Source organism: Pseudoalteromonas sp. SR43-7 (genome assembly GCF_014163785.1).
In the GTDB taxonomy this organism is placed as follows: Bacteria; Pseudomonadota; Gammaproteobacteria; order Enterobacterales; family Alteromonadaceae; genus Pseudoalteromonas; species Pseudoalteromonas distincta.
In genome coordinates, this window is record NZ_JACJDY010000025.1 from 1 (window position 1) to 57,671 (window position 57,671).

47 protein-coding genes and 1 pseudogene (1 of these 48 running past the window's edge) are annotated in these 57,671 nt (G+C 39.8%); 14 read left to right on the top strand and 34 right to left on the bottom strand.

Features of this window, described 5'->3' with window-relative positions:
* Positions 1–297 precede the first annotated feature (297 nt).
* The gene (locus tag H5087_RS16715) at positions 298–2,409 is read left to right on the top strand and encodes a hypothetical protein (RefSeq protein ID WP_182672794.1); all 2,112 of its coding nucleotides are present in this window, start codon (positions 298–300) and stop codon (positions 2,407–2,409) included.
* 41 nt (positions 2,410–2,450) lie between these two features.
* On the opposite strand, the gene H5087_RS16720 is transcribed toward H5087_RS16715, so the two are convergent.
* The 14 genes from H5087_RS16720 to H5087_RS16785 form a co-directional block, all read right to left on the bottom strand.
* On the bottom strand, positions 2,451–5,537 hold the full coding sequence (locus tag H5087_RS16720; protein WP_182672770.1) for a ligand-binding sensor domain-containing diguanylate cyclase: 3,087 nt from the start codon (positions 5,535–5,537) through the stop codon (positions 2,451–2,453).
* 37 nt (positions 5,538–5,574) lie between these two features.
* Complete coding sequence (locus H5087_RS16725; protein WP_182196916.1) at positions 5,575–6,060, bottom strand: phosphatidylglycerophosphatase A; 486 nt, start codon at positions 6,058–6,060, stop codon at positions 5,575–5,577.
* The gene (gene thiL, locus H5087_RS16730; RefSeq protein ID WP_024596289.1) at positions 6,057–7,031 is read right to left on the bottom strand and encodes a thiamine-phosphate kinase; all 975 of its coding nucleotides are present in this window, start codon (positions 7,029–7,031) and stop codon (positions 6,057–6,059) included. The genes H5087_RS16725 and thiL overlap by 4 nt, the downstream gene beginning before the upstream one ends.
* Before the next feature lie 46 nt (positions 7,032–7,077).
* Positions 7,078–7,488, bottom strand: coding sequence for a transcription antitermination factor NusB (gene nusB / locus H5087_RS16735; RefSeq protein WP_002961751.1), 411 nt, complete (start codon positions 7,486–7,488; stop codon positions 7,078–7,080).
* 15 nt (positions 7,489–7,503) lie between these two features.
* Positions 7,504–7,968, bottom strand: a complete 465-nt coding sequence (gene ribE, locus H5087_RS16740) for a 6,7-dimethyl-8-ribityllumazine synthase (protein ID WP_002961753.1) — start codon at positions 7,966–7,968, stop codon at positions 7,504–7,506.
* 100 nt (positions 7,969–8,068) lie between these two features.
* The gene (gene ribBA, locus H5087_RS16745; RefSeq protein WP_024603846.1) at positions 8,069–9,181 is read right to left on the bottom strand and encodes a bifunctional 3,4-dihydroxy-2-butanone-4-phosphate synthase/GTP cyclohydrolase II; all 1,113 of its coding nucleotides are present in this window, start codon (positions 9,179–9,181) and stop codon (positions 8,069–8,071) included.
* Between the two features lie 29 nt (positions 9,182–9,210).
* Positions 9,211–9,864, bottom strand: coding sequence for a riboflavin synthase (locus tag H5087_RS16750; protein ID WP_002961757.1), 654 nt, complete (start codon positions 9,862–9,864; stop codon positions 9,211–9,213).
* Positions 9,865–9,880: 16 nt separating this feature from the next.
* On the bottom strand, positions 9,881–11,014 hold the full coding sequence (ribD, locus tag H5087_RS16755; RefSeq protein WP_182672771.1) for a bifunctional diaminohydroxyphosphoribosylaminopyrimidine deaminase/5-amino-6-(5-phosphoribosylamino)uracil reductase RibD: 1,134 nt from the start codon (positions 11,012–11,014) through the stop codon (positions 9,881–9,883).
* Between the two features lie 166 nt (positions 11,015–11,180).
* A complete protein-coding gene (gene nrdR / locus H5087_RS16760) occupies positions 11,181–11,630 on the bottom strand; it encodes a transcriptional regulator NrdR (RefSeq protein WP_002961761.1) in 450 nt (149 codons plus the stop codon).
* A 104-nt stretch (positions 11,631–11,734) separates the two neighbouring features.
* Positions 11,735–12,991: a serine hydroxymethyltransferase gene (glyA, locus tag H5087_RS16765; RefSeq protein WP_002961763.1), complete on the bottom strand. Its 1,257-nt coding sequence runs from the start codon at positions 12,989–12,991 to the stop codon at positions 11,735–11,737.
* Positions 12,992–13,262: 271 nt separating this feature from the next.
* Positions 13,263–14,546, bottom strand: a complete 1,284-nt coding sequence (gene thrC / locus H5087_RS16770) for a threonine synthase (RefSeq protein ID WP_182672772.1) — start codon at positions 14,544–14,546, stop codon at positions 13,263–13,265.
* Between the two features lie 11 nt (positions 14,547–14,557).
* A complete protein-coding gene (thrB, locus tag H5087_RS16775; protein ID WP_024596294.1) occupies positions 14,558–15,493 on the bottom strand; it encodes a homoserine kinase in 936 nt (311 codons plus the stop codon).
* Positions 15,494–15,502: 9 nt separating this feature from the next.
* Entirely contained in the window at positions 15,503–17,920 is a 2,418-nt protein-coding gene (gene thrA / locus H5087_RS16780; RefSeq protein ID WP_138489567.1) for a bifunctional aspartate kinase/homoserine dehydrogenase I, read from the bottom strand.
* 228 nt (positions 17,921–18,148) lie between these two features.
* Complete coding sequence (locus H5087_RS16785) at positions 18,149–18,517, bottom strand: response regulator (protein WP_024596295.1); 369 nt, start codon at positions 18,515–18,517, stop codon at positions 18,149–18,151.
* 355 nt (positions 18,518–18,872) lie between these two features.
* Here H5087_RS16785 and H5087_RS16790 point away from each other — a divergent pair, with 355 nt between their 5' ends.
* Both H5087_RS16790 and rdgC read left to right on the top strand, forming a co-directional pair.
* The gene (locus H5087_RS16790) at positions 18,873–20,642 is read left to right on the top strand and encodes a sensor histidine kinase (protein WP_182672773.1); all 1,770 of its coding nucleotides are present in this window, start codon (positions 18,873–18,875) and stop codon (positions 20,640–20,642) included.
* Between the two features lie 239 nt (positions 20,643–20,881).
* Positions 20,882–21,799, top strand: coding sequence for a recombination-associated protein RdgC (rdgC, locus tag H5087_RS16795; protein ID WP_002962662.1), 918 nt, complete (start codon positions 20,882–20,884; stop codon positions 21,797–21,799).
* Between the two features lie 353 nt (positions 21,800–22,152).
* Here the strand turns inward: rdgC and H5087_RS16800 are convergent, their stop codons facing one another.
* Entirely contained in the window at positions 22,153–22,389 is a 237-nt protein-coding gene (locus tag H5087_RS16800) for a YgjV family protein (RefSeq protein ID WP_149594066.1), read from the bottom strand.
* A 287-nt stretch (positions 22,390–22,676) separates the two neighbouring features.
* On the opposite strand from H5087_RS16800, the gene H5087_RS16805 reads away from it, so the two are divergent.
* Positions 22,677–23,333 carry a Crp/Fnr family transcriptional regulator gene (locus H5087_RS16805; protein ID WP_002962665.1) on the top strand — a complete coding sequence of 219 codons (657 nt, stop codon included), beginning with the start codon at positions 22,677–22,679 and terminating at the stop codon, positions 23,331–23,333.
* 65 nt (positions 23,334–23,398) lie between these two features.
* Here H5087_RS16805 and H5087_RS16810 read toward each other — a convergent pair whose 3' ends face one another.
* Together H5087_RS16810 and pepB are read right to left on the bottom strand one after the other, a co-directional pair.
* Positions 23,399–23,965, bottom strand: a complete 567-nt coding sequence (locus tag H5087_RS16810; protein WP_002962666.1) for a phosphoribosyltransferase — start codon at positions 23,963–23,965, stop codon at positions 23,399–23,401.
* Positions 23,966–24,148: 183 nt separating this feature from the next.
* Entirely contained in the window at positions 24,149–25,444 is a 1,296-nt protein-coding gene (gene pepB, locus H5087_RS16815; RefSeq protein ID WP_002962668.1) for an aminopeptidase PepB, read from the bottom strand.
* Positions 25,445–25,567: 123 nt separating this feature from the next.
* Between pepB and sfsA the strand changes: the two genes are divergently transcribed.
* The 8 genes from sfsA (at position 25,568) to H5087_RS16855 (ending at position 31,996) form a co-directional block, all read left to right on the top strand.
* On the top strand, positions 25,568–26,287 hold the full coding sequence (sfsA, locus tag H5087_RS16820; RefSeq protein WP_182672774.1) for a DNA/RNA nuclease SfsA: 720 nt from the start codon (positions 25,568–25,570) through the stop codon (positions 26,285–26,287).
* A 307-nt stretch (positions 26,288–26,594) separates the two neighbouring features.
* Positions 26,595–27,038 carry an RNA polymerase-binding protein DksA gene (dksA, locus tag H5087_RS16825; RefSeq protein WP_149594063.1) on the top strand — a complete coding sequence of 148 codons (444 nt, stop codon included), beginning with the start codon at positions 26,595–26,597 and terminating at the stop codon, positions 27,036–27,038.
* Positions 27,039–27,058: 20 nt separating this feature from the next.
* Entirely contained in the window at positions 27,059–28,003 is a 945-nt protein-coding gene (gene gluQRS, locus H5087_RS16830; protein WP_182672775.1) for a tRNA glutamyl-Q(34) synthetase GluQRS, read from the top strand.
* A gap of 78 nt (positions 28,004–28,081) precedes the next feature.
* Positions 28,082–29,563, top strand: coding sequence for a polynucleotide adenylyltransferase PcnB (gene pcnB / locus H5087_RS16835; protein WP_206013271.1), 1,482 nt, complete (start codon positions 28,082–28,084; stop codon positions 29,561–29,563).
* 4 nt (positions 29,564–29,567) lie between these two features.
* Positions 29,568–30,053 carry a 2-amino-4-hydroxy-6-hydroxymethyldihydropteridine diphosphokinase gene (folK, locus tag H5087_RS16840; protein ID WP_002962677.1) on the top strand — a complete coding sequence of 162 codons (486 nt, stop codon included), beginning with the start codon at positions 29,568–29,570 and terminating at the stop codon, positions 30,051–30,053.
* A 30-nt stretch (positions 30,054–30,083) separates the two neighbouring features.
* Positions 30,084–30,878: a 3-methyl-2-oxobutanoate hydroxymethyltransferase gene (gene panB, locus H5087_RS16845; protein WP_182672776.1), complete on the top strand. Its 795-nt coding sequence runs from the start codon at positions 30,084–30,086 to the stop codon at positions 30,876–30,878.
* A complete protein-coding gene (gene panC / locus H5087_RS16850) occupies positions 30,878–31,726 on the top strand; it encodes a pantoate--beta-alanine ligase (RefSeq protein ID WP_138489570.1) in 849 nt (282 codons plus the stop codon). Before panB ends, panC begins: the two co-directional genes overlap by 1 nt.
* Positions 31,727–31,759: 33 nt before the next feature.
* Positions 31,760–31,996 carry a hypothetical protein gene (locus H5087_RS16855; RefSeq protein ID WP_165744073.1) on the top strand — a complete coding sequence of 79 codons (237 nt, stop codon included), beginning with the start codon at positions 31,760–31,762 and terminating at the stop codon, positions 31,994–31,996.
* Positions 31,997–32,229: 233 nt separating this feature from the next.
* On the opposite strand, the gene H5087_RS16860 is transcribed toward H5087_RS16855, so the two are convergent.
* The 12 genes and pseudogenes from H5087_RS16860 to H5087_RS16915 form a co-directional block, all read right to left on the bottom strand.
* Positions 32,230–33,198 (bottom strand): PstS family phosphate ABC transporter substrate-binding protein, encoded by a 969-nt coding sequence (locus H5087_RS16860; RefSeq protein WP_002962686.1) that lies wholly within the window; start codon positions 33,196–33,198, stop codon positions 32,230–32,232.
* 115 nt (positions 33,199–33,313) lie between these two features.
* Positions 33,314–34,621 carry a phosphate regulon sensor histidine kinase PhoR gene (phoR, locus tag H5087_RS16865; RefSeq protein ID WP_002962688.1) on the bottom strand — a complete coding sequence of 436 codons (1,308 nt, stop codon included), beginning with the start codon at positions 34,619–34,621 and terminating at the stop codon, positions 33,314–33,316.
* A gap of 65 nt (positions 34,622–34,686) precedes the next feature.
* Entirely contained in the window at positions 34,687–35,376 is a 690-nt protein-coding gene (gene phoB, locus H5087_RS16870; RefSeq protein WP_006791869.1) for a phosphate regulon transcriptional regulator PhoB, read from the bottom strand.
* A 725-nt stretch (positions 35,377–36,101) separates the two neighbouring features.
* A complete protein-coding gene (fba, locus tag H5087_RS16875) occupies positions 36,102–37,166 on the bottom strand; it encodes a class II fructose-bisphosphate aldolase (RefSeq protein WP_002961523.1) in 1,065 nt (354 codons plus the stop codon).
* A 201-nt stretch (positions 37,167–37,367) separates the two neighbouring features.
* A complete protein-coding gene (locus H5087_RS16880; RefSeq protein WP_182672777.1) occupies positions 37,368–38,543 on the bottom strand; it encodes a phosphoglycerate kinase in 1,176 nt (391 codons plus the stop codon).
* A gap of 64 nt (positions 38,544–38,607) precedes the next feature.
* Positions 38,608–39,624 (bottom strand): erythrose-4-phosphate dehydrogenase, encoded by a 1,017-nt coding sequence (gene epd / locus H5087_RS16885; protein ID WP_182672778.1) that lies wholly within the window; start codon positions 39,622–39,624, stop codon positions 38,608–38,610.
* A 178-nt stretch (positions 39,625–39,802) separates the two neighbouring features.
* Positions 39,803–40,466, bottom strand: a pseudogene (locus H5087_RS16890) (peroxiredoxin-like family protein).
* Positions 40,467–40,545: 79 nt separating this feature from the next.
* A complete protein-coding gene (locus H5087_RS16895) occupies positions 40,546–41,280 on the bottom strand; it encodes an SIMPL domain-containing protein (RefSeq protein ID WP_182672779.1) in 735 nt (244 codons plus the stop codon).
* A gap of 139 nt (positions 41,281–41,419) precedes the next feature.
* On the bottom strand, positions 41,420–42,043 hold the full coding sequence (locus H5087_RS16900) for a 3'-5' exonuclease (protein ID WP_182672780.1): 624 nt from the start codon (positions 42,041–42,043) through the stop codon (positions 41,420–41,422).
* A 15-nt stretch (positions 42,044–42,058) separates the two neighbouring features.
* Positions 42,059–43,897, bottom strand: coding sequence for a DUF294 nucleotidyltransferase-like domain-containing protein (locus H5087_RS16905; protein ID WP_182672781.1), 1,839 nt, complete (start codon positions 43,895–43,897; stop codon positions 42,059–42,061).
* Between the two features lie 124 nt (positions 43,898–44,021).
* Positions 44,022–45,746, bottom strand: a complete 1,725-nt coding sequence (locus tag H5087_RS16910) for a sodium:solute symporter family protein (RefSeq protein ID WP_182672782.1) — start codon at positions 45,744–45,746, stop codon at positions 44,022–44,024.
* Between the two features lie 10 nt (positions 45,747–45,756).
* Entirely contained in the window at positions 45,757–46,020 is a 264-nt protein-coding gene (locus H5087_RS16915; protein WP_002961535.1) for a DUF4212 domain-containing protein, read from the bottom strand.
* A gap of 414 nt (positions 46,021–46,434) precedes the next feature.
* Here H5087_RS16915 and H5087_RS16920 point away from each other — a divergent pair, with 414 nt between their 5' ends.
* Complete coding sequence (locus H5087_RS16920) at positions 46,435–49,875, top strand: PAS-domain containing protein (RefSeq protein ID WP_182672783.1); 3,441 nt, start codon at positions 46,435–46,437, stop codon at positions 49,873–49,875.
* 117 nt (positions 49,876–49,992) lie between these two features.
* Here the strand turns inward: H5087_RS16920 and H5087_RS16925 are convergent, their stop codons facing one another.
* From H5087_RS16925 to H5087_RS16940, 4 genes are all read right to left on the bottom strand, one after another.
* Entirely contained in the window at positions 49,993–52,638 is a 2,646-nt protein-coding gene (locus tag H5087_RS16925; RefSeq protein WP_182672784.1) for a DUF2339 domain-containing protein, read from the bottom strand.
* A 126-nt stretch (positions 52,639–52,764) separates the two neighbouring features.
* Positions 52,765–54,126, bottom strand: coding sequence for a hypothetical protein (locus H5087_RS16930; RefSeq protein WP_182672785.1), 1,362 nt, complete (start codon positions 54,124–54,126; stop codon positions 52,765–52,767).
* A 163-nt stretch (positions 54,127–54,289) separates the two neighbouring features.
* On the bottom strand, positions 54,290–55,195 hold the full coding sequence (locus H5087_RS16935; protein ID WP_182672786.1) for a GGDEF domain-containing protein: 906 nt from the start codon (positions 55,193–55,195) through the stop codon (positions 54,290–54,292).
* Between the two features lie 98 nt (positions 55,196–55,293).
* Positions 55,294–55,878, bottom strand: a complete 585-nt coding sequence (locus H5087_RS16940) for a YqaA family protein (RefSeq protein ID WP_002961545.1) — start codon at positions 55,876–55,878, stop codon at positions 55,294–55,296.
* Between the two features lie 194 nt (positions 55,879–56,072).
* Here H5087_RS16940 and H5087_RS16945 point away from each other — a divergent pair, with 194 nt between their 5' ends.
* Positions 56,073–57,308 carry a TMEM143 family protein gene (locus H5087_RS16945; RefSeq protein WP_182672787.1) on the top strand — a complete coding sequence of 412 codons (1,236 nt, stop codon included), beginning with the start codon at positions 56,073–56,075 and terminating at the stop codon, positions 57,306–57,308.
* Between the two features lie 77 nt (positions 57,309–57,385).
* Here the strand turns inward: H5087_RS16945 and H5087_RS16950 are convergent, their stop codons facing one another.
* A protein-coding gene (locus H5087_RS16950; protein WP_182672788.1) for an efflux RND transporter permease subunit crosses the window boundary here: on the bottom strand, positions 57,386–57,671 show its end. 2,852 nt of this gene lie beyond the right edge of the window; 286 of the gene's 3,138 nt are visible here — the last part of the coding sequence; its start codon lies off the right edge, out of view; it ends in the stop codon at positions 57,386–57,388.

Consider the following 57,671-nt stretch of genomic DNA (forward strand, 5'->3'; position numbering starts at 1 on the left):
ACTGCTCTTATTTAAGCTTCCAGCTAGACGAGAGGATAGAAGATATCCCCGATGGGTTAAGCCAAAACCATCTAAGTATCCCCATAAAAAGAAAGATGCCAGTCAGCTTAACTGACTGGCATTAGCCTCAAGGCTCCTTTTTTTGTTTTTAATTTTAACTTTTTTGCATCCAGTTTCATTTTATAGCCGTTATTGATATGAGGTTAACATGTAAATAATCGGTGCCGCTTAGTCTATGCCTTATGAGCAAGCGCGTTATTTACCTACATTTGATGGAATATTTAAAAGGTAAAAATGATGAATAAAGCTAATTTAACAACTCATTCAGCACAAAAAAACACACTTAAACACACGCTTAGTTTTTCAGCTTTAACACTTGCAGTATTAATCGGCATTACAGGCTGTAGCTCAGACGATGGTGAAAACGGCGTAGATGGTATTGCAGGCACCGATGGACAAAACGGTACCGACGGTACAAATGGCAACCCTGGTTTTGCATCAGCCACATTAATTTTGGCAAACAATGGCGAGAGCAATACGGGCACTATCGATTTAATTAACCAAAACGCCTCTAAACTAAAAACCTTTAATACAACAGCTAACGAAGGCGTTGCATTTGATAGCTTAGGTAATTTATTGCAAGCAAGCGACAGCGAAAATGGCAGTATTAAAACTATTTGCCAGCTTGCAAATCGTAGTGACGGCGCAACCTATACAGCTAATACAGATCGCGAAATAACAGGTACTAACACAACACTGGTAAACCCTAAAGGAATAGCTGTAGCACAAAAGAGTGGCCTTGTTTTTATTGCTGACTTTGGCGCTATGCAAGTAACGACTTTTGGCGCTACAGCCGCGGGCGATGCAGCGCCTTTAGGCACAACTATTACAGAAGCGGCGCCGTGGGATGTTGATTATGATGAATCTAACGACCGCCTTTATGTAGCACTAACAAATGGTGATGTAGCCGTTTATGATAATTTTGTTGGTGGTGAATTTGCCGCAATGCCAAGCCGCACAATTACTCCAAGTAATAATGATGGCACGCAAATATCTGTAAATATTCACGGCATTGTTTATGACTCAAATACTAATAAACTTGTTTTGTCTGATGTAGGCAGTGCCTCAGACGCAACCGATGGTTCGTTATTTGTAATTAATAATGCTTCAACTGCAGAGGGCTTAGTAAGCGTTGCACGAAGTATTGCCGGTCCAGCAACAATGCTTGGTAACCCAGTTGATATTAGCCTTGAAGGTAGTGACTTACGTGTAGCTGAAAAATCAAATGATGCTGTTCTTGTGTTCAGCAATATATTTTCAGGTGAGAGCGGCGATATCACTCCTGATTTAGTTACCTCAACAATTAAACCTGAGTCAATTACTAAACTGGGTATACAAAATGAGATGGCTGATATTTCAGATAGTGATACCGCTAATATGGCGCTGCTAGGTGTTGCTGTAAGTAGTAATCCGGGCACTGCAGGTGAAACAACTGGGCAAATTAGTCGATTAAGTTCACAACTTAACACAGAAATTGGCAACTATAATGCAAGTCAAACTATCGAAAGTGTAACTTTTGATAAAGCGGGTAATAGTTATACAACATTCGATAACAGTACAACCTCAATTGGCGGTATTATTATTTCAAATAAAGTGGCAATAAACAGAGATGGGCAAACTTATAATACGAACCAAGACAGCATTATTACTGGTTCGAATACAGGCCTTATATCTCCTAAAGGTCTTGATGTGGCTTCTGATAGCGGTATGATTTTAGTTGCAGAAAATAATGCAGATACTCCAAGTATTTCAATATTTTCAACTTGCACCACAGGGGATGCAAGCCCATTAATGACGCTTACGTTTGCAAACGATGCTCGCCCTTGGGATGTTGATTACGATGCAAACACTGATCGAGCTTTTGTAGCACTAACAAATGGAACCGTTGCTGTATTTGACGAAGTTAAAAGCAAACTAATGGCTGGTAGTACTAATATTGCAGTTGAGGATAGGCTTATAATGCCAGCAAATGCAGGTACAGCAGTAGCAGCACCAAGCAACATGCACGGCATCGACTACGACTCGCTAAGTGGCTCGCTAATACTCTCTGATGTTGGTAGCGCAGCAGTTGCTGACGATGGCAAAATATACGTATTGAATAACGTAGCAACGGCATCGGGCTTGGTAAACATAAGTACCACTATTAGCGGTCCAAATACCCTACTGGGTAACCCTGTTGATATTATGTATACCGGAACAGATTTATACGTAGCTGAGAAGTCAAATAATGTGGTTATGCGATTTAATAATATTTTAAGCAGTGCAGGCGGTGATATAAGCGCCGATACCAGTACGGCATTTACAGCCCCTGAGTCGATTGCAATATTACCAGCTTGGCTTAACAAATAGAGTTAACCTCACCATGCCTGACCAATAACCTTGGTCGGGCATTATCGCATCCACACTTTTATATCTGCCAAGCCATTACTTTGTAAAATACCTAACTGCTGATCAACATTAGAGTTTTGTTCAAACTCAAATGCATCGAGCTGCTCATCAAACGTAATATTAGCCACACCATCACCACCGCGTTTTTTAACTTGATGCAATGCTATATCTGCTAAGTTAATAGAGGTTTCCCAGCTAATTACCTGCCCGCCTAATAAAGGTAATGGATAAAATGACCAACCAATTGATGCCGTGATATTAGTTGTTTTTCCATTTGGTAATTGGAACGAATTAGCCGCTATTACTTTACAAAGTTCTGAAGCATAGCTGTCTATTTTATTGCATTTAAAGTCACGTAATAATAATAAAAACTCATCACCACTCCAACGTGCCACATAGTCAGAGCCCTGCGTACGCGAATTTAACAATGCAGCCATTTGCTGTAAGCAGCTATCACCTGCAATTGGGCCATACGCATCGTTAATACGGCTGAAGTTATCAAAGTTAATAATTACCAGCACCAGTGACTTACCTTGTGCCTGCAGCGACTGTGAATTACGTTGAAAGTGCTCAATATCTTTAGGGAGTTGATCAAACAAAAAGCGGCGACTACGTAGCCCTGTTAGCTCATCTGAGTGACTCACTAATTTAAGCTGTGAATTCACTTGGCCTAATTTATCATTAGCTTGGCGAAGCTCTAAGGTACGCTCAGTGATTAAGCCCTCTAATGCTTCTTGTTTTCTGCGCTCTTGTGCTCTAAACACCCAAAAAATGAGATAAAAAAGCAAAATAAAACCACTGGTAATTAAAAGCCTAAAGTAAATTGTTTCGTCAAAGCGCTCAGGCACTACAAAACCGTATTCTACATCTTGCGCTTTAGCCCAGTCTTCACCTTGGCGCTTAGCTTCTAATTGAAACAAAAACGAGCCAGGAGGCAAGTTAGTATAAATAGCTTCACGTCGCGTATTTGCATAGCGCCAGTCACTATCTAAGCCACTTAGTTTATATCTAAATTCAATGCTGTTTGGTGCATAGTAATCAATAGCTGTGTAAGTTAGCGTTATATCACGCTCGTCTGTTTCTAATGATGGTTTTTTACCAAGCGCAGCGGTAGTTAAATGACGAAGTGGCGTTGTTATTGTCTCTATTGTTGGCTTTAATGCAAGCACACCAAATAGCTCTACATTTTTAGGTATTTCAACAACACCTTGTAAGCTTGGGTACCAAATAGAATTTCCGGTGTCTGCTACCGCATCATGCCCAAGTCCACTACAACATTGATTCGCTTTACCATCAAGTTGACGGTCAAAAGATGAAATTACTTCTTCAACTTTTAAGCTTTTTATTTCTGTTTTAAATTGCTCTACAGGCATTCTGTAAACACCTTTCATGGTGCTTACCCAAACATGCTTTAACTTTTCATCATATTCTAGGCTAAATATAGAACCATACGGTAAACCATTAGCTGCATCGAGCTGACGCCATTGCCCTTGCGTACTTCTGTAAAAAAGCCCGTCGTTAAGAGAGCCGATTAAAATACCCACGCCATCTATATGTAGCACGCTAGTAACGTATGCGCTTTCAAGTGTTGTTTGGTCGCCAATTTTTTCAATGCCACGGTCTGTAAAGTAATATGCGCCCTTACTAGTACCAATCACACCAAAGTTTGTTTTATCTAATACGTAGGTAATAAACTTACTACCTAAAAAAGCGTTATAGGCAAAAGGCGTTAAACCAGCATAATTTAATCGATATAAACCGCGTCCGGTACCAATCCAAAAGCCGCCTTTACTAGAGCGACTTATTGCAAATACCGGATTATCGCGAAGTGCTCGACCTGGGACGGTGTAAAGTGTCTTGTTTTCAAAAACAAATAAGCCGCGCCCTGTGGCTATATATAATCGCTCACCATCAAATTGTAGATCGTGTACTGATGCGTATCCATATTTACTACTTGGGACTAAATTAATAAAACTTTTATCTAAATCGAAATAACCAATGCCGCTTTTATTCGCAACCCACAGTTTACCATCAGGTGCTTGGCTAATAGCCATAACAGATTCGGTCATGTTTGAAACTGCTGAATGCCTTTCGACTCGTCCTTCATGAGCAAGCCACAAGCCTTCACTAAAGCTTGCTAACCAAACGTTATTTTTATCATCTCTAAAAATATCAGCAAACCATATACTTTGATCGAGTTGGCTAGGCTCTACCCATTGCCACTCACCGGTTTTATCTCTGAATAATAAGCGTCCATAGGTCGAAACCCACAAGCCACCATCGGTATCACTCATAAACTTATAAACGGCTGAGTTATTTGCATTAGGTAGAGGAAAAGGTCTTAGCTCGTCATCTAAATCTAAAAAGTATGCACCTAGCTCAGAAGCTATATACAAATTACCATTTAAAAATGATAAATCGTGCACTATGGTTTGCGCTAAGCGCTCTGGTAAAGATATTTTTGCGGTAAGCTCTAAACGTAGTTTAGAAAAATCTGATGAGTTTTTTGTAAGGCGTAATAAATGACGATCATTAACCAGCCAAATGCCTTCAGGAGAGAGTGCCATTTGGCTAACAGAGCCAACTATTTGTGTGATCACAGTAGCATTAACAATAGGTAGAGGACCATTTACTTCAGTGCGTAAATCAACTTGCCCTCTATCTACATAGTATAAGCCGTTGGCCGCAATCCATATGCTACCTTTAGAGTCCTCAAGAATATCCCTTACTGGACCTTTAATATTAAATTCTTGTGCTGCAAATGTGGCTGGGTTAATAACTACCAAGCCACTTTTAGTGCCTACCCATAACAAACCACTAGAATCGACTAAAAGCTTATTAACACCATTACTAGGCAAGAATGGACTATTTTGCGTGTTGTAATTTGTAAATGTTGTACCATCAAAACGGCTTAAACCAAATTGCGTACCAAGCCACATATAGCCTTGCTGATCCTGCACAACACTTTTAAGTGATTGCGACGGTAGGCCATCTTTTATATTCCATTGCTTAACTACGTAATCAGTAATTGAAGCCCAACTTGGCGTCGCGCACAACATAAGTACACAAACCAGTAAAAATCGCATCATATTGCTGCCACCTAGTTAAACAAATCAAATATAAAAATTAAAAGGGCAGTAAACCCACTTTTATTAACGCTTGTAAACATATAAGCGAAAAAATACCCGCAAGTATATCGTCGGCCATTATACCTAAACCGCCATGTACTCGTTTGTCTAGCATACGGATTGGGCCGGGTTTTGCTATATCAAAAAAGCGAAATAACAAAAAACCTACGAGTAATGTTTGCCAGTTAAGTGCTGCGCCAATCATAGTGATGTAATAACCCGCCACTTCATCCCATACAATAGCAGGATGATCGTGCACGCCTAAATCATCAGCCGTTTTACCGCACGCCCATATACCAAATATACTGATCACAACGGCAAATACAATTTGCAGCCATAACGGATAATACATGGTCATAAAAATGAATGGCAAGGCAGCAAATGTACCAAATGTACCGGGCGCTTTAGGGGCAAGCCCAGTCCCAAAGCCCAGACCAAAAAACTGATGTGGACGCTTTAAATTAAACTTGCGGTTATTGTTCAAACCAGCTCCTTTGCAAAGTGCTCAAAACCCTGCGGTTCAAAATCAAACTTTTCACCGTTGTGTAAAAGCTCAATTTGGCCATCGCCACTTTTAACTTGGCCAATGCATGTTGCATCTACACCATACTGGCGTAGCTTTATTTCTAACATACTTTTATTGCTATCAGGGACCGTAAAAATTAATTCGTAATCATCACCGTAACTGAGAATAAATGGCAGCTGCTGATTAAAATCAAGGCTTGCTTGCATCGCATCTGAAGTTGGAATACTTTCAATATTCACCACTGCACTTACTTGTGACATATCCAGTATATGACTTAAATCAGCGATTAAGCCGTCCGACACATCGATAGCCGATGATGCAAGGCCTCGTAATACCTGCCCTGCAGCAACACGTGGGGTTGGAAAGTCAAAGCGTTTATTTACGTACTTTAAATGCTCTGGCTCAATACTTATACCTTGTTTGCGAGACTCAATTGCAAGTCCAGCGTCACCTAGCGGACCCGTAACATAAATCCAATCCCCCACTTTTGCGCCACTACGACGAAGTGCAGTACCTTCGGGTACAGTCCCTTTCGCACAAATAGTGATGGTTAATGGGCCCTGAGTTGTATCGCCACCTATAATCTGCACATTAAAATATTCAGCAATTTCATGCATGCCATCAGTAAACTCTTCAATCCACTGTGGATCAATACTTGGCAAAGTTAACGCAACTGAAACCCAAGTCGGCTCAGCGCCCATGGCCGCTAAATCACTTAAATTAACAGCAAGCGCTCTGTGACCTAATGCACGAGGGGAAATATCATCAAAAAAGTGTACGCCAGCAACAAGAGTGTCTGTTGTAACGGCAAGTTGGCAGTTTTGTGGAACGGTTACTAAAGCGCAATCATCCCCTATACCTAGGTTTACATCACGACGGGTGATACCGCGACCTTTAAAGTAGCGGTTAATTAATTCAAATTCCTTCATACACAAAAAAGCCGGCCTATGCCGGCTCCCCTCTTTAACGGTTTACTTACTTGCGTAAATGCTTAACAGCTTTATCAAGTACACCGTTTACAAATTTATGGCTGTCTTCAGCGCCAAAAATTTTGGCCAGCTCAATACCTTCGTTAATAGCAACTTTATAAGGTACGTCTTCACGGAACTTAAGCTCATAGCTGCTTAAACGTAAAATTGCACGCTCAACCATATCTAAGTCATCAAACGGACGTGTTAAATGTGGTGATACAGCTTCGTCTAGTTGCTTGTAATTTACAGCAACACCCGTCGCTAGATCTTTAAAGTATTCAACATCAATTTTAGTAACGTCTGTTTCGATCAACATTTGTTGTTCGATATCGGCAATTAAATTGCCACTTATTTGCCAAGAATAAACGGCTTGGAGTGCTAAGATACGTGCTTTACGTCTTGCTGCTGGTTTCACAAAAATTCCTTAAACTTAAATTTTATCTAACACATTAACCATTTCAAGCGCGCCTAAAGCAGCTTCGCCGCCTTTATTGCCCATTTTGGTGCCAGCACGCTCAATTGCTTGTTCAATGCTTTCTGTGGTTAATACGCCAAATGCAACCGGGATATCATACTCAAGTGATACTTGCGCAAGACCTTTGTTTGATTCGCCAGCAACTAGGTCAAAGTGTGGTGTACCACCTCTGATCACTACGCCTAATGCGATGATTGCATCATACTCTTTTTTTGCCGCAACGCGTTTAGCCGCTAAAGGTAATTCTACCGCGCCTGGCACATAAATAACGGTAATGTCGTCATCTGATACGCCACCTGTGCGTTTTAGCTCATCAACAGCACCTGCAAGGAGGCTGCTACCAATAAAGTCATTAAAACGAGAAATGACAATGGCAAATTTTTTGCCTGGAGCGTACTTATTACCTTCAATAATTTTCATTTGATAACCCTAAAAATAAGTTCAAGCGGTTGCGATTGCGCAAAAATTGCTGCGCATCATACCATAAAAATAAAATAATAGCCTAGTTTAAGCGTGATGCTTATTGTGGCTCAACGTAATCAACTACTTCTAAATGAAAGCCCGAAAGTGCATGGTACTTTTTAGGGCGACTCATTAATCGCATTTGTTTAATTCCAAGATCGGCAAGTATTTGCGAACCTACGCCAACAGTACGAGATGTACCTTTGAATTTACGTGGCGTAACGCTTTCGCCAGCATCAGCTGCTGCAAATGCTTTCACAGTTGCCTCTAGCTCTTCAGTGCTTTCTTGCTTACCTAAAATAACTAAAGCACCTTCATTTTTAGCGATATAAGCCATTGCTTCTGAAAGGCCCCAGCTACGGTCAGCACTTCTGTCTGAAAGTAGAATATCGTTAAAGGTACTTTGCAAATGTACACGTACATTTGTCGGCTCTTGATCTTTTATATCGCCTTTGAGCAATACGTAATGTAATTGACCGTCAATTGTGTCTTTGTAAGTAACTAAATCAAATTCACCATGAACAGTTGGTAACTTACATTTTGCCACTTGCTCAATTGTTGTTTCGTTTAAGTTGCGGTATTCGATTAAATCAGCAATGGTGCCAATTTTAATATCGTGCTCTTTCGCAAAAACTTCTAAATCAGGGCGACGTGCCATAGTGCCGTCAGCATTAAGTATTTCAACAATAACAGATGATGCTTCAAGTCCAGCTAAACGCGCTAAATCACAGCCAGCTTCAGTGTGTCCTGCGCGAGTTAATACGCCACCAGGTTGCGCCATAATAGGAAAAATATGTCCAGGCTGAACAATATCACTTGGGACTGCGCCTTTAGCTATAGCCGCTTGCACTGTACGTGCTCTGTCTGCTGCTGAAATACCGGTTGTAACACCTTTTGATGCTTCTATCGACATTGTAAAGTTAGTCGAAAATGCTGCACCATTGTTTTTAACCATTAACGGTAAATCAAGTTGCTCGCAACGCTCTTGCGTCATGGTTAAACAAATTAAACCACGGCCATGGGTAGCCATGAAATTAATCGCTTCTGCGCTAATATGCTCAGCTGCTATTATTAAATCGCCTTCATTTTCTCTATCTTCATCATCCATTAAAATAACCATTTTACCGGCTTTAATATCGTCGATGATTTCTTGCGCGCTGTGTAAATTCATAAATTTGCTCGTGTAAGTTGTCAGTTTCGTTATTTAATAAAACCCGCTTTAGCGAGTAAGCTCATCGAAATATCAGAGCCCGTTGGTTGCTCTGCACCCTTTATAAGGCGCTCTAAATAACGTGCAATTTGATCGACTTCTAAATTAACTTGAGTACCTACTTTAAAATGAGCAATTGTGGTTTGCTCACTCGTGTGTGGGACAATTGTTAATTTGAATTTATTACCCTCTACAGCGTTTACTGTCAGGCTTATACCATCAATACATACCGAACCTTTGTACGGAATGTATTTCATTAAATTTTCGTCAGTTGTAAGCCAATATTCTGTTGCTCTGGCGTTTGCTGTAATACTTGTAATCGTTGCGATACCATCAACATGGCCAGATACTAAATGACCGCCTAAACGAGAAACAGGTTGCATGGCTTTTTCAAGATTTACCGTTTGTCCTAAAGCATAGTGAGCAAAACCGGTCAAACTAATCGTCTCATTAGATAAATCCGCACTAAAACCATCAATATGTTTATCAACTACAGTTAAGCAAACACCATTAGTTGCAATGCTGTCACCTAACTTTACGTCTGTCATATCAAGATCAGCACTTTGGATACGAATGGCTAAGTCGCCTTGTTTTTTTTGTAATAAAGCAATTTTGCCTGTGGCTTCTATTATCCCAGTAAACATAGCACTACTCTTTTTATTAAGTGATTTTAATGAGTTTTGACGCGGTGATACGTAAATCGTCACCAATGCGCGCACATTCATTAAATGTTAAATCAACGGTGTTTTGCATACTCGTCAATTCAGGAAAATTAACTAAACTTTTTGCATCATGGCCCATTAGTTTAGGCGCTAAATAAAAAACAAACTCGTCAACTAAATTAAGCTCTGTCATTTTACCAGCAAGTGTTGCGCCAGCTTCAAGCCAAACATTATTAAACTGCAGTTGCCCAAGTTTTTCTAAAACGGCTTGTAAATCAACTTTACCGTTACTTTCACTGACTTCAATATGCTTTACAAAATGCGGCCATTGCAATGATTTATCAACCTTAGTCGTAAATATTATTACATCACTTTGGATTTCAAATAAAGCAAGGTCAGGTGTTAAACGGTTTTGAGAGTCAATTATAACACGCACGGGCTGGCGAAGCGGCAAATCAGTAGGCAGTGTGCAAGGCAGCTCACTTAGTCGCACATTAAGTTTAGCATCATCGACTAACACTGTATCGGCACCGGTTAAAATAGCGCAGCTTTTCGCTCGGTATAATTGTACGTCTTGTCGAGCAGCAGAGCTTGTGATCCACTTACTTTGCCCATTTTTAAGCGCTGTTTTACCATCAATACTCGCTGCCATTTTGCAAATCACATAAGGTAGGCCTTGCTCCATACGCTTAAAAAAGCCAACGTTAAGTGCGCGAGCTTGTGATCCGAGTAACCCGTAAGCAACGTCAATACCCGCGTCGCTCAGTATTTTAAGGCCTTTACCAGCAACTTGTGGATTTGTATCAACCATAGCAGCAATTACTTTTACCACACCGGCAGCTTTTAAGCCTTCGGCGCACGGTGGCGTACGGCCATAATGACTACACGGTTCAAGCGTTACATAAGCCGTTGCACCTTGTGCATTTTTTCCAGCGACAGCCAGTGCATTTACTTCAGCATGGCCTTGACCTGCTAATTGATGAAAACCCTCACCAATTATTTGATTATTTTTAACTAATACACAGCCAACATTAGGGTTAGGTGTGGTAGTAAATCGCCCTTTTTTGGCAAGTTCTATGGCGCGTGCCATATACATTTCATCATGTTCGGTAAAAGTAGTTTGGTTAAGCATTTATTATACCAATTGCGTTAAATAAGTGGTCCATTATAGCGCTAAGAAGATAGCGCAATAACAAGGCGAAAATTATGACATATAGTTGTTCTATATGAATAATTTTTAACGCAGTGAGTGCGCTATTTAATGCGATATAATGATCATATTTTTAATAAAATTGGTATTACTCCCCTAAACGGGCAATTTCTTCGCCAAATTCGCGTATATCTTCAAACGATCGATAAACAGAGGCAAATCTTACGTACGCTACTTTATCGAGCTTTTTGAGGGCTTCCATAATGCACTCACCCACCAAATGGCTTGAAATTTCTCGCTCACCCGTTGCGCGTAGTTGTGATTTTATTATATTCACCACTTCATCTACTTGCTCTGTGCTCACTGGACGTTTTTCGAGTGCGCGATTTAAGCCATTTAATAATTTATCTTCGTTAAATGGTTCGCGGCTGCCGTCTTGTTTAATAACACGAGGCATAACCAGTTCAGCGCCTTCAAATGTAGTAAAGCGCTCGTGGCAGTCGTTGCACTCACGGCGCCTGCGAACTTGGTGGCCTCCGCCGACTAGGCGAGAATCAATAACTTTAGTATCTTTTGCGGTACAAAATGGGCAATGCATAGCTCGGTACTTCCGTTTTAAAACAAAAAAGACCGCTAAATAGCGGCCTTTTATCTTAGCAAAAAACTAAACAGTTGTGATCTAAATTACTGTTGCTTATAAAATTAAGCGTAAACAGGTAATTTTGCACAAATTGCTTTAACTTTTTCTTTAACTTGCGCCTGTACAGATTCATCAGTGATGTTATCTAGTACGTCACAAATCCAGCCAGCAAGCTCTTTTGATTCTTCTTCTTTGAAACCACGACGAGTGATTGCAGGAGAACCAATACGCAAACCAGATGTTACAAATGGTGAGCGTGGATCGTTTGGCACTGAGTTTTTATTAACTGTGATGTTAGCGTTACCAAGGGCTGCGTCTGCATCTTTACCAGTAATATCTTTATCGATTAGATCGAGTAGGAATAAGTGGTTTTCAGTTTTGTCAGATACGATTTTGTAGCCGCGCTCTTGCATTACAGCAACCATTGCTTTTGCGTTTTTAACAACTTGTGTTTGGTATACTTTAAATTCTGGTTGAAGCGCTTCTTTAAATGCCACTGCTTTTGCTGCAATAACATGACATAAAGGACCACCTTGGCCACCAGGGAAAACTGCGCTGTTAAGCTTTTTGTAGATAGCTTCGTCGCCACATGCAGAGATAATTAAACCACCACGAGGACCAGCAAGTGTTTTATGAGTAGTTGTAGTTACAACATGTGCATGAGGAACTGGGCTTGGGTAAACGCCTGCCGCAATTAAACCTGCAACGTGAGCCATATCAACAAACAGGTAAGCACCTACTTTGTCAGCAATTTCACGGAATTTAGCCCAATCAACAATACCTGAGTACGCTGAGAAACCACCAATAATCATTTTTGGTTTATGCTCAAGTGCTAGTGCTTCAACCTGTGCGTAATCAATTTCGCCCGTTGTTTCATCTAGTCCGTATTGAATTGCATTGTAAAGCTTACCAGAGAAGCTTACGTGTGATCCGTGAGTTAAGTGACCACCATGAGCTAAGCTCATACCAAGTACAGTGTCGCCTGCTTCTAATAGCGCTAGAAAAACAGCAGCATTAGCTTGCGAACCAGCATGTGGTTGTACGTTTGCGTAGTCAGAACCAAATAACTCGTTAGCACGGTCAATTGCTAATTGCTCAACAACATCAACGTGCTCACAACCGCCATAATAACGTTTGCCAGGGTAACCTTCTGCGTATTTATTTGTAAGCTGTGAACCCTGCGCTTCTAGTACGCGTGGGCTACAGTAGTTTTCTGAAGCGATTAGTTCAATGTGCTCTTCTTGGCGAGCAGTTTCTTTGTTTATCGCGTCAAATAACTCTGGATCAAAATCCGAAATATTCATGCTACGTTCTAACATTGGGGTCTCCTAGGGCAACGTGTATGGTGTTTTTTAGAGGCTTTATTGTACGCTTTAAACGACTCTTTGCCTACGCTCTTAAGTTGAGGATATTTAAACAGGGATTGAAACTATTTCACAGACTTTTTAAGATGATATTTTCTTATAAAACCATAACGATTTTAAATGAATGCTATTTCCTACATTTAATTAGTAAATGCAATTCACTAGCTTTAATAGCCTAAAGTTATAAAAAAAGGCGGCTTAACCACCTTTTTTTCAATTAATTAACTTAGCCAAGTTTAGCAAGTATTTCTCTACGTAATGCGTCGTAATCGGCCTTTATATCGCTTGCTAGGCATGGTTTTGCTAGTGCGTCGCTAAGTGGTTTTGGCATACCTAATTCAATATTTAAAATACCCTCTACGCTTTCTTTAAACTTAGCAGGGTGAGCGGTGGCTAAAAAGATACCCGCGGCCCCTGGCGCTCGATTTTCAACAAGACCTTGGTACGCAATAGCAGTGTGAGGCTCTGCAACATAACCCGTTTGTTGAATTTTTTTCATCACCGATTGCGTGTCTTGCTCGTTTACGCTAGTTGAATAAAAGTTATCGTAGCTAAACCAGTTATTATCTAACATTGTTTGCACACGCGGCCAGTTGTTTGGCTTACTTACATCCATTGCATTTGAAAGCGACTCAAGTGTTGCGTTTGGCGTCCAGGTTTTATCAAGCATAAAGCGCGGCACAGTATCATTTTGGTTGGTTGTTGCACTTAATTTACCTACAGGTAAGCCAATAACCGCACCAATCATTGCAGCACATACATTACCAAAGTTGCCACTTGGCACTGATATATGCGCTGTTGCGCGTTTTTCTTTTGGTAGTTGTGCAATGGCCTCAAAGTAATAACAAACCTGAGCAACTAAACGGCTAATATTAATTGAATTAGCAGAATTAAGCCCAAGTGTTGATTTAACTTCTTCATCTAAAAAGGCATTTTTAACCAGCTCTTGGCAATCATCAAAACTGCCATCAACTGCGTAACAATGAATATTGTTACCTAACGTAGTAAATAGCTTTTGCTGAGCAAGTGAAATTTTGCCTTTAGGATATAAGATGACAACATCGATATTCGGCTTGTTATAAAAAGCATGCGCAACGGCTGCACCAGTATCGCCCGATGTTGCAGTTAAAATAGTTACTTTTTCATCTTTATTAAATTGCGCTAAACACTCAGCCATAAAGCGACCACCAAAGTCTTTAAACGCAAGCGTAGGACCATGAAACAACTCTAAGCAGTATGTATTCTCTTCAACTTCCACCAGCTTAACTGGAAAGTTAAATGCATTTTTAACCATTTGTGCCACAGTGTCGCTTGGCAGCTCATCACCAATTAGGTGAGATAATATTTTGCCACTGCGTGTAACAAAGTCCATATCAAGCAATGCATCAACATCGGACAGTGGGGCAAGGGATTCTGGGAAAAACACACCTTGATTACGACCCAAACCTGTTTTTACGGCTTCAACGAACGACACTTTTTGTGAGCTATCTTTTAAATTATGTAATTGCATGACTACCTATCCTATAAAACTGTTAATTGACGCGTGCCGTCGTTATCTAATTTACAAATGTGGCAAAAGCCTTGCTCGTTAATGTAATTTGCCTCTAACCACTGCGCGCATTGCTTTGCAGCTTCAAGTGTTTTACATACACTAAACAAGGTAGGTCCTGCGCCCGAAATACTCACTATTTCAGCGCCCAACGCTGGTAAGCTTGCTTTGGCTTCACTAAAACCTTTAATAAGCGGTGCGCGGTAAGGTTCTGCTATTTCATCTTTCATTATGCTCAGTGCATCGTCAAAACGATTAGTCAACAGTAAGCTACTAAATGCCGATAAACGCTGTGCAAACTCAACACTTGCATGCATGCTCAACTCTTTTGGTAAAACCGAGCGCGCTTTTGCAGTGTTGAGTGAAAAACCAGGGAACGCAGCAACGTAGTACCAATTTTCATCAACAGGCAGTGCAATCGATTTATCAGGGATTAAATCACCTGTTAATTGCAAACCACCTAAATAGCATGGCGTGATGTTGTCGTAATGACGACCACCGCTCACTACTGCTTCAAAGTCAGCCATAAGCTCAATAAGCTCAACCTGACTTAAGTTAGTTTGTGCAAACTTATCAAGGGCAGCAAAGGTAGCCACGACCGAGCATGCACTAGAACCAAGTCCAGATCCAATTGGTAAATTCTTTTTAAGCTCGAGCTTTACGCTTGGCATATCAGGCGCAACATGCGCTCTAAAATGTACTAAACACTGGTACGCTAAGTTTTCATTCGCATCACTTGGTAACTTGTGAGCGTAGTCGCCAGTACAAATAAATTCGTCACTTGGTGCTGCACTTACAACGGCTACATCGCCTAATAAACTACCATCAATTGGCGCAAGCGCTGCGCCAAGTGCATCAAAACCTACTGCAAAATTACCAATAGACGCCGGAGCATATACTTCAATCATAACGAGCTCCTAGCGCGATAGCGTTTTTAAAATATCAGCAAATACACCCGCTGCTGTTACTTCAGAGCCGGCACCATAACCACGAATTACAAACGGACGTGGCTGGTAGTATTGGCTTAAAATAGCAAGCGCGTTTTCGCCATCGCGAATTACATTAAGCGCATGTTTTTCATCAACAGCCTCAATACCTACTTTACAGTGACCCTCTTTAATTGTACCTACATAACGAAGTACCTTTCCTTCGCTCGCAGCACTTTGAATGCGGTCATTAAAATCAGCATCTAGGCTTGGTAGTTTTGCCATAAACTCATCAACGCTATCACCTTGTGCAAAACCTTGTGGTAATACTGACTCAACTTCGATATCGCTTAGCTCCAACTTCATACCTGCTTCGCGAGCAATGATCAGTAACTTACGTGCTACATCGGTACCCGATAAATCATCACGAGGATCTGGTTCTGTAAAGCCACTTTCTTTAGCTTTAATTGTGGCTTCAGAGAGTGATAAACCATCTTGAAGTGCGCCAAACATATACGAAAGTGAGCCTGATAAAATACCGCTAAACTCTAGTAACTCATCACCGGCACCAAATAATGACTGCAAGTTATCGATTACTGGTAAGCCTGCACCAACGTTAGTTTCGTATAAAAATTTACGATTATTCTTTTGCGTAGCAGCTATTAAATCTTGGTAATACGTGTATGAGCTTGTTGTCGCTTTTTTATTAGCTGCAACCACATGAAAACCTGCATTTAAAAAGTCTACATACTGCGCAGCAAGTGCATCTGAAGATGTACAATCTACTAATACCGGATTCACTAAGTGGTTTTGCTTAACAAATTGCTCTACTAATTTTAAATCAAATGCTTGCTCAGATGAGGCCAATTTTTGCTGCCAATCACTAAAAGCAATGCCTTCGTTATCAAGGTGTAATTGACGAGAGTTAGCAACACCATACAAGTTAAGTTTAATATTACGCTTTTCAAGCCACGCTTGCTGGCGCTCAAGCTGATTAATAAGCTCTTGCCCTACTAAGCCACAACCTAGTAAAAACACATCAATTGACGGCACATGCGTGAAAAAGTTTTCATGGCATATTTTTACAGCGTCATTACATAACTCACCATCAATTACCGCAGAAATAGCACTTTCTGTAGAATCCTGTGCAATTGCCACAATATTTACTTGCGCTTGTGCAAGCGATGCAAAAAACTTAGCCGCTAAGCCACGGTGTGCGCGCATGTTGTCGCCCACTAAAGTAACAATGGCTAAATTACGCTGTACTTGTACAGGCTCAATAAGCCCTGCTTGTAATTCAAGCTCAAATGCAGTTTGTAGCGCATCCAGTGCAAGCGCTAGGTCTGTTTCATGCACACAAAAACTAATACTAAATTCACATGATGATTGCGTGATCAATACAATTGATACGTTATCGTGAGCAAGCGCGTTAAATACCTTAGATGCCATGCCTACTTTACCTTTCATGCCTGGGCCTGAAACAGTTAACATTGCAAGGTCTTGTAAGCTAGAAAGCGCTTTTACGGGCTCATCAGATGAATAATCGTTACCAATTAATGAGCCTTGTGCGTCTGGGTTATGCGTATTTTTAATTTCACATGGCACGCCTGCTTTAGCACACGGTAAAATTGTTTTTGGGTGAAGTACTTTTGCACCAAAGTAAGAAAGCTCCATCGCCTCTTTATAAGATAAAAAATCTACTTTAGTGGCTTTTTTAATATAGCGAGGATCAGCGCTATATACGCCATCAACGTCAGTCCAAATTTGGCAAATTTCAGCTTCTAAACATGCCGCAGCAATAGCTGCTGAGTAATCTGAACCATTACGGCCAAGCGTCGTAAGCTCACCTTTATCATTACTCGCCGTAAAACCAGGCATAATATAAATAGTTGCAGGGTTTTCTTTAAGCACAGCTTGAAAGCGAGCTTTACTTGCCACTAAATCAGCTTCTGCATCAATGTAGCCACCAGTTGAAGCAATACAGCTTGTTGCTTCTAAGTACCTTGCATCTTGTGAGCTCAATAAAGCCTGCATTAAAGAAACGCTAACGCGCTCTCCAAAGCTAATTACAAATGCGCGAACTTGATCAGGGCAACACTGTATAAGCGACACGCCATCTAATTTATTTTTAAGCTCGCCTAGGTCTGGCCAGCTTGTAACGACTACGCCACTTTTTTCAACGTCAGCTTTTAAGCCTTCACAACGACTCGCTAATGCTTGCCATTGCTGCGAAAAATCTAAGCCTTGCTCTGCAGCACTTGCAAGTGCAACTAGCGAATCGGTCATTCCACCTGGAGCAGAAAGCACCAATAACATTTCATCTTTTAACTGTGCTTTAACTAACTGAGCTACCTGTTGTAAGCATGCATAATCGGCAAGTGAAGACCCACCAAATTTTAAAACTCGCATTGTTTATGTTCCTCATCCCATAAAACGAAAAAAGGCCTGTGTTCTAAGTGAACACAGGCCTTTAAATTTGTTGCACCGACCTATGCCACTATCCAGTAAGAATGATGGTTGTAATAATAATGGTCAGTACGCGATTAATTGTTTTCATATGTTAAGACTGCCTTAACAAAGGCTATGCTGTCAACCCTAAATTAAAAGATAAAACAGCCTTTTTTAACATGAAAAAACCTAATGAATGCCAAATTTATGCAATATTTCATTCAAGCTTGATTTATTAATAGGTTTATCAATAAAATCAATTGCGCCAAGCTGGGCGACTCGTTGCTTCATTTTTTCCTGTATATCAGCAGAAATAACCAACACAAAGCACTCTATTTTTTCTGTTTTTATAGTTTCAAGTACTTGTATACCATCAACCTCTGGCATGGTGAGGTCTAGGCACAGTAAATCAAAGTTTTGTGCTCTTAAAAGATCGAGGGCGTTTGCTCCATTTATAGCTTGTTGTATATCTGCGTCTATACACTCATTTAAACACCGCACGACTTGTTTACGAGCAACAGCAGAATCATCACAGACTAATATCGAAAATTTCATCATGTTTACTACTACACAACCATCAAAGTTATTAAAAGACCATCTTCCTTTGCACTAAGGACACTTTAACACGCATCTAAATACTTAGCGCATTAATAATTCAATGCAATAATAAATATAGAATTAATTCATTTAAATGTGATTAACGAAACTAAATTCTAATCAAACTTACAAAACTTAACGTCTAACGAATTTACTAATTCATAGCTGAGTTTAATTACATTAATACTACATACCTACTTAATTAGATTTATCTTATTAAATTTTAACTTTTTTATTTATTTTTAGAGGTTTATTGACTAACTTTTAAATTACAATAGTAACGTTACAAAAATAACAAAGGATGAACAAGTCACTCATGTTACAAAAAAGCCTTTCTAAGAAGCTACTAACAAGCGTTTTATCCGTTTATTTTTTGCTTACCTTCGTAGTGACTTGCGGACAGGTGCTTGCTGAATATCTCAATACTAAAGACTATATACGTGATGAATTAAGTACATTACAAAAAACCTTTAGTCGTAGCTTAACACGTGCAATTTGGGAGCTTAATACCAAGCAAACAATTACAACAGCAGAAGGTTTACTCGCCATTCCCATGATTGAAGGGATTATTGTTCGAGATGACAGCGGCGAAATTATTTCACAGTTAGGGCGCTCGCTCGACATACATAAGCTATATAACCAACAGTTAGTACAAGAAGAAGCAATTTTAGAAGACGCTAAATCCGGTCTGTTTGGTTACACCTTTCCACTTATTTTTGAATTTTCTGGCCGTGCTACCCAAGTGGGTGACGTTACCTTGTTTTCTAGCCGAGAAGTTGTTTTAAGCCGAATTATGGTATCAATCTACTTTTTGATTGGTAATGCGATGATTAAAACCACCTTTTTAATCATTTTATTTTTAATGGCATTTAGAAAGCTTCTTACAGATCCCTTAGCTGAGCTCACTGAGCAACTAGAAAACCTAGAATTAGATGAGCTAGAAGGACAACACATTGAAATAGAAACAGAGGAGCATAACGAACTAAAAGTAATGGAGCAGTCGTTTAACAAACTAATAGATAAAGTGGTTCAGTATAGGAAAGAGCTTGAGCACACCCAAAAAGAACTCATTATTAGTAACGAAAAACTCGATCATCACAACATACAACTTGAGCAAGACGTAGCCCGTAAAACATCAAACTTAAGCCAAGCAATGATGGAATTACAACAGCAAAAATACGAACTTGAAAAGCAAAAAATTGTGCTCACTGAAGAAATAGACTTGCGCCGCAGCACAGAGCAAGAGCTAATTACAAAACAAACTGAATCCCAACGTTATATAGAAGAATTAAGCCTTGCACAGGAACGTTTATTAGGCACAGAAAAAATGGCCGCACTAGGCGGACTTGTGGCGGGTATTACACATGATATAAACACCCCTATTGGGATAGGTGTAACGGCAATATCGTTTTTGCAAGAACGCTTAAATAAACTCGAAAGTGCTTATAGTGAAAAAACACTTTCACCAAAAGCACTAGAAGAATTTATTAACGAAGCAAAACAAAGTACAAGCTTGTTAACCACTAACTTAGATAGAGCCTCAGAGCTTATTGCTAGCTTTAAGCAAATAGCGGTCGATCAGGCCAGTGAAGCAGTAAGAACTATTAACTTTAAAGATTACACTAACGAAGTAATACGATCACTGCATCCAAAACTAAAAAAGACATCTCACACAATAAAATTAGAATGCCCTGATGATTTAGTTTTAAATTTACCTGCAGGTGCCATCAGCCAAATTTTTACTAACTTAATTATGAATTCACTGATTCATGGCTTTGAAGGTAAAAGCAACGGTGTGATGGATATCAAAATAAGTGCAGATGACACTAACTTGACGATTGATTACAAAGATGACGGTAACGGTGTTACCAGTGAGCAATTGAAAAAGTTGTTTGACCCATTCTTTACGACTAAGCGCGATGAAGGCGGAAGCGGATTAGGTACCCATATAATGTTTAATTTAGTTAAACAAACTCTTAGCGGATCTATTGATGCAACGAGTGAACCTGGCAAAGGTCTGCGTTACTATATTCAATTTCCAAAGAACATGGCTAAGCCAATGCCTATTTTTGAAAAATATGAATAAAAAAGTACATGCATTAAATTATTAGGGCGTGTTGATCTTTGGTGGTTGAATTTTCAGCAACATGTTTAGTTTTTACTTAGCCCACTAGGTTACAAACCTCGCGGCGCGATTTAATCTTCCTTGGATTGAACAAATTTCAATCCATAAATTTCAACACGCCCTAGTAACAAATCAGTCATTTCGAGATGCTGTTTTTATTGCTATGATTGGACAAATTTTTCAAATGGATCAATTCCCCTATGTGGTTTAGTAACCTTATTTGTTACCGCTTTAAGCAAGACGTTTCATACACCCAAGAAGATTTTGATAAAGCATTAGAGCAAGATTTATTTCGCCCATGTACTGGTCAAGAGCTTGCAACATTTGGTTGGACGAAAGCGTTTGGAAAGCATGGCGAAACACTATCGCATTTTTCTCAAAAAAGTATTTTAGTTTGCGCAAAACGTGAAGAAAAAGTACTCCCAGCTTCTGTTATCAACGAACTAGTTGCTGAGAAAATTGATCAGATAGAAGCCGAAGAAAACCGCCCTGTTAAAAAGAAAGAAAAAGACGAATTAAAAGAAAACATTCTTCATACTCTTCTACCCCAGGCATTTAAAAAGTCGAGCTTACAATTTGCCTTTATTGACCAAGAAAATGGCTGGGTGGTTGTAAATAGTGGCAGCTTTAATAAAGCTGAAGAGCTACTGGCACTACTTCGTAAATCGTTAGGAACGCTCCCAGTTGTACCTGCGTTTGCTAACTACGACCTAGATGTATTCTTAACTGATTGGTTAACTAACTTTAGTACACCAGAAGGCTTTGCTATTGGCTCTGACGCTGAGCTTGAAGAAGCTGACGATAGCGGCGCACAAGTAAAACTAAAAGGCCATGATCTGGCATGTGATGAGGTTAAATCGCACTTAGAAAGTGGTAAACGCGTAACTAAACTGGCACTTGATTGGCAAGAACGCCTTAAGTTTATGCTGCAAAACGATGGCTCTATCAAGCGTTTAAGCTACTCTGAAACTCTAAAAGAAGAGAACGCAGATATTCCTAAAGAAGATATGGCTTTAAAACTTGATGCTGACTTTATTTTAGCTTCTGAGGAAATAAAGCAATTACTTGAAGAACTAACGGCTGGCTTAGGTGACGTTGAAGATTTAGAAAAAGCGTAAATACCACCACAACCTACATAAATATTTAAACGCTTTGAAGCATTAAATAGAGCCATATATAAGCAGGTTGGTATAACAGATAAAAATCCGATAGCAGTTTACTGCTATCGGATTTTTTAATGGAATTTTAGAAGCACTTATTTATATATTTGTTATCCGCGAACAGAATTTAGCTAACGTTCGGCGTATTAAAACCTAAGGTAATCATCTTTCAGTAAGAGGTTACAGCATGGTTCAAAGGTAAGTTATGTAGAGTGATATGAGATTATCTGTACTCACTTCAAGCCGGACGGTACAAAATAAGTTTTGATTTTAATTAAAATCATTAACTTATTTCGTGCAGATAGCTCATTTTAGCTTTTAACGTCTTCAGCTTTAGGTTGGCGATATATTTTTATAATGTGGTATAAATTTACAAGCGACAATAAGCCGTTGGTAAAAATAACAGGTACTGCGCCAATGGCAACACCGTATGCAGTAAATACAATACAACCAAACATGTTGTACCAACGCAGTTTTACTACATCTGTCATTGTTAACGATGCAACCAATAAAGCTGATGCAATATAACCTAAATATTCCCAACTCAATTGTTCTCTCCTAGCCTTTAGGTTAGCATTACATGCACTGCTAACTTATGGCACTTATAAGTATTGCAAAGTTACAACAAAATAAAAAAGCTAACTTGCTTAAAAACCTGAAAAAGTTTGCCGGAAAATACCAGCAAATTCTTAAATCATTACACGGGAAATGAAGGTAAAATAATACTATTAGCAAAGCTAATAATATTAGTAGCAAGTTAGCGTAAATTCTTAGTGTCTTAATGCTAACGTCATTAAGATGTAATAAATAGGACAAATGTCCGAAGAGCACATTGATGTTTCAATACCATTTTTCTAGTTACCTTGTTGATCAGCTTTTAACCTTTGCCGGTAGTAGCTATCAACAATCAAAAAAAGAAGTTCTGATCCATCAAGATCAGCCTTTAAGCAAGCTTGTGCTTGTACGCAGTGGCACTGTGTCGTTTAGTTACGACGTAGGTAATGGACGACGCCTGCTGTTAGGACAATTGGATTGTAACAACACCCTTATTGGTGAAATAGAAGCGCTAAATAATAATCCGTGTATTTATACGGTAACGTGCTTTAGCGATGTAACTTATAATCTTATTGAATTAAGACATTGGCGTGCTCTGCTGCTTGAAAAACCAGAACTGAGTTTATACACCGCACAAACTATTGCGGCTAAATTTCAGGAAAACCAAAAAATCAATTTAGATAAGCTACTACTACCATTGAGCTACAACATAGCCAAAGATTGCTTACTAAGAGCCGAGAACAACAACCCTACGCTACTTAGAGCCTATCCAACTGTAAATGCTGAAGCCGAACGCTTTGCTACCACTGAGCGAGCTTACAGACGTGTTGTTACAGAACTTGTCGAAAAAGGCTTGGTACTTAGAAGTAACGATGGCTTACAAGCAGTCGATATACCAAAGCTAAGTGAATACGTAGATAGCTTTGCTCAACTTTAAGTTATTTAAAATTTACCCATAAAAAAAGGCCTTAACGGCCTTTTTCTATTTATACAAATTACTGATTACTTCTCTAGCAAAATGTCATGAATTTTCACAAGATCAGATTTGCCTGCAATAATTTCATCCGGTGTTAAACCCGATAGTTCATGCGGGAACACTAACCACTCTTCAGACTCATGAATATAATAATCTGGAACAGTGTCTACTTTTGAGTTTTTTGGCTTGTAGTACGGACATGCAATACGAATATCACGTGGCAAGTTTAAGCGCATAAGCTCTGAAAGCTTTTCTTTTAATGCAACAATACTACGACCAGAGTCAAATACATCATCAACAATTAATAATGAGTCGCCTGCATTTGCGTTCTCAACAATGTAATGCAAACCGTGGACTTTAATTTCTTTAGATTGTTTACCAATACCGTAATAAGACGATGTACGTACTGCAATGTGGTCAGTCTCAATGCCTTTATAATCGTAATATTCTTGAACAGCAATACCGATCGGTGCACCACCTCGCCAAATACCAATAATAAAATCAGGACGAAAGCCATCTTGGTATACTTGTGCCGCTACGCGGAACGAATCTTCAAGCAGCTGTTGAGCTGTGATGTAGCACTTATCTGACATAATTAGAAACCCCAGTGGTGGATATAAGATTTGAGCGCAGCTTAGAGTTAAGCAAAAATTAAACTCAAACAGGTATTGGCGACGGATTTTACCGCAAATGAAATAAAATTGCTTGCCTGTAAATTAAAAAATAGGCACCCAAAGGTGCCTATTTTTAGTGTAAAAAGCATAATTTAGTAAATATTATGCTTTTTCTTGTAGGGTACGAGCAACCGTACGCATACCTTGAGTTGTTGCGCCCGCTGCCCATTGGCTTGTACTGCCCATGTTAAAAGCAGCCGCTAAATCTATGTGCACCCAGCCTTTGCCATCGTTTGGCACAAAGCGTGATAAAAAGCCTGCAGCATTCGATGCACCGCCGTAACCGCCACCCTTTTGTGCACGGCTATTTGCCGTATCAGCATAAGGAGATGGGCAGTTTTGTTGATGCCATTTTTCAAGAGGAAGTGGCCAAGCAGCTTCCATTTCTTGAGATGCAAAACTTTCAACTTCACGTGCAAGTTCTTTATCAAGTGCAAATAATGCATTGTACTCTTGGCCAACAGCAACAAGCGCTGCTCCAGTTAGTGTTGCTGCATCAATGATAAGTGGAGCGCCAGTCTCTCCTGCTGCCATTAAGCCATCAGCAAGTACTAAGCGACCTTCAGCATCCGTGTTTACAATTTCAACTGTTGTGCCATTTTTGTAAGTAAGAATGTCACCTAGTTTGTATGCATGACCCGAAATTAAGTTCTCAGCACAACATAAAAACAGCTTAATACGTTTTTCAATACCACGGTTAATAGCCAATGCTAAACCTGCTGTTACTGTTGCAGCGCCGCCCATGTCGCACTTCATACCAAGCATACCTTCGCTTGATTTGATTGAGTAACCACCTGAGTCAAACGTAATACCTTTACCTACAAGCGCAGCACTTACTGGTGCATTTTCGTCGCCTGTTGGGTTGTAATCAAGCTCAAGCAATACTGGTGGGCGAACACTACCGCGACCAACTGCATGAATACCAATCCACTGTTGTTCTAGTAACGCATCACCTTTAATAATTTGGTAACTTACGTGTTCAGGCGCTAATGATTGAATAAACTCAGCTGCTTTTTCAGCTAGGCTTTCTGGGTAAATGTCATCGGCAGTACCGTTAACCATTTCACGTGCCCAAATTGCTGACGTTTTTAAGTGAGCAAGTTCTTTAATATCTGATTGTGCGTTATCAACAAACTCAACACCGTTTAATGATTTTGGTGTTACAAAGCCTTGGTAAAAAGCCCACTGGCTTTCTGTACACCAAGTATCACCTGCTAATTCAACATTTTTAACGCCTTGGCTTGCAATAGTACGGCCTGCTTTTTGAACATTTTTTAATGTGTCTTGCTCAGATAAATGAACAGTTGCACCGCGCTCGTTAAAAGACAATGACGCATTATCGCCCCAATGACTCGCTGCTGCTTGTTCGCTTAGTTGAACAACAAATTTTTCACTCATGTTAAAATTCCCTTGCACTTAAATGTGCCACCGAGTTTACTATAGAGCGCTTAAGTTCCCAACAGCTTGAGATAAATAACATAAATCACACTGCTGAGCAGTGTTTACGCTTTGGAAGTTATTATGAAGTACACGCCAACGCTGCAACCGGCCATATTATTAAAGCGTTATAAACGCTTTTTAGCTGATTTACAATTAAGTGATGGCAGCGAATTTACCGCCCACTGTGCAAATACAGGTAAAATGACGGGATGCGCTGAGCCAGGCTTTACTGCTTTTTATTCAACAAGCGATAACGCAAAACGAAAATACCCGCATTCATTAGAGCTTACGCAAAATAACTTATCGCAGCTTATTTGTGTAAATACAGCGGTAGCTAATAAAGTAGTAGAAGAGGCAATCAACAATAATGTGATAAGCGAGCTACTCGACTACAGTCAATTGCAAAGCGAAGTTAAGTACGGCAGCGAAAACAGTCGTATCGACTTTTTACTCACAGACGAAAATAAGCCCGATTGCTATGTAGAAGTTAAATCAGTCACATTATTAAGCGAAGATGCACCACAAAGCGGGCAAGGCTACTTTCCTGATGCGCAAACACTGCGCGGGCAAAAACATATTCGCGAACTAATAGAAATGATCGAACAAGGCCACCGAGCAGTATTACTGTTCGCTGTTTTGCATGAAGGAATAAATACCGTAAGTGCAGCTGCGCATATTGATAAAAAATACGCGATGTTATTAAGCCAAGCAATAATAGCCGGTGTTGAAGTATTAGCATACAAAGCCAAAATTTCAGCTAATGAAGTCTTACTTCATAAAAAAATAGCATTTATAGAATAGTGTAATAAAACAAGGGATTGAACTAAGCGTAATTTACAAAGTACTCTAATTAAAGAAAGTGGTAAAAAGTGAATTATAAAAATTAACTTGTTTTTAAAGCTTTTGCCCATATAACAAGGCAAGTTTTAGAAAGCGAATATGTGAATTAATTAAAAGTGTAAATAAACTATTAATACACTTTTTACTCAGTAAGCATGGTTGAAGCTAATTCGATTAATTAAAAATAAATTTGCCTAGTGTATAAGATTCTGTTATCTATACCGCCGGCTAATGCTGAGGCATTAAATTAAGGATTTAGGAGAGAGTTATGCCAGACCAAAAGAAACATGGTTTATTGGCTCAAGCCGGTTTAGAACCATATCAAGAAAAACCAGGCGAAGAGTACATGAATGAAGCACAACGTGCTCATTTTAGAGCAATTTTAGAGACTTGGCGTAACGATTTACGTAACGAAGTTGATCGCACTAAATCGCACATGCAAGACGAAGCTGCTAACTTTCCTGACCCAGTTGACCGCGCTGCACAAGAAGAAGAATTCTCTTTAGAACTTCGTACTCGTGACCGCGAACGTAAATTAATCAAAAAAATTGAAAAAACAATTAATTTGATTAAAGAAGATGATTTTGGCTTTTGTGAGTCTTGTGGCATCGAAATTGGCATACGTCGCTTAGAAGCACGTCCTACTGCCGATTTATGCGTAGACTGTAAAACACTTGCAGAAATCAAAGAAAAGCAATCTGGACGCGGCTAATTAAAACTTATTAGTTAGTTATGTCTCCCACAGCCGTTACTGCGCCTATGCGTAAATATCGCGGTCGTTTTGCACCGTCTCCTTCTGGGCCATTACATTTTGGCTCACTTGTAGCGGCTGTGGGTAGCTACCTAGATGCAAAAGCTAACCAAGGAAAATGGTTAGTTCGTATAGAAGACATTGACACTACGCGCGTGGTTAAAAACGCCGACTCCGATATTCTAAATACCTTACAAGCCTACGCCCTTTACTGGGATGAACCTGTTGTATATCAAACGCAGCGTCTGTCTTTATATCAAGATATTACCCACTCACTTTTAGAGCAAAATCTTGTTTATGGTTGTACCTGTACTCGCAAGCAAATAAAGGCCATTGGCGGTATTTATCAGGGGCATTGCAAAGCACTTAATCATCATACTCAATCCGGCGCACTTCGTTTAGTTCAGCAACATCCAACGACCCAATTTAGTGATTTAATTCAAGGTGATATATCGGTAAATAGTGCATTATCCCACGAAGATTACTTAATTAAACGCAGTGACGGTTTATTTGCATATCAACTTGTTGTAGTCGTCGATGATATTGATCAAAAGATTAATCGAATCGTAAGAGGCGCAGATTTAATTGAACCAACAGCACGGCAAATTAGTTTGTTTAAACAACTCGACAGCCCTGTACCTGAATTTGCTCATTTACCTTTAGCGGTTGCCAAACCCGGTTTTAAACTATCTAAACAAAATTATGCCCCCGCCATTTGTAAGCAAAATCCAAAGCCTGCTTTAATTAGCGCTTTTGAATTTTTAGGGCTACCTGTTATAGCTGATTTAAGCGACTTAAATATAGAACAATTAATCGATTGGGGAATTAAAAACTTTAGCTTAAAACAGGTCCCCCAAGTATCCGAAATACAAATTTCTCAACATCCACATAGCCAGAAAGTCCAATTTACACATTTAAGTAAATAAAATAGCTAAAAACGGCTTAATTTCAACACATCAACTTAATTTTTAAACCCTGCTGGTATATGATAGCCGCCTAAATATATGCTAATTACGTCAAACAGCTTGTACTGGGTTATAACCGCCCTATTTGCTGTAACTTTTGATTGCGATGCAGAGTCAATCACACCTTCTAGGAGACAGACTATTATTTCCAAGCTTTTTCAATTTTGCCGACAAATAATCGGCCCGAATACAAGTGCACAAAGCGCTTCTGTAAGCAGTGAACCTATTGTTGTCACTCGTGGTGAGCATGGTATTTCTCGCAAACAATTTAGCCCAAATGCAATCAAAGTATTATACCGCTTAAAAGACGGTGGCTACGATGCCTACCTTGTTGGTGGTTGTATTCGCGATATATTGTTAGGCCAACAGCCAAAAGATTTTGACGTAGTTACTAATGCAACTCCAGATCAGGTAAAAAAACTATTTAGAAACTGTCGCCTGATAGGTCGTCGCTTTCGTCTAGCACACATTGTATTTGGCCGTGAAATTATCGAAGTGGCAACAATGCGTGGCCACCACGAAGCGCAAGAAGACAAAAATCAAATAAGCCAATCAAGCAATGAAGGTCAATTACTACGTGATAACGTATTTGGCAGTATCGAAGAAGATGCAGAGCGCCGCGACTTTTCAATCAACGCACTTTATTACTCAATTAAAGATTTTAGTATTCACGACTACGCTAACGGTTTAGCGGCAATTAAAGCTAAACAAATCGAGCTTATTGGCGACCCTGAAACGCGTTACCGCGAAGACCCTGTTCGTATGTTACGTGCAGTACGTTTTGCCACTAAGCTTGATATGAGCATTGCGCCTAAAAGTGAAAAGCCAATTAGCGAGCTTGCAAGCTTGCTTGACAACATTCCGCCAGCACGTTTATTTGAAGAAATTCTTAAGCTATTTTTAAACGGCAAGGCCGAAGCTAACTTTTTAATGCTGCGTAAATACGGCTTATTCCGCTCACTTTTTCCTGAACTTGATAAAATTTTAGATAAAAACCCAAGTGGCTTAGAGCACACGCTTATTCAGCAAATGTTTCAAAATACCGACAAGCGTATTAATGCCGATAAAAAAGTAACACCGGCGTTTATTTTTGCTGCCCTACTTTGGTTCCCACTGCTTGAGCGCACTAAAAAAATTCAAAGCCAAGAGCAACTATCTGAATACGATGCTTTCGCACAAGCAATGAATAAAGTACTAAGCGATAATTCACAGCATATAGCTGTTCCTAAGCGTTTTACTTTAGGTGCTCGCGATATTTGGCATATTCAGCACCGCTTAGATAAACGTGCTGGCCAACGTGCATACAGGCTAACGCAACAGCCTCGCTTTAAAGCCGCTTACGACTTTTTATTATTACGCGTAGATGCAGGCGAAACTCAGCATACAGAGCTTGCTCAGTGGTGGACACAATACTTAAGTAAAGATATAAACGGCCAAAAAGAGATGGTTAAAAGCTTAGGTCATCAAGGTGGTCCTAAGCCGCGAAAGCGCCGTCGCCCTACTAAAAAGCCAACTGAGTAATAACATGCATTGTGTTTATTTGGGTTTAGGTGCCAACCTAAACTCACCAAAAGAGCAGCTTGATAACGCGATAATTGCGCTTAAAAAGCTGCCTAATTGTGAATTTGTAAACGTATCGCATTACTATGCAAGTAAGCCTATGGGCCCACAAGATCAACCAGACTATATCAATGCCGTAGCCTGTATTAAAACGACCCTTGATCCAGAGCAATTACTTGATTTAACACAAAGTATTGAGCTTGAGCATGGTCGAGTAAGAAAAGCTGAGCGTTGGGGTCCACGCACACTTGATATCGATACCCTATTATTTGATGATCAAATTATAAATACGGCGCGCTTAACCGTGCCTCATTATGGTTTGAGTGATCGCGAGTTTGTGGTTTACCCACTATTAGAGCTTGCACCTGAACTTATTTTACCTAGCGGCATTGCATTAAAAACCATTGCAAATAACTTACCGCTCAACGACTTACAACAATTACCTCTGTAATTAACCTAGGCTTTTGCCTGCGAGGATATTATGTCTAAAATAACCGTTTCTACTTTAAATAAAATGAAAGCAGAAAATAACAAAATTACTGCATTAACAGCCTACGACGCTAGTTTTGCAAAGTTATTTCATGATAACGGCGTTGAAGTTATTTTAGTGGGCGACTCATTGGGCATGGTACTACAAGGCGGCGATGACACCCTTGGCGTAACAAATCAAGATATTGCATATCATACCCGCTGTGTACGCGCTGGTAGCCGCGAATTATTTGTAATTGCTGACTTACCTTTTATGACCTACTCAAGCGTTAGTGATACCTGTAAAAATGCAGCTGAGCTTATGCGCGCTGGCGCAAACATGGTTAAACTTGAAGGCGGAGAGTGGCTTTACGAGAGCATTAAAGCACTCACTCAACAAGGTATCCCAGTTTGCGGGCATTTAGGCCTTACACCACAGTCAGTTCATGTATTTGGTGGCTTTAAAATACAAGGTCGCGAAGAAGATAAAGCACAAAAAATGATTGATGACGCGAAAGCACTTGAAGCTGCTGGCGCGCAATTATTAGTACTTGAGTGTATTCCAAGTGCCCTGGCAAAACGCATTACAGACGCTCTAAGTATCCCAACTATTGGTATTGGTGCAGGCAGCTTAACTGACGGCCAAATACTGGTAATGCATGACCTGGTTGGTATTTCGGCAGGTTACATTCCTAAATTTTCTAAAAACTTTTTGCTCGAAACAGGCAATATGCCTGCAGCCGTTCAAAAGTATTGTACAGATGTTAAAAGTGGCGCATTTCCAAGCGCTGAACATGAGTTTAAATAATGCAATCAATAACTGAAATCAGATCGTTACGTAGTCAAATTAAAGCATGGCGCCAAGCAGGTCTTAGCGTGGCACTTGTGCCAACAATGGGCAACTTGCACCGTGGGCATTTTTCGCTAGTAGAGAAAGCAAAAAACTTGGCCGACAAAGTCGTTGTAAGTATTTTTGTAAATCCAATGCAATTTGGTGCTAACGAAGATTTAGATAACTATCCTCGTACGCTAAACGAAGACAAACAAGGCCTTGCTGAATTAGGCACTGATATTGTATTTACCCCAAGTGTAGAAACAATCTACCCTAACGGACTAGGTGCACAAAGCTTTGTAGATGTGCCTGACATTTCATTAGGCTATTGCGGCGGCTCACGTCCAGGTCACTTTAGAGGCGTTGCAACAATCGTGACTAAGTTATTTAACTTAGTGCAACCAGATTACGCCTGCTTTGGTGAAAAAGATTTTCAGCAATTACAAGTAATCAAAACTATGGCACGCGACTTATCAATTCCGGTTGAAGTTATTGGTGTACCTACAATGCGAGAAGTTTCTGGCCTTGCTATGAGCTCACGTAATGGTTACTTATCTGATGATCAAAAAGCGACTGCAACCGTATTATTTAAAGCCCTTAATACGTGCGCTGAGCAACTTAAAAGTGGCGAGAAAGACTTTGTAAAACTTGAAAGCTTAGCTAAACAAAGTTTAGAGCAAGCAGGCCTAAAACCAGACTATTTTGAGATTGCTCAACGAGATACATTAAAAACTGCTACAATCGAAGATACTCAATTTGTTATTTTAGCCGCAGCCTATTTTGGTGGTGTTAGATTGATCGACAATATCCAAGTCGAAATTTAATATTATTGCGACTCCATTTTAAGGATAAGAAGCATGCACACTTTAATAAAAACAAGCGTAGTCGCCCTTACTTTTGCACTATTGGCAGGTTGTCAAAACCAAGTTGAAAACCCTGAAATGAATCAGTGTGCTCAACAAAACTACCAGTGTGAAACTAGTTGTGAACAGCAAACAACTGCTGAAGGCTTAAAGCAACAAGTATGCTCTGGAAAATGTGTTGAGAGCTATAATCAATGTAAAGCACAAGCCGAAAAATTAGGTAATATTTAATTCCTAAAAGTTTTTAGTTTTAGGCACAAAAAAACCGCTCAATGAGCGGTTTTTTATTGCTTATAGTTTATCATACCAATTTTATTAAAAACATGACCATTCTAGCGTATTAAATAACTCACTAACTACGTTAAAAATTATTTATATAGAACAACTATGTATCATAATTTTAGCCTTGTTATTGCGCTATTTTCTTATCGCTATAATAACTCACTAATTTAATGCAATTGGTATTAGTTCAAACCAAGCTTCTTAAGTTCTGTTTCTACTAGCTTTGCAGAAAGTGGTACATAACCATCTTTTTCTACAATTTGCTGACCATCTTTTGAAAGTACCATTTTTAAGAATTGCGCTTCCATTGGAGACAACGGCTTGTTTGGGTGCTTATTCACATAAAGGTATAAAAAGCGAGATAATGGATATTTGCCTTGTGCAACGTTATCAAGTGTTGCATCAACAAAGTTATCGCCTTTTTTAGCTAGCGGTACTGTACGTACGCCCGATGTTTTATAACCAATACCTGAGTAACCAATTGCATTTAATGAAGATGAAATTGACTGTACTACTGATGCAGAACCCGGTTGCTCATTTACGTTATTACGGAAATCACCTTTACAAAGTGCTTTCTTTTTAAAGTAACCATACGTACCTGATACTGAGTTGCGTCCGTAAAGTTGCACATCTTTAGCTGCCCAATCACCTGTTAGACCAACATCGCTCCAGCGGTTAACTTGCTCTGGTGCGCCACATTTTCGAGTAGATGAAAAGATAGCATCTACTTGGTCAATACGAAGACCTTCAATTGGGTTATCTTTATGTACAAATACAGCAAGTGCATCAATAGCTACGCGAACTTCAGTTGGCTTATAACCGTAACGTTTTTCGAACGCTTCGATTTCTTTAGATTTCATTTTACGGCTCATTGGACCTAGGTTAGCTGTACCTTCGGTAAGTGCCGGTGGAGCAGTAGAAGAACCTGCTGCTTGAATCTGAATATTTACATTTGGGTAAATACGTTTGTACTCTTCAGCCCAAAACGTCATCATGTTGGCTAAAGTGTCAGAACCTACTGATGAAAAGTTGCCTGAAACACCACTAATTTTTTGATACTCAGGAATATTTTGGTCTAGAGCAACTGCTTGTGCAGATACGAAAGTTGTAACAGCCACACCCATTGCGGCAACTAAGTTTTTAAATTTCATGTAGAGTTCTCCGGTTTGTTCGTTCCATTTTCTAACTGCTGCCCACTCTAAAGTGAGTACATGACAGTTACATTACTCTTAAATGACACTTTTATGACTTGACCTATTAGCTTAATTATTTAGTCAGCGAAACTATCTTATCTATTGAAAATTCAAAAGAAAAACACGATCCTTTGTTAACTTCACTGCGAATATTTAATTTACTATCATGGCGAGTTAACACATGTTTTGTTATAGCGAGCCCTAAGCCTGAGCCACCTGTTGTTCTACTGCGAGCTTTATCAACACGATAAAAACGCTCAGTTAATCGGTTAATATGCTCAGGCGCAATACCATCACCATTATCGGTAACACTAAAACACGCTTTATTGTTTTTGCGCTGCCAGCATACTTCTACTTTACCGCCTGGTTTTGTGTAATGAATCGCGTTGAATACTAAATTAGAAAACGCACTACGCAGTTCATCCTCAGAGCCTTTAATATCAAGGGTTTTATCAATATCAAAAATAAGTTCGTGGCCTTTGTCTTGATTAATTGAGTTTGCTTCAGTGTGAATATAACCAAGTAATTGCGGCACATTTATAGCTTTATCATTGTCTTGGCGACGAGCACCTTCAATACGCGAAAGCGATAGTAATTGGCTGACTAAGCTATCCATGCGCTTGCATTGTTCAAGCATAGTATTTTGCGCTTTGTTCCACATTGCTGGCGGCGGCATCATGTCGCCATCCATCATCTCAAGATACCCTGTAACCACTGTAAGCGGTGTACGTAGTTCATGCGACACATTGGCTACAAAGTCTTTACGCATCTGTTCAAGCTGTTTTAAGCGCGTTACATCACGTACCACAACCATAAGTTGCGTACTTGCATATGGCATTACCCTAAACTCCAGCACCTGCTCAATACTGTGACCGTTATCCAGCTCAAGCGCATCGTCAAATTCGCCTTTGTGCATGTATTTAGCAAACTTAGGTTCGCGAATTAAATTATCAAGGCGCTGACCATGATCGGTAGGCCACTGCAAACCAAGCACTTTAAGGGCTAATTGATTACACCACACAATACTTAAATCGTTTTGTAATACCACAACCGCATCAGGTACCGCTTCAGCCCCATCGCGAAAGCGACGAATTAAATCTGCAAGCTCATTACGTTTTTTACGATTACGATGCTGGAGATGATAAATACCTTCAAACACTTGCTCCCATGCACCCTCACCCTCTGGCGGATTAAAGCTGCGTTGATTAAGTAGCCAATCGCTCAAACGATAAAGTTGATGGTAGTGCCAAATAAGGAGGGAAAAAGATCCTAAAAATAAAAGCAAAAATGGCGCGCCAACCAGCACACCAATTAATAGTAAGGGTAAAAAATAGATAAACAGGCGCTTTACTAACGCCTGCTTATTAACAACTCGATACATACACTCACTTTACCTTAGAGTAGTAATACATGCGTATTTTACACATTAGCTAAGCTTTAAGCTGATCACAGCTTACTTGAAAAACGATACCCAGCGCCACGTACTGTTTGCACCAAACGGTCATGTCCAAGTGGGCCAATTGCTTTACGCAGGCGACGAATGTGAACATCAACAGTGCGATCTTCTACGTAAACGTTAGTTCCCCACACATGATCAAGCAGTTGTTCACGGCTATAAACACGCTCTGGGTGAGTCATAAAAAAGTGCAGTAATCTAAATTCGGTTGGCCCCATATCAAGCTCGTTACCTTCTGAGGTAACACGATGAGAAATAGGGTCTAAACGCAGGCCATGTACTTCAATAGCTTCTTCTAATGAGGTTGGCGATACACGGCGAATAACCGCTTTAATACGTGCCATAAGCTCTTTAGGAGAAAACGGCTTGGTGACGTAATCATCTGCACCTACTTCAAGGCCGCGTACTTTGTCTTCTTCTTCGCCGCGAGCTGTAAGCATAATAATTGGGATTTGGCGGGTGTGTTCGTTTTGCTTAAACTTTTTAGCAATTTGAATACCGCTTCCACCTGGTAACATCCAATCAAGTAAAACCATATCTGGGTAAGGTTCAACCATAGCTGCAATAGCAGAGTCGTAATCTTCTGCTTCAATTGCTTGAAATCCATTTTGCTCTAAAACAAAAACCAACATCTCCCTGATAGGAGCTTCGTCATCTACGACTAGTACTTTACGTGACATTCCAATTTATCTCTTACGCTATCGAATTAGTTTTCATTATTATGACTAAGTATGACATTTTTATGAAAGTGTAACGTGTAAATTAAAATGGTGGTAAAAAAAACACAAATTAGTGACAAAAAACCTCATTAACGTCATATTTTTAAAACCTTTTTAATATTTAACGTAATAAAAAGAGATTTACGATAAATTTATGTAATAGCTAACTTTTTAAAATTATCTTTTTTGTATCGCTATTTAAACCACTAAACAATATTAAACTAGCTGGGATCATTGTTTTACTAACCAAGACATTTTTACAGATCGATCGTTTAAAAGTAGCTTTAAAGCCCTTTTAAAATCAACAAACCCGCCTGTGTAACAAACAATACGCTCAAAAATAGATCTAAATTTTACTAAGCTCCAAATAAAGGATCAGATTTTTACCAAGCCGATCAACCCTCAGATCAGAGTTGTACCTAGTCAAAGCCATAAGTTGTTGATTGTTTATACAAATAAATAACGATCAAATTATCTCAGAACCTATATATAGCATTAAAGTGTATTTGGCTTAGTAAAGTAATGATCCGAAAAAGGCTGTGTTAGTAAATGCGTGATCCCAAAATTCCGCGTTGGTAATGCAGTGATCTGATCAAAAAACCGTAATCTGTAATATAAAAAGGGCTGACATTAAAAAAGCCAGTAACAAAGTTACTGGCTTAGATGATCAATTATAAATTGATCTATTATCTAATTTTAGGGTCTAGTTCGCCGCTTAAGTATTTAAGGTGCATTTCATCAAGTGAAATTGGCTTAATTTTACTAGCCTGACCAGAAGTACCAAACGAGTTATAGCGTGCAACGCAAATCTCTGTCATTGCTTTTGTAGCTTCAGCTAGGTATTTACGTGGATCAAAGTTAGATGGGTTAAGCGCCATATGACGGCGAATTGCACCGGTAGATGCTAAACGTAAATCGGTATCAATATTTACCTTGCGAACACCAAACTTAATGCCTTCAACAATCTGCTCAACTGGCACACCATAAGTTTCTGGAATTTCGCCACCGTACTGATTAATAATTTCTAACCATTCTTGAGGAACTGAAGATGAGCCATGCATCACTAAGTGCGTGTTAGGAATACGGGCATGAATCGCTTTAATACGATCAATCGCTAAAATATCATCTGTTGGTGGGCGAGTAAATTTATAAGCACCGTGTGAAGTACCGCAAGCAATTGCAAGTGCATCAACGTGTGTTTTATTTACAAAATCAGCCGCTTCTTCAGGGTCTGTTAGCATTTGATCAGTTGTTAATAACCCTTCTGCGCCAACGCCATCTTCTTCGCCAGCTTCACCTGTTTCAAGTGAACCAAGTACACCTAGCTCGCCTTCAACCGATACGCCACAGGCATGCGCCATCGCAACAGTTTCGCGCGTTACTTCTACATTGTATTCGTAGCTTGAAGGGGTTTTTCCGTCGCTCATTAACGAGCCATCCATCATTACTGATGAAAAACCAAGCTGAATTGAACGCTGACACACACCTGGCGATGTGCCGTGATCTTGATGCATTACAACTGGGATATGTGGCCATTCTTCAACGGCTGCTAAAATCATATGACGAATAAATGGAGCACCAGCATAAGCACGTGCACCAGCTGATCCCTGAACGATTACTGGGCTGTTTGTTTTGTCAGCCGCTTCCATTATTGCGCGCATTTGCTCTTGATTGTTAACATTAAAAGCAGGTACGCCGTAACCATGCTCTGCTGCATGATCTAAAAGTTGTCGCATACTGATTAAAGCCATTGGGTATTCTCCAATTTATCGACAGTAGTTCCCTACCATCTAGTTTGAACGGATGTGTTAGTTTGGCGTTATAACAACGCCACGAAAAACCACTGCTTTGCAGTAATATTCCGTCTAAATTAACGACTAAATTAGGGTGAGAGGTATTTAGTAATTAATTGTCGGTGAGGGCTATTACCCCCTCACCTTACGCCACTAAAATTACTTAGCGCGCGACTCTAGCATTTCAACTGCTGGAAGTATTTTGCCTTCTAAAAACTCTAAGAACGCACCACCACCAGTAGAAATATAAGATACTTTATCGGCAATGCCGTATTTATCGATTGCGGCTAAGGTATCACCACCACCGGCGATTGAAAACGCATTTGAGTTAGCAATTGCTTGTGCAATAGCACGAGTACCATTACCAAACTGGTCAAACTCGAACACGCCAACAGGGCCATTCCATACAACAGTGCCTGCATTTGCAATAATTTTTGCAAGCTTGCTCGCTGTATCAGGGCCAATATCAAAAATCATATCATTGCTTGTTACTTCGCTTACATCTTTAAGCGTAGCTACAGCAGATTCAGAAAACTCATTACCAACTACTACGTCAGTCGGTACCGGAATTTCACCATTATTAGCAATCGCTGCTGCACATAAACGATTCGCTTCATCCATTAAATCAGGTTCGTAAAGCGACTTACCAACTGGGCTACCTGATGCAGCAATAAAGGTATTTGCAATACCGCCGCCGGTAACTAATTGGTCAACAATTTTAGAAAGTGAATCTAAAACGGTGAGCTTAGTAGATACTTTAGAACCACCAACAATCGCCACTAATGGACGAGCTGGATTATCAAGTGCTTTGCCTAACGCTTCGAGCTCAGCCGATAACAGCGGACCTGCACATGCAACATCGGCAAATAAGCCAACGCCATGGGTAGATGCTTGTGCACGGTGAGCCGTACCAAATGCATCCATTACATATACATCACACAGTGCAGCTAGTTGCTTAGATAACGCTTCGTCGTTTTTCTTCTCGCCTTTGTTAAAGCGCACATTTTCAAAAACAACCACTTCGTTATCAGCAATATCAACACCGTTTAGGTAATCTTTTTCTAAACGTACAGTTTGCTCTAGGGCATCGTTTAAGTAATTAGCTACAGGTGCAAGCGAAAACGCTTCATCGTATTCCCCTTCCGTAGGACGGCCAAGGTGTGACATAACCATTACTTTAGCGCCTTTTTCAAGGGCTAGTTTAATAGTAGGTAGTGCTGCACGAATACGCGCATCTGACGTCACTTTACCTGCTTTAACTGGTACATTTAAATCTTCACGAATTAATACGCGTTTGCCGTTTAAATCTAAATCTGCCATTTTTATGACCGACATGAACATCTCCTTAGTTAACGATACTGAACCTGAAAAATACGTTTAAAATTATTATATTAATAAATTACTTATTCGCTGCCATCATAGCACGCGCTGTGTCGAGCATACGATTAGCAAAACCCCATTCGTTATCACACCATACTAATAACTTTATCAGTCGTTTGTGACTAACACGTGTTTGTGTGCCATCAATAATACAAGAATGTGGGTCGTGATTAAAATCAACCGATACAAGCGGCTCTTCGGTATAACTTAAAATACCTTCTAAGCGGTCTTTTGCTTGTGCTTTAAGTGCATTATTTACTGCATTTAAATCTACATCGGTATTAACCGTTACACTTAAATCCATTGCCGTGACATTTATAGTAGGTACACGTACGGCGATGGCTTCAAAACGGCCTTTAAATTTAGGTAAAATACGGTCTATACCACGAGCGAGCTTTGTATCAACTGGAATAATTGATTGGCTTGCAGCGCGAGTACGGCGTAAATCATGATGATAACCATCAATCACTTGTTGATCGTTCATCGACGCATGAATCGTTGTAATAGCGCCCGACTCAATACCAAATGCATCATCTAATACTTTAATAACCGGCACAACACAGTTAGTTGTACACGATCCGTTAGAAACAATTGTGTGCTCGCTTTTAAGCTCATCGTCGTTAATGCCATACACAATCGTAGCATCAACATCGTTATCGGCCGGATGCGAAAACAACACCTTTTTAGCACCTGCGGTAATATGTAACTGCGCATGTTCACGCGAGTGGTAAACACCCGTACATTCAAGTACAACGTCTACATCGAGCGTTTGCCAAGGTAATTCAATTGGGTTTTCTTCACAAAAAAGTGCAATGGTATCGCCTGCAACACTAATGGTGTCTTCACCAAGTTTTACAGGAAAAGAAAAACGACCGTGGGATGTGTCGTATTTTAATAAATGAGCAATAGCTTCAGGATCAGCAAGTTCGTTAATCGCAACAATTTTTATATCGTCGCTCAAACCAGACTCGTATAACGCGCGGACAATATTTCGACCAATACGACCAAAACCATTAATTGCAAGTTTGATTGCCATGAAATATAAAATCCAATCTTTTAGCGTGCAGATAAAGGCAATACGCCTTTTAGATGTCTGTATTGTAATCGACCTTGCATCTGATTATAAGAGGGAAGCATTAGAAACTTTAAATTAAGGTTAAAGAGCTTAGGCATTGCAAGCTCTTCAAGGGGTCTGACTTTTTAAATTAAGTTTTTTATACTAAATTTTTCAAAGCGTTAATTATATCTTCTGGCTCAGAACGAGTACGATAATCAACATCAACATACCGCCAAGTCACTTTACCTTGTTTATCTAAAACAAAGGTGGCAGGGATCGGTAAAACACTACTATTGCCATTGTTAACCGACTCTAAATCTAGGCCTCGGTCTACTCGCATATGCTCGAGTAAAAATGTGGGCACTTGCCATGCTACGCCGTAGCTTGCTGCTACATCGGCATTTTGATCCGACAGTACTAAAAAATCCATGTTACTTATATCGCTTTCGCTCATTGAGCCATCGGGTACTTGCGGGCTAATAGCCACCAATTGTGCGCCTAATGCGTGAACTTCAGGTAAATGTGCTTGAAGCGCTTTGAGCTGTAAATTGCAGTACGGACACCAACTTCCACGATAAAAAGTAACAACTACAGGCCCTTTAGCAAGTAACTCAGTTAACTGCACCGATTGACCATGCTGATTTTGGTAACTCAAAACTTGGTGCGATTTGGTTTAAATCAAGTGCATTAGCACCTTGTTGTAACGCTTTTGCTTGTGCAATCGTTTCATCAACACCTTTCATAAAATCAGGATTACCTTTACGCCCTGCTGCTATTTTTGCCTCAGTTTGTGCTTTTAATGTGTTATTTTTATCGCTCATAATATGGCTACCTTCAAATTAATCAAAAACTTAAAGCCAGCTTACATTATGAAAATGTATTTGAAATGAAAATTTTAACTTAATCATTTACTTCTAAATCAAACACCACGTTTATTGATGATTTAAATGTAATAGTTTCTTGCAGGTATCTACCTTGCTCGAATGGATTTCTAGTAACTTTAGAACCGCTCACAACTATTCTCTCAAAATTATCTGCGCCATAACCATAACTTGAACGGTTAGAATTTGAATTAATACTGTAAATTTTTCCAAGCTCTGCCCCAAATGCTTTGGCAAGCTCGCCCCCTTTAACTATAGCGTTATCTATTGCGCCTTGTGTTGCTTCAGCTTCTAACTGCGCAGCTTTTGAAGACACAAGCTCAATATTCGTCACTTCATTAATTTTTACACTTAGTGCAAAATCGATAAAATCATTCAATTTTTCAATATTTCTTAATGTTACTTTAAGTGTTCTTGTTGCTACATATCCTGCATTAATTGCTGTACCGCTCTCGACATTAAACATATCGTCATCATTATGAGTTAACAGGCTTGTAGCAGAAACATCCGTCTCCTTAACACCGTACTTGCTTAATCCTTTAAGTAACAAATTTACTCGATCATCAACATCACGTTTAGCATCAATTGATTTGTCTTTAAAGCTTATTACTTCAAAAGAAATCTTAGCCATATCGGGCTTTGCTAATACCTCTGCAATACCCTGCACTGCAATATGGCGATTAGCAGGTAAGCTTGAATTAGCAAAAGTGATAAGTGGGAATAAGGTTAAGAAAATGGCAGTAATGAGTTTCATATTCGTTCCTTGAGGTAATTAGTTAAATAATGACTACGTAACTGTACCTATAGTTATACGGATAACAATAAAAGTAAACTGCTCTTTATTGTAGGCGGGAGTTTATCTCGCGCGGCATAAAGCCCCGCCTACAGCCAACCTACGCCAACTCACCTACTTTTAGCTCTTTACCACGGCTTATTTGATGGCACTGGGCTAGCAGTAACTCTGCGGTCGCTTGTGCATCGGTTAATGCATGATGGCAATGATAGCTTGGTAACTCATAACGTGTGCGGCAAGCATTAAGGGTTAAATCATCTTGTTTTATTTCAGTTGAATGATGGAGTAAGCGCTTTTGCTCAATATGAAGTGTGTCGAGTATGAGTTTAGGGCGTATTGTTATATTGGCATTTTTAAGGGCTATTTTTAAAAAGCCCCAATCGAGCATGGCATTATGAAACACTAAAATACAGTCGCTAAAATGGCAGCTCAATTGCGTTAATATACTGCACAAGCTCTGTCCTTTTGTTATAGCATCGTCGCTAATTCCATGAAAAACAGGACTTTGCTCAAGGCTTTTTACGTCTTTATTTATAAGGTGCTGCGACTCGCTCATTTTTATACATTGGTTATCTATTATCACCCACGCTACCGATACAATTTCGTGCTGTTTTGCATCAAGGCCAGTTAGCTCTAAATCAATCACTAAGTAACGTTGTTGTAAGGCATTTTTACCTAGTAATTTACGGCGCTTTAAATACCGAGTGAGCAGCTTTTTTACCATGTTAGTAATCCATCATTATAAACTGCCACGAGCAAACTTAAACGCGGCGGCTTGCTGCGCTTGTTTAACAAGGTAAAACGCTTCTTTTAGCTGATGGCGCTCTAGTGAGTTTAATTTATTAGGATTAATACAATTACTCGGTAAGCCCTCTTCGTTTATTTGTGTACTCAAGCGCAACTGCGTTAAGAACCGCCAGCAGTCTTTTAGGTTGTATATATCTTCTTTGCTGATCAGTTTATGTTTTAGTAGTGCGTCCAACCGTTCTTGCGTGTTGGCGCGCCTAATACCCGCTTTTAAAGCGTATAACCGCACTATGTCATTTATAATTACGACACCGCGTTTTTTTAAATCTATGTATTTATTATTTTGATCTGTTTTTTCTGTTTTAAATTTATTAAATAAACCAATTGGCACGCTGTTGCTGCTTATGTCGGTTGCCATTGCGGCATAGAATAAGTCGTTACGCGATATACGAATTAGTTGCTCGCAAAAAGCCGTGTATAAAGCGTTTGAACCTTCAATAAATCGCAGGTCAAAAAATATCTTACAGTTAAGCATTGCATTTGGAGTAGGGCTTTTTATCCATTTAAAAAAGCGCTCGCTCCAGTCGTTTACGCTCATACGGCACTCATCGCTGCTTGCCATAATATTACCTGGGCAACGCCTAATGCCGCACTCAACTAAATTCTCGCATACAAACTCCCCCATACTTTTAAAGTAAGCGTGTTGCTCGGTGGTTAAGTCGTTAGGGAGTAATAAGCCGTTGTCTTGATCTGAATGCAGGGTTTGTTCTTCGCGTGCTTGCGAGCCAAAGCAAATAAAACTAAAGCTGGTTGGCGCTGCGCCATGCTCTTCTTGAAATAAGTGAATCAGGCGCGATGTAAGCGCATCGGTTAAACCACTGAGTAATTTACCAATTAACGATATGTCGTCAATGTTGTACGAAAAACTACGCAAAAGTTCGGGAATTTCTTTAGCGTAGCGTTTTAAATCAGTAACAGTATGCGCTTTATATATGCGCCCTATAAGCTGTACGGGGTCACTTTTTTGTTGGCGCAGTAAGTCGGTGCTGGTTATCATCCCTATCGGGTTATGGTTTTCGTCAAGCACGGGCAAATGGTGAATATTGTATTTAAGCATTAAGTGCAGCGCCGAAAACACCCGGTTATTTTCAAATATAAACTTAGGTTTGGCGGTCATAATACTGCTTACTGCGTCTTGTGGATCTACCTCGTCGGCAAGTACTCGGTTGCGTAAGTCGCGGTCGGTTACCACCCCTACTAAGTGCGCGTGCTGCGTTATCATTATTGACGACACACCATGCTCTTTCATTTTTTTAGCGCTTTGCCTAATACTTGCATCGGGCGAAAGTGTAATTGCTGTGCGCGTCATCAGCTCTGATATTTTACGTTCAGACCAACTATCGTTTTTACTTTTATAATGCGATGACAGCAACCGGTTAGCATGAGCGCGTACAAAGTATTGCTCAAACGATTTATATTCTCTGCGTAAAAAATCAAAGTGCGTTTGAGAGAGCACATACACTATGCCCTCTTTTTGTACTTCCAACCTATTTTGAATTGCCTCACCGGTTAACAGCGACGGAAAACCAAAATAGTCACCTTGCGCTAAGCGCGTAACAACATCGCCCTTGCCATCAACTAGGTCGTACAAACCAGAGCGAATTAAAAATAGTTTAGGGTTTTCACTTTGTAACCACTGAGTTTGGTTTTCGCGGGTAAGGTAAATAATATCAAGATGATTTACAAAGTATTCGTATGCGCTGCTATCAAGCATAGTAAAAGGCGCTTGCAAACAAACGTATTGGGCTATTTCTTGTTGTTCTACACTCATTGTATTCGCTCTTTAAATGGTGATGTACCAATCTAATGTACTTATTTATTAAACAAATAAAAAGCCCGACTAAAGTCGGGCTTTTGGTGCTTTATATTTTGTAAACTATATCTATAAATGTTGCCTAGTGATCGTGCGCTTCAGCTGACCCTTTAGGGTTACGAATACCTTCTACCATTTCTTGAATTTCAATAGGTGTAGCTTGAGTAAATTTAAGAACAACTGCAGCTACTGCAAAGTTAATAATCATACCCACCAAGCCAATACCTTCAGGCGAAATACCTAAAAACCAATGTTCAGGATTGTTAAGCTCAGGGCTTACAAACTTGAAGAAGATAATATAAGCAGCGGTAAAGCCAATACCCGTTACCATGCCTGCAATTGCGCCCTCTCGGTTCATTGTTTTAGAGAATATACCCATAATAATTGCTGGGAAGAAACTCGCTGCCGCCAAGCCGAATGCAAATGCCACTACCGATGCCACAAATCCAGGTGGGTTAATACCAAAGTACGCGGAGATAACAATAGCGACCATGGCTGCCAACCTCGCTGCAAGTAACTCTTGTTTGTCGGTAATATCGGGCTTGAGGGTTCGCTTGAGTAAATCGTGCGAAACGGAGGTCGAAATAACCAGTAGTAAACCTGCGGTTGTAGACAGTGCAGCGGCAATACCACCAGCAGCTACAAGTGCAATTACCCATGCTGGTAAGTTAGCAATTTCTGGATTTGCTAATACCATAATGTCGCGGTCTACATTTACTTCGTTAGCACTGTTCGGATCGGTGATTTTACCCGCCGTGTAGAACATTTTGCCATCGCCGTTTTTATCATCAAATGTAATTAAACCGGTGCGTTCCCAGTTTTTAATCCACCCTGGTGCTTCTGCGTAAGCTGTACCGCTACCGTCTTTACCATTAATAGTATCAACCATATTTACGCGAGCAAAGGCTGCAACAGCAGGTGCTGTAGTATAAACAATCGCGATGAACACAAGAGTCCATGCCGCAGAAATACGTGTGTCTTTTACGCGAGGTACAGTGAAAAAGCGTACAATTACATGTGGTAAACCAGCAGTACCTACCATTAACGCACCCGTAATAGCGAATACGTCAATCATGCTCTTAGAGCCTTCGGTATATTGCGCAAAACCAAGTTCAGCGCTTAAGCCGTCTAGTTTATCAAGTACGTACACGCCATCGCTGCCAATTAATGTGGCACCAAAACCGGTTTGTGGGAAGAAATGACCCGTCATCATCATCGAGATAAAAATGGCTGGTACAAGGTATGCAAATACAAGTACACAATACTGCGCTACTTGTGTGTAGGTAATGCCTTTCATGCCGCCAAGTACCGCATAAAAGAATACAATCACCATACCAATGTAAACACCGGTTTCAATTTCTACTTCTAAAAAGCGTGAAAATACCACGCCTACGCCACGCATTTGCCCTGCTATATAAGTGAAACAAATAAATATGGCACAAAAAATAGCAACTAAACGCGCGGTACGTGAATAGTAACGGTCGCCAATAAAGTCTGGCACAGTAAACTTGCCGAATTTACGTAAGTAAGGCGCTAAACACATGGCTAATAGTACATAACCACCTGTCCACCCCATTAAGTAAACACTGCCATCGTAACCTGCAAACGAAATAATACCCGCCATTGAAATAAACGACGCGGCGCTCATCCAATCGGCAGCTGTTGCCATACCATTAGCAAGAGGAGGTACGCCGCCGCCCGCTACATAAAACTCTTTGGTTGAACCCGCTCGGGCCCATATTGCTATGCCGATATAAAGCGCAAAGCTTAAACCAACAATTAAAAACGTGAGTGTTTGAACATCCATTGCTTAGCTCCTATTCGTCTACGCCGTATTTTTTATCTAACGTATTCATTTTGAAAACGTACACAAAAATCAAAGCAACAAAGGTATAAATCGCGCCTTGCTGGGCGAACCAGAAGCCAAGTTTAAACCCAAAAAAACGTACTTCATTAAGTACATCAACCAGTAATATGCCAAACCCAAAAGACACAACAAACCACACTGCTAACAGTTTAAATAACAGCGAAATGTTTTCTGCCCAATAAGCTTTTGCTTGTTCTTCATCTTTAAAAGCCATTTTTGTTTTCCCCTTTAAGCACCGCAATATCGCGATGAGTGGTTTTTTATCTTCGCTTACCAATTTAGCAACGCTGGTTACATATTGAATTGAGACCATAGTCGTAACAGCCTATTAACGTTTACGTAAACTGTATTTATCATTCAAGCGTGTTTTATATATTTTTATATTATTTCAATTGCTTAGGCTGTTTTTGTAAGCTGGCTTTATGATTAAATTGATAAGTTGGTCATTAATGCGACATTAGTCTAATGCTCAAGGGTGTTTTATTTTTACTCTTAATATTCAATAAGATATAAATAAAATAAAAGTTTTATTTTAAATTCAAGCCTCACACTTAACCTCAGTTCTGGTATTGTGTTAATCCCTCATAGGGATGAGGGACTATTTAAAATAATAAGGTTTAATAACAACATGACTGCCGTACTCATTATTGTTGCTTTAAGTTATATAGGTGTGCTGTTTTGGCTTGCCAATTGGGGCGATAAAACAACCCCTTTAGCAAAGCGTATTAGCCATCACCCATTTGTGTATTCACTCTCACTCGGGATTTACTGTACCTCTTGGACTTATTACGGTTCGGTTGGAACAGCCGCCACCAGCAGTTGGAGTTACTTGCCAATATTATTAGGCCCTGCGTTGCTGTTTTTATTCGGCCAAGGGTTTTTACGTAAGCTGGTACTGGTAAGTAAAAAACAAAATATAACGACTATTGCTGACTTTATTTCAGCTCGTTACGGCAAACGTCAAACTACAGCAATAATGGTTACTGTAATCGCATTACTGGCAACCATTCCCTACATTGCACTGCAATTAAAAGCGCTTAGTACAAGCTTTTTACTTTTGCAAAACAGTAATAAAATATCCGGCGATATGCTCGCGCTTTCTGCCACACTAATTATGGCTTTATTTGCTATATTTTTTGGTACTCGCAAAGTTGATGTAACTGAATATCGCTCTGGGTTAATGCTCGCTGTTGCATTTGAATCTATGATCAAACTTATTGCTCTTATTGCCGTTGCGGGGCTTGCAGTATTTACACTTTTTAATTTACCTGAAGCCACCACGAACAAAGTAACTGAGTCTATTTGGGGTCACTGGAGCGATTTTAACTTTTTTAGCTTTAACTTTATTGGCCAGTCTTTAATGGCTGCAGCGGCTATTATATGTTTGCCTCGCCAGTTTCATGTAACCGTGGTCGACAACCAAAACAAACGCCACTTACTTACCGCTCGCTGGGCTTTTCCGCTGTATTTACTACTAACAGCCGCAATGATTTTACCTATCGCGACGGCGGCCATTCATCCTGAAATTGGCAGCGGCTATTCACCCGACAGCTTTGTACTTGCCCTACCGCTAATTAACGACAACGCTTTTTTAACCACCTTTGTATTTATAGGTGGACTATCGGCCGCCACCGCAATGATAGTGGTAGCAACGCTTACATTAAGCACGATGATCTCAAACGATGTGGTACTGCCGTTAATGCTGCGTAGAAAGTTTAAACGTAACTTAATTACCAGCAGTTATAAGTCTCGTATATTACTTGTAAGGCGCTTTGCTATTGCAGGCATATTAATTTTGGCCTATTTCTATCAGCAATGGTTTGGCCATAGTAGCGCACTGGCCAGTATGGGCTTGGTCGCATTTTCACTTGTTACCCAATTGCTGCCCTCTATTGTGGGTGGTTTATACTGGCGAAAAGGTCATGCTTATGGGGTGTATGCGGGTTTAGTAGCAGGCTTTATTTGCTGGATACTATTTTTAATGCTGCCAATACTCGATGCCGGTACAACCCTTGATAGCGAGCTGCAACAAACGCTTATAACGCGTGGAACCTTGATAGCTTTGTTTGCCAATATTGGTTGTTATATTAGTTTTTCACTTGGGGCTGAAGAGCGCTTAATTGATAAAATTCAGGCCGCTGCTTTTGTTAACCCTAAAGATCAGGCTATTTTATCAAGGCGCTTAAATAAAGACGTAAAAGCCACCGTTTACGACTTTAAAATACTACTGCAAACATTTCTAGGTATTCAGCGCAGCCAACAAGTATTGGCCCATTACGCACTCGCCCATCATTTAAGCGATAACAACGCACACCCAGAGCCTGAATTTATAGCCTACTGCGAACGCGCGTTAACAGGCGTGCTTGGTGCATCGTCAGCGCAAGCATTAATACATACGGTATCGTCGGGTAAACGTATGGCGTTTGAAGAAGTAGTAAACTTTTTTGACGAAACCACACAAGCGCTGCAATTTAATCAAAACCTGTTATTTACCTCACTCGAAAATTTAAGCCACGGTATTTCAGTTGTTGATAAAGATTTAAAACTCGTTGCATGGAACAAACGCTACAATGAAATGTTTGGCTACCCTGAAGGCTTTTTAGAAGTAGGCCAACCCATAGAAGACATTATTAGATACAACGCTAACCGTGGTGAATGTGGCCCCGGTGAAATAGAACGCCAAGTAGAAAAACGTGTACAGCATTTAAAATATGGCAGCTCGCATCATTTTATTCGCCACCGTCGTAATGGCCAAGTATACGAAATGATTGGTAATCCGCTGCCCGATGGCGGATTTGTTACCAGCTTTTCAGATATTACAAACCACATAAGTACGCAAAATGCGCTTGAAGAAGTAAACATGGATCTTGAAAACCGCATAGAAGCACGTACTCAAGAAGTGCAAACTATTAATAAAGACTTACAAGCTCAAATAGATAGCCGTGTACAAACCGAGCAAGCACTTACTTTAGCTAAACGAGAAGCAGAGCAAGCCAACGATAGTAAAACGCGCTTTTTAGCACTGGCGAGCCACGATATTTTACAGCCATTAAATGCAGCACGTTTATACCTTGCCGCCATTGACGAAAAACAGCTCGACAGCACTAACCAAAACAGCTTTGAAAAATTAGGCGACAGTCTCGATTCAACCGTACATTTAATGTCGGCATTGCTTGAAATAGCTAAGCTTGAGCAAGGCGCTATGACCCCTACCCCTCGCCACTTTTATATTGAAGATATTTTAGCCCCACTGCAAAGTGAATACGCTATTTTATCAAGTGATAAAGGCCTTAAGCTTAGTGTGCGTTCAAAACAGCAAATTGTGCACAGCGATATAACCTATTTGCGCCGAATTATTCAAAACTTGGTCTCTAATGCAGTTAAATACACCGATAATGGCCGTGTATTAATTGCCTGCAGGAACCGAAAGCATAATTTACGAATAGAAGTATGGGATACAGGCCCTGGTATTAGCGAAGTAGAGCAAGCTAAAATATTTAACGACTTTTACCGTGTTGAGTCGGGCGATAACAAAGGCGTAGGCTTAGGCCTAGGTGTTGTAAAACGTATGGCTGACTTATTAAGTTTGCCTCTCGATGTGCATTCAGAGCCTAATAAAGGTAGCCGTTTTAGTATTGAGGTGCCTTATGGCGAAGAGCAGTTTGTGCAACAAAAACCAACCGCTAGCAGCCTAATAGAAAACCGCGCAGCAATTAATATTGTTGCCGTAGACGACGACCCTGAAAATTTAGCAGCAATGGCAAGCTTACTTAAAAAGTGGCAAGCTAATTACACCCTTTTTGATAACGTAGATAATGTACTGGCGCACGCTAAGCAAAACGGTGCACCCGATGTTATTTTAATGGACTACCAATTAGGCAATGACTGCGATGGCATAACGCTAATTAAAACCCTGCGCGAAATTTGGCAAAGCCAAGTCCCTGCTATTTTAATTACCGCAGTGCGCGACACCGAGCTTAAGCAAGAAACCAAAGCCGCTAATATTCATTATTTAAGTAAGCCAATTAAACCGGGCAAACTAAAGGCACTGCTTAATCACAGTACATAATAAGCTAGTAAAAAGTGATCTAGTTAAAAGTATTCTAGTAAAAAGCTATCAAGTAATAGCGTAAAACAAAAAGCCCAGTATCTTCACTGGGCTTTGCTTTATAAAATATTCATAAAGTTAAACTTGATTTACTCGGCTTCTAAGCTTTTGAAACAACCAACTTAACCCCACCAACGAAAGCCCTAATCCAATAAACGAAAGCGCTTTAAGTAAGCCCTCCAAGTTAGCCATATCAATTAAAAACACTTTAACAATAACTGCAGCTAGTATGCCTAGGCCTACTTTTTGTATTAATAATTGATTTTTTAAATGCCCAAAAATAACAGTACCCGCCCCCAATACTAACCAAATAACAGAGTAACTATAAAGCTCTGCATTGCTCGCCCCTTTTGATAAGTAAATGTAAGGACCTTGCCAGTACTGACGAATAAAGCTGTTTATTGCCAATAATATAAAGCCACCTGCAACGGCCAATATAAATGGCGTAGCTTTAGCATTTATTGGTTTTACAAGCTTGGCCAGCCAAAGCGTTAATCCTGCAGGTACTAACCACAATAGTAATAACCAGTTAAATATTGGCAGCTCACCTATGTAAAGTGATTCAAATAATGGGTTATCGTCAAGTAGTGTTTTAATAGCAAAAAGCCCTGCTAACCCTGTAAGTACAAAGCCCGCCACTTTATATAACTTAGCTAAAGTACCGGCAAGTTTTGCTCTGTGTAAATACACACACCCTAATGCCAGCCAGTTACAGGTAAGGAGTATTTGCTCGTAAAAGTTAAGTGAATCAAATTGCGGATAATGCCCTACTAACTGATAACTTGTTTCGGTAGTAATAAAAAGCGCTAAACAATGAAGAGCTGCACCTTCGAGCCATATTTTAAGTTTTGATGAGTCAAAGCACTTAGCTGCGGCAAAAAATAACGCAATACATAACGGATAAACCACAATACTCCAATGCAAACCAAATACCGTAAGTGCATCGTAACTTGGTGTCCAAGGCGCAAGCGTTAAGCGCAGTAATAACGCAGCAACTAAGGCTTTTATAGGCCAATGCGGCATAGGCACGTTATAGCGCTTAATAAGTACGCTTATAAGTAATACTTGTACAGCAAGTGCAATGGTTAGGCCGCTGTCACTTAGTAGCATGGTAATTGCTAACGTAATATTGGCATTAGCCCCTACCCAATAAGTAAAACGCTGAAATAGCGTTGTATTATGCTGCGCGAGCTTTATTAAAATAGCCGCCACTACAAACAATGCAACGGCCCAAAGTGGATATGCAGTACTTAACGCAGAATTAGGAATAAGCGTATATAAAGTCGCTATCATTACAAATGCACTAAATGCCCCCGTAATATGAAACGCTAAACGCTTAATCTGTTTTTTACCGTAATAGAGCCCAAAAGCGGTAAGTAACAATCCGAGTAATAAACCCAAACCGTATTCATTTTTGAATATAAAAAGGGCGTCATCAAATAGGTTTGGCGAAAGATGCGTGCGCTGAGCGCCTAATACTAATAGCGTTGAAATAACTAACGCTACGCCCTGCCAAATATCCCAACTGCTATTTTTAAGGACTAAAAACAACACCAATACAATACTTAACACGCCGATTGCTTGCCACTGCATATCAAAGTGACTGATCAACATAGTAAATATTAAGGGCGCTATAAAAGCGAGTAGTAATGCATGATCTGGAAGCACTTTAAGTAAACGTTTTAAACTGTGCGGGCGATGTTCAATAACATTCAGTTTTAGACCTAAGCGCGGTATAGCAATTAACCCTACAATACTAAGTAAAGCAAATGCCCCCATTAACCAAACGGTATTAGCTTTAAGTAGCGTAAAACCAACTAAATACCAGCCAATGTGCCCAGCCCATAGTAAATACCACAACCAAGCTCGCTGTACTTTATGTGCAACTAACGCAGCCGACAAACTTACAAAGCCAATATACATTAACAGCGCAAATAAGTTACCACTGCCAGTGCTAACCCATATTGGTACGCTGTAAGCGCCAATAATACCAAGCACGGCCAATAGCGGGCCTAACCTAAGCGCCATCGCGCTTGCACTAATTGCTATAATAGCTAACGCAAAAAATGCCACGGTAGGGCTCAGCATGTCGTAACGGCTGTAAGCTAAAAGCGTTAAAGCAAAACAGGTAATAAACCCGCCGCTTGCAAGCGCTGCGGGTATGTAATTATTAAAGCCTTCAAATACAATGCGTTTATGGTGTAAATAAGCTGCGGCTGCAATTAGGCCAAGCCCAAATAAGCCGCCTAAACTCAACCTCATTACAGGCGATAATAATCCCGCTTCTAGGCTGTATTTAGCTAAAAAGATGCCCCCAAACGCAAGCGCTATTGCGCCTATCCAGGTCATCCAGTTCTCTTCAAACCCTGCGCGCAATTTATTAAATAGTAATTCTATGGCTGATGCTTCAGCTGGTTTGGCTTTTTTAGGAGGCGCTGATAGCTGATTTATTACAGGTGGCGACGCGTTTTGGGACGTTAAGCTTGGCTGTGCTTTATGAGCAATTGGCTCTGATCTTGAAAGCGCTGCCTGAGCCGTAGATGCTTCACTTTGAGGTTCACTTTGCGATATCGATTTATGTGTTTGTAGATGTGTTATTTTGGCCCTTAAAACAGCAACTTCTTGTTTTAATCCATTTAACTGCACTAGCGCTATTAAGCCGCAAATAGCACCGGCAACTACAACCAGTATTACTATGACGGCTAACCCAACTAAATCATCCATGGCACACTCTTATTAATTATTATGCCCTGAGTGTACCTAATTATTAATGAGTAGGTAAATTTTGTTCAATAAAAAAGCCTAAGCACTTAAAGTGCTTAGGCTTTATGCTACTTTATATGTTTAGGTTTATTCAACACTATCGGTAATAGTGCGCTCTAGGGTCATCTTATAACCTGAGCTTGTTGTTTCATCATGCTCTAAAATCAATATGTAGTTACCCTCTTGTGTAAAGTCCATATCGCTTTGTTGAATAAGCACAATTTGCTGGCCGTTGTCTTCGTAAACAACATAAACCGTGTAAATTTCGTTATCTACAACCTGCTCTTCTTGGTCATACTTATCTAGGCCATCGACTACGTTACTGGTGTCGTCTACCGTTTCGCCGTTAAGTGTAAAGTACACATCTACATCTGAAACCGACTGCCCTGCGTAGCTTTCAATTAGGTTTACAACCGATACCGTATGGCTATAACTGCTTGGTGTTAGATTTTCTTCAACGCTCATCATACGTAAACCGTTATCTGCGTCGTTATAAAAAATACCCACCGCACTTTGCTCGCGCTCTAGTGTCATTAAAAAGTTATCAGCTAGTTTTGTACCTTCTTCGTCGTACATCGCTACGCTGTAACTATTAGGCGAAAGTTCAACATAATCGGTATAAGAGTCACTAGCGACTGTATTTGTTGTGTTTACAGTTGTACCGCGTGTAGCAGAAAAGCTTACTGGCGAGTAGTCATCAACGGTATTTATAAAACGTAATTGCCCCAGAGCAGATTGGTGTTTAAGCTCAGTAACGTAGTTATTATCGGTTACTACATCAAGCGTAATACCACCTTCTTCTGTTGCATAACTTGGGCGGATCATTGCTACATAACTTGCTTCATCGTATAAATAAACAGATGAAGACTCGTACACAACATCACTGCTGCCCGCTTCTGTTATGTAAATAGTGTAATAACCTTCATCAACGCTTTGCAGATCTAACTCACTTAAATATTGAGCCGATGAAAAAAGTGTCGCGCTTTCAAATACGCCATCATCAGTTGCTAAGTAAATATCGTAGCTAGTATCCTCACCTGCAATATTGTAAAACCCTAAGTTAAACTCACCCGTATCGCTTGAGATAGGTACGCTAAGCTCTGTAAATGTAGGCTCATCAAAGTTACCACTCATTACTACTAACTGTGTTTTGTCACCCTTAATAGAAATTTCTTGATCGCTAATTGTTATATAGCTGTCGTTAGCATCTAGGTACTCAAAACTTACATCATAAGTGTCTGTGCTGTAGTTATGGCGAGTAGTTACATCAGCAAAATCAGCGCCTGAGCGCTCTGTTTCTTCAACAAACAAACGTGTGTATGGGCTATTGTAAGAGCCGTTATACAATTGGATGTAACCTGTAGAGCTTGAGCTATCGTCAGAGCCACAGCCCGACAAAATAGTAATTAGACTTAAGGGTAATGCAGCTTTTAAAAGGGAGTTGGTCATTAAGGTTATTCCTTATTATTAATATCCCCATTATGACCCAAACATTCTATTTTAATTTCATGATTTACAAAGCATTACCCTCACTGACACTTCCTTACGAAAACGTTAAAAAGTGTAGTAAATGTGCAAACAATAAGGACGTGTTTTTATATAATTAAAACGCTTACGGGGCAATTTCAAAACGATCTCGGCCACTTTTTTTAGCTAAATATAAAGCTTGATCAGCGCGCTTCATTACTTTATCTAAAGGCTCATTAGGCGTTTGCATTGCAACACCTATACTTACTGTTAAGTGACGAGAGTTTTGAACATTTATGGTGTGCGCAAGATCAATTAATTGCTTCGAAAAATCACACGCTTGCGTCATATTATTTGTAGGAAAGTAGCCACCAAATTCTTCACCACCGAGGCGAGAAAATTTGTTTTGGTGCGTAAAAGCATTGTCGTATTTAGTTGCTAGTTCTTTAAGCATTACATCACCAACATCATGACCAAACTCATCATTAATTGCTTTAAAGTGGTCTATATCGATAATTAAAATAACGTAAGGTGAGTGCTGAGCATCTTTAGCGTGCTGATAAAAATAACGTCTATTATGTACCTTGGTTAAATCGTCAATAATGAGCTCACGCGCTAATCGGTTATTAATACTTTGTACAAAGCGCATAGTTTTAAATAAACCATAGGAAGTTAAAAGCATGCCGCTGGTTCTGCATAAGTCCTCAAAATAAATACTTATCCAATAAGGTTGCACAACTAACTCATCAAGCACATCTGCCGTGGTGCCAATGCTCCATAGTAATAAACCAAAACTAGAAAAAATATATGCTTTTTTAGATAGCTCAGAGCATTGAACCATCCAAAACAGAAATATAATGACAATTAAATTAATAAAATCGGTAGTAAAACCGTACACATTGTTTTGAACTTGTAAGGGAGGAAAGTTAGTTAGGGAGTAGGCTGAAAAAATAGCAATATAGATCAATAAAGCTAAACTTAAAACTTTATTGATCAAAGGCATTTTATAAAAGTTAGAAAGTTTAACGGTAAGTTTTACTGTTTCAATCATATTAATTGCTAGGTTTTTCAGTACTTCATTTGAAAACTATAGCACAATAATAAAAACCACCACGAAGATGAAACCCGTAATAACTCCCAAATTTAAACTTAAACTACGGTACTAAGTCCCCACAATCCCAACACTAAAATAGTAATGCCAATCATCGCTTTAGTTTTATGTTTACTAATGATTCGCTCAGCTTCATTACCGGCATAATAAACAATAATAGCCAGGCCAAAGTAACGAATAGAACGCGCAATACCTGAGGCCAATAAAAATAGCCAAATAGAGTACTTAGTCGCGCCCGCCGCGAGCATCGCTATTTGAAATGGAATGGGCACAATGCCCAGTGTTATTACAAACCAAAAACCTTGATCTTGCATTTTTTGTTTAACGTTCTCAAATTGCTCAGGGCTCGAAAGTGTATTAATAATCCAATCGCCTACCGCATCAAATAAATAGTAACCCAATGCATAACCAAACAATGCACCCACTATGCAGCCTAAGGTCGCCATTAATGCTATCAGCCATAGCTTTTCTCGACGAGCCTGCATAAGAGGCACAAGCACTGCTTCAAGTGGAATAGGAACTATGGTTGACTCTAAAAACGACGCCACTGTAATACCGCTAAGCATATGCTTAGAGTCAATAAAATTACGTGTTTTTTCTTTTAGCTTTTTTTGAATGGCCATAGTAAATCCTTTTCACTTATCAGTAAGAACAAGAGTATTCAATAAACCAATAATTACATATTTAGGTTAATACACGCTGAAAACTGTGTACTAAATTTATCAGGTCCTAGGGTGTTAACAAATTAGTAATATCCATAAGAATATTTTATTATGTGTCAATGCAGTTAAATACCTACCAAAGCAGTTAAAAACTTATGCAAAGTGCACGTTTTATTCCCTTTAGAAAGCAAGATATTGTTGATATGTGTAGCGAAGAGCTTAAAAGCAGTACACAAAAAACATCGTTTAAACAATTTTGTGATTTACTAGCAAGCCTTATTCATTACGATTACCACTCAACACTTGAATCGCTTAAAAACAACTACGCACCGTTTGATCCCAATAGTGACACGCGATCGTTAGCGCCAGTATCGGCGGATCAAAAAGCGCAGTGCCAACGAGATTTTGCTAAAGATTTTGCTAAGGTACTTAATGCAGCTAACTTTGAAGTGATCACCAATGAAGACTTACAAGATGCATTAAACGAAGAGTCACTATTTAAAGTGCGCCTTGAAGTTGAATTTGATGACTTTGAAGAAGTGGTTTTTTATCGTCGTGGCGAGTCGCAACTCACTGAAACCATAACCAGCTTTTGGGGCCTTCGTAAAAAGCCGCTGCACTTTACTAATTACGACCGAGTAGCCGTGTTTATTCGCTTTAAAGACAGCGCTTATTTTGAAGCTAAAAATAAAATGCCTTTAGGGTTTGAGCCAAGTTCGACCATAGTTAAGCTGTTTCAAAATGTGCCAAAAGCCGATCTCGAAATGCTATTTCCTAATAGCGAAGTACGCATGCGCCCTATTGATAAAGCAATTATTGGCTCATCGGCTTTAATTGGCGGTGCGGTGGTACTTATAACTAAGCTTGGTGCATCAATTTTATTATTGCTTGCTCTGTTTGCTTTTTGGGGTGGCTTTAGAAGTGAAGCTGTCGAAATGACGCAACAACACTTTATTACCTTTGCTATTGGCATGGGGGTTTTTGGCAGCTTTATTTTTAAAGAATGGAGTAAGTTTAAAAACCGTAAAATTAAATTTATGAAAGCACTTAGCGATAACCTCTACTTTAAAAACCTTGATAACAACGCCGGTGTTTTTCACACCCTTATAGACGCCGCCGAAGAAGAAGACATAAAAGAAGCCCTGCTTGCCTATACGTTTTTACTAAAATCAGAAAGTGGCTTAACCGCCCAAACGCTTGATGAACAAATAGAGTATTGGTTTAAAAACAAATACCAGTGCGATCTTGATTTTGAAATTAGCGATGCCCTTGAAAAGTTGGTACGTATGCGCTTAGTGACGAGCACTAATGATGTGTATAGCGCAATAAATTTGGAGCACGCAAAATCTATTTTGGATGAGCGCTGGGATAACCTGTTTCAATATAATTAACCTGCAAAGTTTACTTAACAACAAAAAAGCAGCTGAAACTTCAGCTGCTTTTTACTTTACTTAACTAGGTGCAACTACTAAGCGGCTTGATGCCTATTAAATTTTGCATGTACTAGCTTATAAAGTGCGGGCAATATTAATAACGTAAGTAGGGTTGATGAAATAATCCCCCCTACTACAACCGTCGCCAGCGGCCGTTGTAGCTCAGCGCCGGTGCCTGTATTTAGCGCCATAGGAATAAACCCTAAACTTGCCACTAAAGCGGTCATAAGTACTGGGCGCAGGCGCGAAAGTGCACCTGTTTGTATTGCATCTATTAAGCTAAGCCCATCGGCTCTTAACTGTTTAATAAACGACAGCATC

Coding starts and splice junctions, on each gene's coding strand:
- phoB (WP_006791869.1), bottom strand. CDS start 35,376: ATGTCACGTAAAGTACTAGTCGTAGATGACGAAGCTCCTATCAGGGAG.
- H5087_RS16810 (WP_002962666.1), bottom strand. CDS start 23,965: ATGTCAGATAAGTGCTACATCACAGCTCAACAGCTGCTTGAAGATTCG.
- pepB (WP_002962668.1), bottom strand. CDS start 25,444: ATGAGTGAAAAATTTGTTGTTCAACTAAGCGAACAAGCAGCAGCGAGT.
- nrdR (WP_002961761.1), bottom strand. CDS start 11,630: ATGCATTGCCCATTTTGTACCGCAAAAGATACTAAAGTTATTGATTCT.
- H5087_RS16880 (WP_182672777.1), bottom strand. CDS start 38,543: ATGTCGGTCATAAAAATGGCAGATTTAGATTTAAACGGCAAACGCGTA.
- H5087_RS16790 (WP_182672773.1), top strand. CDS start 18,873: ATGTTACAAAAAAGCCTTTCTAAGAAGCTACTAACAAGCGTTTTATCC.
- panC (WP_138489570.1), top strand. CDS start 30,878: ATGCAATCAATAACTGAAATCAGATCGTTACGTAGTCAAATTAAAGCA.
- H5087_RS16935 (WP_182672786.1), bottom strand. CDS start 55,195: ATGATTGAAACAGTAAAACTTACCGTTAAACTTTCTAACTTTTATAAA.
- H5087_RS16720 (WP_182672770.1), bottom strand. CDS start 5,537: ATGATGCGATTTTTACTGGTTTGTGTACTTATGTTGTGCGCGACGCCA.
- H5087_RS16905 (WP_182672781.1), bottom strand. CDS start 43,897: ATGAGTGTAGAACAACAAGAAATAGCCCAATACGTTTGTTTGCAAGCG.
- thrC (WP_182672772.1), bottom strand. CDS start 14,546: ATGCAATTACATAATTTAAAAGATAGCTCACAAAAAGTGTCGTTCGTT.
- H5087_RS16920 (WP_182672783.1), top strand. CDS start 46,435: ATGACTGCCGTACTCATTATTGTTGCTTTAAGTTATATAGGTGTGCTG.
- H5087_RS16750 (WP_002961757.1), bottom strand. CDS start 9,864: ATGTTTACTGGGATAATAGAAGCCACAGGCAAAATTGCTTTATTACAA.
- H5087_RS16855 (WP_165744073.1), top strand. CDS start 31,760: ATGCACACTTTAATAAAAACAAGCGTAGTCGCCCTTACTTTTGCACTA.
- H5087_RS16925 (WP_182672784.1), bottom strand. CDS start 52,638: ATGGATGATTTAGTTGGGTTAGCCGTCATAGTAATACTGGTTGTAGTT.
- H5087_RS16940 (WP_002961545.1), bottom strand. CDS start 55,878: ATGGCCATTCAAAAAAAGCTAAAAGAAAAAACACGTAATTTTATTGAC.
- H5087_RS16860 (WP_002962686.1), bottom strand. CDS start 33,198: ATGAAATTTAAAAACTTAGTTGCCGCAATGGGTGTGGCTGTTACAACT.
- glyA (WP_002961763.1), bottom strand. CDS start 12,991: ATGTTAGAACGTAGCATGAATATTTCGGATTTTGATCCAGAGTTATTT.
- fba (WP_002961523.1), bottom strand. CDS start 37,166: ATGGCTTTAATCAGTATGCGACAACTTTTAGATCATGCAGCAGAGCAT.
- H5087_RS16785 (WP_024596295.1), bottom strand. CDS start 18,517: ATGATGAAATTTTCGATATTAGTCTGTGATGATTCTGCTGTTGCTCGT.
- ribBA (WP_024603846.1), bottom strand. CDS start 9,181: ATGAATTTACACAGCGCGCAAGAAATCATCGACGATATTAAAGCCGGT.
- ribD (WP_182672771.1), bottom strand. CDS start 11,014: ATGCTTAACCAAACTACTTTTACCGAACATGATGAAATGTATATGGCA.
- thrA (WP_138489567.1), bottom strand. CDS start 17,920: ATGCGAGTTTTAAAATTTGGTGGGTCTTCACTTGCCGATTATGCATGC.
- thiL (WP_024596289.1), bottom strand. CDS start 7,031: ATGAAGGAATTTGAATTAATTAACCGCTACTTTAAAGGTCGCGGTATC.
- epd (WP_182672778.1), bottom strand. CDS start 39,624: ATGGCAATCAAACTTGCAATTAATGGTTTTGGTCGTATTGGTCGAAAT.
- H5087_RS16900 (WP_182672780.1), bottom strand. CDS start 42,043: ATGGTAAAAAAGCTGCTCACTCGGTATTTAAAGCGCCGTAAATTACTA.
- rdgC (WP_002962662.1), top strand. CDS start 20,882: ATGTGGTTTAGTAACCTTATTTGTTACCGCTTTAAGCAAGACGTTTCA.
- H5087_RS16930 (WP_182672785.1), bottom strand. CDS start 54,126: ATGACCAACTCCCTTTTAAAAGCTGCATTACCCTTAAGTCTAATTACT.
- H5087_RS16915 (WP_002961535.1), bottom strand. CDS start 46,020: ATGGCTTTTAAAGATGAAGAACAAGCAAAAGCTTATTGGGCAGAAAAC.
- folK (WP_002962677.1), top strand. CDS start 29,568: ATGCATTGTGTTTATTTGGGTTTAGGTGCCAACCTAAACTCACCAAAA.
- pcnB (WP_206013271.1), top strand. CDS start 28,082: ATGCTAATTACGTCAAACAGCTTGTACTGGGTTATAACCGCCCTATTT.
- ribE (WP_002961753.1), bottom strand. CDS start 7,968: ATGAAAATTATTGAAGGTAATAAGTACGCTCCAGGCAAAAAATTTGCC.
- H5087_RS16910 (WP_182672782.1), bottom strand. CDS start 45,746: ATGGATGTTCAAACACTCACGTTTTTAATTGTTGGTTTAAGCTTTGCG.
- phoR (WP_002962688.1), bottom strand. CDS start 34,621: ATGTATCGAGTTGTTAATAAGCAGGCGTTAGTAAAGCGCCTGTTTATC.
- H5087_RS16805 (WP_002962665.1), top strand. CDS start 22,677: ATGTTTCAATACCATTTTTCTAGTTACCTTGTTGATCAGCTTTTAACC.
- dksA (WP_149594063.1), top strand. CDS start 26,595: ATGCCAGACCAAAAGAAACATGGTTTATTGGCTCAAGCCGGTTTAGAA.
- sfsA (WP_182672774.1), top strand. CDS start 25,568: ATGAAGTACACGCCAACGCTGCAACCGGCCATATTATTAAAGCGTTAT.
- H5087_RS16895 (WP_182672779.1), bottom strand. CDS start 41,280: ATGAAACTCATTACTGCCATTTTCTTAACCTTATTCCCACTTATCACT.
- H5087_RS16945 (WP_182672787.1), top strand. CDS start 56,073: ATGCAAAGTGCACGTTTTATTCCCTTTAGAAAGCAAGATATTGTTGAT.
- panB (WP_182672776.1), top strand. CDS start 30,084: ATGTCTAAAATAACCGTTTCTACTTTAAATAAAATGAAAGCAGAAAAT.
- H5087_RS16715 (WP_182672794.1), top strand. CDS start 298: ATGAATAAAGCTAATTTAACAACTCATTCAGCACAAAAAAACACACTT.
- thrB (WP_024596294.1), bottom strand. CDS start 15,493: ATGATTGAAGTATATGCTCCGGCGTCTATTGGTAATTTTGCAGTAGGT.
- gluQRS (WP_182672775.1), top strand. CDS start 27,059: ATGTCTCCCACAGCCGTTACTGCGCCTATGCGTAAATATCGCGGTCGT.